The organism is Halonatronomonas betaini, from assembly GCF_015666175.1.
GTDB lineage: Bacteria > Bacillota > Halanaerobiia > Halanaerobiales > Halarsenatibacteraceae > Halonatronomonas > Halonatronomonas betaini.
Window position 1 is genome coordinate 57,672 of record NZ_JADPIE010000005.1, and the last position, 57,671, is coordinate 115,342.

The window sequence follows — 57,671 nt, forward strand, 5'->3', positions numbered from 1 at the left end:
TGATAATACTACCGATGATGCTGAAGAATTAAAGAAAGAATTACATGTAATTAAGCAAAGAGGTTATTCAATGACAAAAGGAGAATGGAACCCTGGTGCTTTAGGTGTCGCCTCACCAATTTTTGATCATCAGGAGAATGTAATAGCTTCGATTGGAGTTTTAGGGCCAGAATACAGGATGGAGAAAAATATTGATACTATAACTGTTCTCTGTCTACTGGCTGCCAATAATCTTTCTGGCAAACTATAATTTATTTAGGAGGTGGTGCTCAGAAAATAAACGGTTTACACTCAAAAAGTCTTAAAAAACATGGGAGGGAATTAAATGTTTAAAAAAACGTTAATACTTGTAATCTCACTGGCCTTACTTTTTGTTGTCGGGTACACCCCTGCAGTTAATGCCGATTCTGATGTGCTTGTTATTGGTTCTGCTGCTGAGGCCGTTGGACTTGACCCCCGCCTGGAAACTGACATACCTTCATCTGAACGCTTAAATATTATCATGGAGCCTCTTGTTACTTTTGGAGAAAACATGGATTTAGAACCTCGCCTGGCAACTGACTGGGGCTTAAGCGATGATAGTCTTACAATGACATTCAATTTAAGAGAAGGAGTCCTCTGGCATGATGGCGAGCCATTTACTGCCGATGATGTCGTCTATACCTTTGAATGGATTCTAGATGAAAATAATGCAGCTCCAAACCGGGCACTCTATGAAGTTATCGATGAAATAGTTGCCGAAGATGATCATACTGTCCATTTCCATCTGTCTGAGCCAAATGCATTCCTGCTAAATAATATTGCAAGAATGCCAGTTGTTCCTGCAGCTCACGGCGATAGCGAAGATTTCAGAACTGACCCGATTGGAACTGGCCCCTATAGTTTTGACTCATGGACAAGAGATGACGTTATGCATCTAGTTGCCAATGATGATTACTGGGGCGGCGTACCAGTTATCTCCAGGATCGAATTCAGAGCTATTCCTGAAGATTCTTCAAGGTTATTAGCCCTTGAAGCTGGCGAAATTGATATGTATCAGGGTGGCGTTGTACCGGAAGAATTAGCCCGTTTAGAAGAAGATCCAAATGTTACTGTCCAGAGGGTTACAGGTACCGGCCATGTTTATCTTGGCTTTAACACAAGAACCGAGCCCCTTGATGATGTTAATGTTAGAAGAGCTATCAGTCATCTGATTAACCGCGCCGGTATTATTGATAGAATTCAGCATGGTATCGGTAGTGTAGCCACCGGTCCAGTTCCTGAAGGACTTCCATGGTATAATCCAGATGTTGCAACCTATGATTATAACCCACAGAGAGCCCAGGAATTAATAGAAGAAGCCGGTGTAGATCTTTCTGGATTAACTCTTGGTCTCCATACCAATGAAAACCCATTGAGAATCAGAATCTCTGAGATACTACAAAACGAAGCTCAGCAGATTGGCCTGGACCTCGATGTAAGCATTGAAGAATGGGGAGCATTCTGGAGTGGACTCCAGCAACCAGATCATGACTATGATCTCTTTATCGTTGGCTGGGTTGGTCAGGTTGATGCCGATAGAGCCATGTTTCGTCAGTTCCACACAGATGGACCATTTAACTTCGGTGGATACTCAGACGCAAGATTAGATGAATTACTTGAAGAAGGTAAAAGAGTTCCTTCTGATAGTGAAAGATCCATTGAAATATATCGGGAAGCTCAGGAAATAGTTGCCGATAATGCCTATTATGGATTTATTAACTATTATGAAGAAGTCGGGCTTTCAAGACCTGGAGTAGATGGCTATATAGTCCATCCTTATACAGCAAATGCCTGGCAGAATGCTCATACCTTTACAAAAGAATAAATAATCAGGATATTTTTAGAATGGCCAGAGGTATACTTTAGCCTCTGGCCTCATTTTAAGCTTTAACCTTCTTAAAAGGAGGCAATTAGTCAAATGACAAAATATATTATCAGACGCATCATTCAAATTATACCAGTAATTATAGGGATTTCTATATTAGTATTCCTGCTAATGCATTTAGCTCCTGGAGACCCGGTTCACTTATTATTAGGGGAAGAAGCCTCTCCAGAAGATTATGAGAGAATTTATGCCCTCTATGGTTTCGACCGGCCATTAGCTGTCCAGTATTTAGACTGGGCCTCAAATGCAGTCCGGGGAGATTTTGGGCGATCCATCAGAATGGGGCAACCGGTTTCAACATTAATTTATCACAGAATGGGTGCCACGTTAGAACTGGCCTTCTTTTCTGTCTTTATTGCCGTAATAATTGGGATACCCCTGGGAGTTTTAGCCGCTGTTAAGCGGCAATCGATTGTTGATTTCGGAACAATGGTTGGTGCTCTTATCGGTGTTTCAATGCCAAGTTTCTGGCTGGGCCTTGTTTTACTGGCCTATGTAGCTTTACGGGTTGACTGGTTACCGATGTTCGGACGAGGCGAATCACTGGTTAATGGATTCTATTTATTAATAACAACCTTTGATGGAGTGCCTTTATGGAATGCCATCCGTTATATCCTCCTGCCTGGACTCTCCTTAGGAGTTATTATGATGGGAATAGTCACCAGGTTAACCAGATCAAGCCTGTTAGAATCTTTAGGAATGGATTACATTAGAACTGCCCGAAGCAAAGGACTAAACGAACGGGTAGTTGTCTATAAACATGCTTTACGCAATGCAATGTTACCTGTTATTACAATTGTAGGCATTCAACTTGGAGTCCGTTTTGGAGGAGCCGTTATTACCGAGACTGTCTTTGCCTGGCCAGGAGTTGGTAGATTAATTGTTAATGCCATCTCACAGAGGGATTTCCCTATAGTTCAGGGTGGAGTTTTAATGCTTGCCATTGTTTTTACAGTTATGAACTTATTAGTAGATTTAAGCTATGCAATCCTTGATCCTAGAATTAGATATGATTGAGAAAGGAGGAGATTAATTTGCTGAAAAAAATCAAGAAAAACAAAAGTGCTATGGTTGGAATAATTCTGATTAGTATTTTAATATTAGTTGCAATTTTTGCTGATTACCTTGTACCCAATGACCCATATGAAATGAATCTATGGGAAAATAATCGTCCTCCTGAATGGTTTGGAGCTGATTCTCAATATATTCTAGGAACTGATGATATGGGCAGGTGTGTTTTAAGCAGAATCATCATGGGAACCAGAATTTCCCTTTTAATTGCCAGCATAGCAACCTTTACTTCTTTAATTTTAGGAGTCTCCTTTGGAGCTATGGCCGGCTATTTAGGAGGAAAATTCGATACTTTTATAATGAGGCTAATGGATGTTATTCTATCTTTTCCAGCCATCCTGCTGGCAATTGCAATTGTTGCTTCATTAGGGCCTGGAGTGGTCAATGCCATGATAGCAATTGCAATTGTTAGAATACCTCAGATGGCCAGAATTACAAGAAGTATGGTCATAAGTCTTAAAGAGACTGAATATGTTCAGGCCGCCAGAGCATTAGGGGCCTCGCATTTTAGAATCGTCTTTAAACATATTTTAATTAACTCCTTTGCCCCAATTTTAGTTGTCGCCAGTTTAGGTTTAGGTACTGCCATAGTTGTTGAAGCAGCCTTAAGCTTTCTAGGTTTAGGCGCCCAGCCACCGATGATTAGCTGGGGTAGAACTCTGGCCATGGCCAGGCAATCTATCCGTTCAGCCCCTCATTTAAGTCTCTACCCAGGGCTGGCCATAGTCTTTACTGTCTTAGGCTTTAACCTATTAGGAGATGGATTAAGAGATATCTTTGATCCTTCTTTAAAGAATAATTAATCCTGGCTTTACCCCCTATTCCAAAAGCACCCTGCTAATCAGGGTGCTTTTTTATATAAGCTAAAATATATTAATACTTTCTCCACCTTTGCTCCAATACCTCCCCGGTATCTCCTCGGTACCACCCCGGTATCAACCCAGTATCAACCCAGTACCAACCCAGTCCTGATTCGTTTTTAAAATAATTAACAAAATTAAAAAATCCAGCCTATAATAAACTGGATTCCAAAAATTATCATTCTATCAGATTAAATTATAAATCATACTCATATAAAAATATAGTAAGATCCCTGGCACCATCAGGAAGCTTTAAAACCGACTCCTTTGTCCCTGCCTGCAAAAACCCTTTATGGTCATAATAACCATAGTTGCAATCAGTATCAGTAAATAGATAAATCCTGCTTGCCTCCTGCTCTCTAAAATACTCAAAAGCCCTCTCCAGCAATCCGGTACCGATATGGAGTCCCTGCTGGTCTGGAGAAACTATAAAAAGCTTAATCTCACCCTGGTAACGGTCTTCCCTATCAGCCAGCAGCTCATCATATTTATCAAAAATCCCCTCTTTATAAGCTTTTAGAAGTTCTCTGTATTCAAATCGAGATATGAATAATTTAAAAAAATCCAAAAATGCTCTAATGCTATTCGTTATTGGATTATAGCATTTCTTATCGTTTTCAGCAGAGGCAAATATCAGACCAACAACCTCTCCATCATAAACAGCAACCTGACAGTAACTGGATTCTGCCAGCGTCTTTCTTAAATAGAGTGACAGAAATTTTTCAACATAATAAGCATCTGGAATAATCTGATCAAATTTTTCTAAATCATTGATCAACTTCTTAACCCCAGGATAATCTTCCTTTTTTAACTCCCGGTAATTAACTGCCATAATTTTAAACCTCACTTTCAACTAAATTACATAAAACAAAATCAGCCAGGATTTAACCCTGGCTGGATTAAAACCTCACTTAACAGGATATCAAAAGAACTGGAATCGGCGACTCTTTAGCAACCCGATCAGAGGTGCTGCCTAAAAGCAGCTCCTTGATATTACCTCTACCTGTTCTAGGCATTAAAATCAGCCCTACCTTCTCTTCCCTGGCAATATCAATTATATTGTTAGAGGCAGCTCCTTCAGCAACTTTAACGATAATATTATCAACTGAACCATTCTTTCTTAGATTTTTGGCAATCTCTTTTAATTTAACCTCTGCTCTAGTCTTTTCCTTCTCTAAATCATCAATTGACCTGCTGCTCTCAATAACATTTAAAAGAATAACCTCATTAAAATTATTCTCTTCAATTTCCCGAAGAAATTCTATAGCAGCCTTTGAGCAATCAGAAAAATCTATTGGAACTAAAACCTTATTAAACTTTCTTGAACAGGCAACCTGGGCCTCCCCTTCAATATTTTCATATTTTTCTATTAAAACTGGCCTCTTTGACTGTCTGATCAAATCATAGGTTGTACTGCCTAAAAAGACTTTCTTAATAAAGCCTTCACCATGGGAAGCTATCAGGATCAGAGCAACATTTTCTCCTCTGGCCACTTTATTAATTTCAGAGGCAGGAAAACCAACTGGAATTTTAATTTTTACCTTAAAACCCTTGGCTTCTATCTTTTCTTTTACCTTCTCTAACTTTTCCCTATTAGATTCTTTTAACTGCTCAACATTAACTATCTTTGAGCGATGAACATTAATTACATGGGTTAAAATAACTTCATCAATCCCCAGTCCTTTTAGCTCATCCAGACAGTTAATTAACTTTTTAGCAGTCTCGGAAAAATCAGTTGCTAGAAGCACCTTATTTGATATCATTTTAAGCCCCCCCTTTAAATTAATCATCCTATATTATAATTATATTTCTTTTTAGAGACATGGTCAAATATTATCTTCCAGACTCTTGATATAATTAGAGATATAAAGTAATATATGTATAAAGATAAGTAATATAAGGAGGAGATCAAAATAATAAAAAATACTGGACTAATTCTTGAGGGTGGTGGAATGAGAGGAGCTTTCACTGCTGGTATCCTGGATTTCTTCTTAGAAAATGAAATAAAATTTCCATATGTCATAGGGGTCTCTGCTGGAGCCAATAATGGTGCCAATTTTATAGCAGAGCAATATGAAAGAAGTAAGCGAATTTTTATTCAGCATTCCCAGGACAAAAGATATATGGGCTTAAACCGGGTTGTAAAAGAAAAAAGCTATATTGGCATGAAATTTCTATTTCATGATCTTCCTTATGATATAGATCCCTTTGATTTTGATACTTTTGCCAGCTCTGACACAGAATTTAAAACAGTAGTCACTGAATGCAAAACAGGTATGCCTGCTTATTTAAGCCATAAAGATTATGACCCTGAATTTTTTATCAGAAAAGTTTTAAGGGCTTCCAGCAGTTTACCTCTGCTCTGCCCTCCTGTCTATATCAATGGCAAATGTTATCTCGATGGCGGTATCTCAGACTCTATTCCTATAAGAAAAGCGATAGCCGATGGGTATCAAAATAATATATTAATCTTAACCAGGGATAAATCTTATAGAAAGAAACCATCAAAATTACAAAGGGTTCTCAAATTCAAATACAGAAAGTATCCGAATTTAGTAGAAATAATTCAGAAGAGACATATCCGCTACAACGAAAAATTAAACTATATTGAAAAACTTGAAGATAAAGACCAGATTTTTGTATTTAGACCAGAAGAAGAAATAGATATTAAAGTACTAGAAAATGACCCTGAGCAAATGCTAAACCTATATCAAAGAGGCTACCAGATAGCCACTGAAAAATTTACTGATTTAAACCAGTGGCTTAAAGATAACAATAAGAAAATACTATCCGCCATCTAAGGTCAAACTCAGCTGCCTGATATGGCACTTACCTCTAAATATACCCCCAACTGGAATAATCCTCATCATCTAATCTAACAATAATCATCCCACTTTATCCTGATAATACTGATAGGTTTATTTATTAATAATTATTATTGATTAATTACTATTAATATGATATAATTGTCTGCAAAATGGATACTTGTTATTATTATAACATAGTGCGGAGGTGGGAATTAACTTGGAGAAACAGACTAAAATCAGAAAAGAAATATACCTTCTTTTCTGCAATCTTATTTCCAAACCGGATTCAGAAATATATAAAGAATTAAAATCAGATTTACATATCAAACTCTGGGAAAAATATAATGATCATTTTGCTGAAATAGAAATTCCTGAGAAATGGCAGGGCAACAATCTACCAGATTTAGAGCAATGGAAAGCCCTCTGGCAGGAATACTTAGATATTAACAGTCCAGGCCTTAAATTGATTGAATCAGTTTATAAACCCTGGACAATAGATGAAAGCTGTAGTATGCCCTTTGCTGATGATAAAGGCTATGTAATGGGCGATTGGGCTCATCATATGCTCCATTTATATGACCTTTTAAACTTTGAAATTCCTGAAGAATTTTCTTTCTGTCCAGACCATTTAATCTTAGAATTAGAATTTATGAGCATTTTAATTGAAGAAGCAGACCATCGAGAACAGCTACAATTTATTAAACAGCATTTAGACTGGCTGGATGACTTAGTAGAAGAAGCTGAAGATATTAAAATTGATAAATTTTATCTTAAGCTATTAATCTGGCTTAATAAGTTTATTAAAGCCGATAGAAATTATTTGAAAAACAATTAATTGGAGGGATATGAAATGTCTAAAAAGAAAAGCAGTCGCCGTGATTTTTTAAAGAACTCAGCAGCTGCCGGCTTAACTGCTCTTGTATCTGGAGCTGCAATAGCTGATGGTAAAGCCATGGCTGAAGATTTCAAAGAAGGTAAGAAAGCAATCTTAATGGATAACAGTCTCTGCGTAGAATGCCAGGCCTGCCGGGTCGCCTGCCAGAATGAGTATGAAATCGATATTGAGTATAGTTTTATTAAATTCAACTCAATCGAGAAAGGCGAATACCCGAATGTTGCCTATCATTTAAGAAGAAATAGCTGCATGCATTGCCCTGACGCACCCTGTATAGCAGTCTGTCCTGTTGATGCCCTCTCTGAAAGCGAAGAAGGTTTTACAGTCATCGATGCAGAAACCTGTATTGCCTGCGGGAGATGTCTTGATATCTGCCCATTTGATGTTCCAGAAATCGGATCTGAAAGAATGTATAAATGTGATCTCTGTCAGCACAGAATCAAAGATGGTAAAGATCCTGCCTGTGTTGATACCTGTATTGCCTATGCCTTAGATTATGGAGATTATGAGGAAATGCTTGAAAAGGGCAATGATAGAGTCGAAAAGCTCAAAGAAGATCACCCTGATGCCAACCTTTATACTGTTGATTATAAAGACGATGATTTTGGTTTATTACTTATTTTAAAGACTGATCCTCAGGAATTAGACTTAGTAGATACAAGAAGGAGGTAAAACTATCAATGAAATTAACCAGACGTAAATTAATAAAAAAATCCGGTCAGATTGCTGGAGCTTTAGCTCTTTCATTAAAAGGCTTTAATTTCTTTGACTGGTCTGCTGAAGCCCAGGAAGCTGACATTAAAAAATATCCAACTTTATGTAATACCTGTGGCAGCCAGTGTGGTGCCTGGGCCTATGTGAAAAATGGCCGGGTCTGGAAAGTTGAAGGCCATGAAGATAATGCCAAGAGTTTAGGTAAATTATGTGCCCGTTCCCATGGAGGCCTCCGCTGGGTTTATGATTCTGATAGAATCAAACAGCCTTTAAAGCGAGTCGGAGAAGGCGAATTTGAAGAAATATCCTGGGAACAGGCTTATACTGAAATCTCAGAAAAGCTCAATGATATCATCGGAGAATATGGCCCTGGTGCCCTGGCCTTCGGCCATTATCCCCGGTCAACTGGCACATTTTATATTGGAAGGTTTATGGATGCTTTAAATGCCAGCACTGTCTGCACCCATGCTACTTCATGTAATGCAGCCAGAACTACTGGCTTTGTATATTCAATGGGTGGAGTACCCCATGCAGATATGGGCAATAGTAATTATGTTGTCCTGATCGGCCGCAACCATGGCGGTGGTATTAGAACTGATCAGAATAAAAAGGTAAGCAAAGCCCTTTCCGGTGATACAGAAGTTATTTGTGTTGACCCCCGCCAGAATGATGTAGCTAAACTGGCAGACAAATGGGTACCTGTCAAGCCAGGTACAGATCTGGCAATGGTTCTTGCTATGAGCAGAGAGATCATCGAAAACGATCTCTATGATGAAGAATTCGTTAATGAGCACTCTGTTGGCTTTGAAGAATTTGCTGAATCACTATCAGAATATACTCCTGAATGGGCTGAAGATATCTGTGATGTACCTGCTGATACAATCAGAGAGATGGCCAGAGGATTAGGGGAAAACAGACCGAAATCAATGGTCCATCCAGGCTGGGGTGGCGGATTTGGAGCCCTCTATGCAAATAGTGATGAGACTGCCAGGGCAATCTCCTGTTTGAATGCACTATTAGGTAATATTAATGAAGAAGGTGGATTAATCTTTTATCCTGCTCCTGAATTAGGACAGTTAGATAATAATAAATATCCAGCACCTGAGGCACCAAATACAAGAAGAACTGATGGTGTTGGCGTTATCGATGAGTACCCACTTGCCGGCAGTTATGGCCTTCCCCATTACCTGATGGAGAAATCCAAAGAAGGTCGTCTGAAGTCAATGTTTATTAGACATCATAATCCAGTAAGAAATTTCCCTGATTATGAACATATGGCTGAAGGCTTTAGAAATCTGGAACTATCCGTAGTCTTTGAAATAAATATGACAGAAACAGCCATGTTAGCTGATTATATTTTGCCTGAATGCAGTTACATGGAAAGAGAAGAAATGATTAATGCTGAAGCTGGTCCTATTCCAACCATCGGCATGAGAACCCAGGTAATCCCGAAAGTCTATGAGAAGACAAAGAGTTTTGATGAAATAATCACTGAACTTGCCCATTATCTTGATGTAGGTCATTACTTTGAATTCACCCTTGATGATTTAAATGAAGCTCTTTTAGAGCCATATGATATCACCCTGGATGAGTTTAAAGAGATAGGCTCAATGAGAGTTGAAACAGATAGCCCCTATGGCAATAAAAATCTAAATACCAGATCCGGTGATTTTGAATTTTACTCTGAAGTTTATGACCATGTTGGCCAACCAGGAATTGTTGGCTGGCAGGAACCAGGTGTTGGTCTTGAAGAAGAAGAAAATCAATTCAGATTTATCACAGGAAAAGAAGGTTTCCATTCCCATTCTGCAACTGCTAATATTGATATTTTAGCCCAGATCACTAAGGACTATGATACCAATAGATTATGGATTAATAAGCAGGTGGCAGATGAGATGGGAATTGAAGATGGTGATAAGGTTAAGGTGACATCATCACTCTCAACCCAGGAAGCAAGGGTTAAGGTCACCCAGAGGGTTCATCCTGGAACAGTCTTTATGCCTTCTGGTTATGGCAATAAGACTCCCTATTATGAAACTTCTAAAGAGATTGATGCTATTAATCCAAATGATCTTGTTCCATATCAGATATCAGATATTTCCGGGCATGCTATGCGCCAGGAAGCTCTTGTAAAAATAGAAAAAGTCTAAAACACTATAGAGGAGGAAATTTATTATGTTTAAAAAGAGTTATAAAATTGCCATCTTAACATTTGCTCTAATCTTCATCCTGGCTGCTCCAGCTTTTGGTTGAACAAGCGCCGACGGGCCAGGTGAAGGCGATTTAGGCTCAATGTTTTTTGTAAGTGCTGCAGATGTCGAGACAATAACAACCTCTGAATTAAAGGATATGCTCCCTGCTACCTCTGAAGAAAGAGAGAGTTATGATGAAGTTCCTGAAGACTGGGATTTTGCTTTAGTCGATACCAGAAGCAGAGAGGAATTTGAAAAGGGTCATATCAATGGTGCTATCAATATGCCTGAAGATGAAGATTTCAGACCAGGACCACTTCCCTTTGATTTAGATACTAAGATAATATTTTATGGTCCAGACTGTCATGATTTTATTTCCAGAACAGAAAGTTTAGGTTATAGAAATGTCAAGCTATATGAAGCAGGAATAGATGGCTGGAACAGAAACGGTAATTATTTAACCACAACACCAGAATATGTTTCAAGCCTGCTCCATGCTGAGTATGTCGGTGAAATAGATAATAAGCCCTATCAGATTATTGATACCAGAGGCTTTGCCATGTATATTGAAAGCCATATTCCAACAGCAGATTCAATGGAACATACAATTTTTGATGATAAGTATTTAGATTTTATGTCTGCCAATAAAGATATTGAAATAATCACTTACTGTGGTGGTTTCTTCTGAGGCCATAGCCATGCTGTTGCCAGGGTTCTGGCAAGCGAAGGTTTTAAAGATGTTAAAGTACTGGCCGGCGGAATTCCTGTCTGGGAAGCTCATGAATTACCACTTTTCGGCACCGATGCAACTGACGCTGATTTAGGCGAACCACAGATCGATCGCGGAGTAGAAAGTGCTGAATTCAGTGAGATGTATGATGATGGAGCTACAATAATTGATGCCAGAGATGATGATGAAATTGAAGCCAGTGGTCTAATCGATGGTGCCCTCCATATCCCAAGCGGTGAAATCAATGAAAATCCTGATGAGTTCGTTGATCTCCTGCCTGAAGATATGGATGCAACCATTGTTGTCCACTGTGCTGCCGGTGTAAGGGCCAGAGGTGTCGTTGATACACTAGTTGAGATGGGTTACGAAAATGTTTATTATCTCGATGGCCGAATCACAGTTAATGAAGATGGCAGTTTTGAATTTTAATAACTAATCAAGCTTCATTAAATTTAATGAAGAAAAATTAAAGCCCCTCAAATGAGGGGCTCTTTTCTTTTTATTAAATTTGAAGATTTGTATCAACTGTATATTTTTCATCTGGTGGAGTCAACGAAATAGTTATAATTCTTCAAAATCAACATCAATAGCATCATCATTATCCTGATCTAAATTTTCTTCAGCTTTTGATTCAGATTGGTTTTTAGTTTTCTTCTCAGTCTCCTGTTTTTGATATAACTGCTGACTTACATCTGTAAACAGATCAGAGAGAATATCTATTTTATTTTTGACAGAATCAACATTAATTGTCTCCTTATCCAGCTCTTTTTTTAACTCTTTTATTGAGCCGGCAATCTGATCTTTTAAGCCAGAATCTACTTTGTCGCCAGATTCTTTTAGGGTTTTTTCTACTGAATAGATTAATGATTCAGCCTCATTTTTGGTATCAACCTCTTCAAACTTCTTTCTATCTTCTTCAGCATAACGTTCTGCATCTTTTATCATACTTTCTATATCCTCTTCACTAAGTCCACTGTTAGATTTAATAGTTATTTTCTGTTGATTACCAGTACCTTTATCTTTAGCTGAAACATTTACAATCCCATTTTCATCTATATCAAAAGTCACTTCAATTTGTGGAATCCCTCTTGGGGCCGGTGGAATATTGGTCAATTGAAACCGGCCTAAAGTTTTATTATTCCTGGCCATCTTTCTTTCACCCTGTAATACATTAATTTCAACAGAGTTTTGATTATCTTCAGCTGTGGAGAAGACTTTACTCTCTGAAACAGGAATAGTTGTATTCCTCTCAATTAATTTTGTAAAGACTCCACCTAAAGTTTCAATGCCTAGAGATAATGGTGTAATATCAAGGAGAACAAGATCATCAACATCTCCAGCAAGTACTCCCCCCTGAATAGCTGCCCCAATTGCAACAACTTCATCTGGGTTTATACTTTTATTTGCATCCTTACCGGCAAGCTTTTGAACTGCTTCCTGAACTGCCGGAATTCTAGTAGATCCACCAACAAGAAGCACCTCATCAATTTCACCGGTAGAAAGCCCGGCATCCTTCATAGCCTGTCTGGCCGGTCCCATAGTAGCCTCCACCAGATCGGCTGTTAAATCGTTAAATTTAGCCCTTGTCAGGTTTATATCTAGATGTTTAGGGCCATCATCAGTCTGAGTAATAAAGGGGAGATTAATGTTAGTCTCCTGAATACTTGATAATTCAATTTTTGCTTTTTCAGCTGCATCCTTTAAGCGCTGTAATGCCATTTTATCTTTTTTAAGATCAATCCCAGTTTCATTCTGAAATTGCTCGGCCAGATAATTAATAATTCTTTCATCAAAATCATCTCCACCAAGCTTATTATTGCCACTGGTTGCTATAACTTCAAAGACACCATCTCCTATCTCCAGAATTGAAATATCAAAGGTGCCGCCTCCAAGGTCATAAACCATAATTGTCTGATCCTTTTTATCATCAAGGCCATAGGCCAGAGCAGCTGCTGTCGGTTCATTAATAATCCTCTCAACTTCAAGGCCAGCAATCCGACCGGCATCTCTAGTTGCCTGCCGCTGACTATCACTAAAATAAGCCGGCACAGTTATTACTGCTTCCTTTACCTCCTGGCCAAGATATTCTTCGGCATCTGATTTTAATTTCTGTAAGATCATCGCAGAGATCTCCTGAGGGGTATATTCAGTCCCTTTTAAATTAACTTTAAAATCGCTGCCCATCTGACGTTTAATAGATGTTACAGTCTGATCTGAGTTAGTTATAGCCTGTCTCTTAGCCTGCTCGCCAACAATTCTTTCACCCTTTTTGTTAAAGGCAACGACTGAAGGTGTAGTCCGGCCACCCTCTTTATTATTAATGATGGTAGGCTCTCCGCCTTCAATAATTGCCATACAGGAATTAGTGGTCCCTAAATCAATCCCTAATATTTTGCTCATGGCAATCTCTCCTTTTTATTTTATTATTGCGCATGTATACATATTGACTAACATGCATTTATATAGATAGTATATTCCTAATTATTAAATTTGTCAATGCACTGTTACATATATTAAATAAAAACTTAAAATAAAATCAAAAAACCCCCTGCCAAATTAATGGCAGGGGGCCTTACGTTTTCGCTTTATATTAAAGTATTATATACTTATTATATAGCAACAACGTTTTCAGCTTGTGGTCCGCGGTCGCCTTCTACTACTTCAAACTCAACGTCCTGACCATCTTCCAGGCTTTTGAAACCTTCATCCTGAATTGCTGAGAAATGTACGAATACGTCGTCACCAGATTCTCTTTCAATAAAACCGAAACCTTTTTGATCGTTAAACCATTTAACTGTACCTGTGTAAATCATTTAAATAAATTCCTCCTATTTTCTACATTGGACGATGAAACTAGATTTTGTGTCCAACAAAAATAAGTATAGCACAGGTAAAGATACTTGTCAAAGGTTTTCTCTAAAAAACCCTTATTTAATTTAAGTTAGCAGGCAGAATTGCATAACCTGCTACAATAACAACAGCCATTAGGTTTTTCTACAAAATTTTTAGCTTCCCTGACTGCAGCTTTACAACTTATAAAATTCCCTAAATGCTTCCGGTTTTTTGCTTCTGGTAAATGGGGACAATTTGATTTATGAACTTCATGAGTATTTTTACCAGGTTTAGTTTTTAAACTCAAATAATAAATAGCCATTGATATTTCACCTCACCAGGACTATTGTATCAGAAAACAACTCAATTTTACAGTCTTTTTGTCATTTTTTTTGTTATTTTGTCTAGATTTATTATTGATTTGTAACTTCTCTATTATAACATTATAATTTAATAAAGGGAGTGAATCTAATGATCCTAACATTTATTATTAGTCTGGCAGTTTTTCTATTATTTTATTTCTTATTGCTTTTAGCTACCCGCTGGATCTTTAGAAATTTTTCAGAAAATAAATACCAGGCCATGCGAGATAAGTTAAAGATACCAATCTTTTTACTTCTACTAAATATTGCATTGCTTATACCCTTTCAATATTATGAAGAAATCAATCTGATAATGGAGAATATCCAACATCTATTTATAATAACTTTTATACTGGCTATTAGCTGGCTGGTCATCAGGATAATGCGTTTATTTATAATTTATCTAAGTGAAAAACATCGAATCGATGTAAAAGATAATTTAAAAGCTAGAAAAGCCCAGACCCAGTATAAAGTACTTGAAAGAGTGCTGGAAGTTTTAGTCATCTTCTTTGCAGTTGCTACAGCTTTAATGACATTTGATCCTATTAGAAATATCGGGGTAAGTCTTTTTGCTTCCGCCGGAGTTGCAGGCATAGTAATCGGCTTTTCTGCTCAAAAGGTAATCGCCTCAATTATTGCTGGTATCCAGCTGGCCATTGCCCAGCCAATCAGAATCGACGATGTTGTAATCGTTGATGGCGAATGGGGCTGGATTGAAGAAATTAATTTAACATATGTAATAGTTAAAGTCTGGGATCAAAGGAGACTTGTTGTTCCATCAACTTACTTTATCGATAATACCTTTCAGAACTGGACTAGAAAGACATCTGATATTTTAGGAACTGTCTTCTTATATACAGATTATACAGTACCAATTGATGAAATCCGGGCAGAATTAGACAGACTGCTTGAAAACAATGAACTCTGGGATGGAAATGTTAAAGTTGTGCAGGTAACCAATGCCAGTGAAAGAACTATGGAAGTTAGAGTTTTAGTCAGTGCCCAGGATTCCCCGACCGCCTGGGAGCTTAGAGTATACCTGAGGGAAGAATTAATTAAGTTCATTCAAGAAAATTATCCTGAAAGCCTGCCAAGAACTAGAGTCGAATTTCCAGATAAAACTGGAAACAATAATAAAAATGATACACCATAAAACCTCAAAATGCCAGCCAATTTATAAGATTGGCTGGCATTTATTATATTAACTTAATTATCATTATTAATTATAATTATACACCTGCCGGTCAAAAATAGATAGTTCAAAATAGGTTAAAAAAACAATATCAATATAATAATTATAATAAAAATGAAAATTATATGATAGATCTTTTGCTGATAGATAATAGCCATTAATTCTTTGATAGTTGCCCTTAACCAGTAATGGAGTTTAGTCCTGGCACCGGCTCCATCAGTCTTTAACCCAATTTTTCTGGCCAGCAAAAGTGATCTTAATAAATGAAAATTATTGGTCACAGTCAGAATATTAGCCTCTTTATAAGAAGCCCCTTTGAAATCATGATTAATTAGATCCATAGCATATTCAAAGTTCTCAAAGGTATTGACTGCATTCTCTTCCAGTATTATTAGTTCTTCTGGTATACCTTTCTCCTTTAAATAACTTGCCATAGCTGAAGCTTCAGAAACACTATTGCCTTCACCCTTGCCACCTGAAACTATTATTTTTAATGACTTTTCAGGCTTATTATATTTATGGAATAAACTAATAGCTTTATCAAGTCTGCTGGCCAATAATGGGCTAACCTTTTTACCATTAACCCGGCAGCCTAATACAATGATATAATCATAATCTTTAAATGGTGGCTGAAAATGATTTAAAATTGTTGTAACCGAAAATATAAATAATAAAATAAAAAAGTAAACAATTATAAAACCGGTAAAATTATTTAAGCCTTCAAATAGAGGAGATTCAATCTGATTACTTATGAAAGGAAACAGGAAAAACCAGCTTAAAGTAATTAACCCAAAGATAAATATTGATCTATGTTCCAGGCGGTTTCTTTCCTCTTTCATTAATTTATAAGCCGAAGTAAAGAATGACATTATAAAAGAAGCAAGATGGATTGTATAGGCAAAAATCAGTAAAATTGATATTATAGCTAAGGGTATCAAAAAGAGCCTGACTAAAAAAATCCTGCTATATGAAATAAAAGTTATATAAGCAGATAGAATCCAGGCAATAAATATAATTCCTAAGAAAAAAGTTCTTCTTTCAATATAAATTGTTAAAGCCAGTATTATACTTGTTACTATTAAAGGCAGAATATATATCATTGAAAACCTCCTGATTTAGACCTAAATTTTAGTAATACCAGGAATTGTTATTGCATTTATTTTCAATCTAATATATAATGTGATGATAAGTGGTGATAAATATGAGCAAAGAAAACAGACCAAATAATGGACATGGTGGACCTCAGAGAAAGCATATGGCTAACGTCTATACAAGCCAGAGACTTCATAAGGACGATTATTCCCATAGTCGATTTACTTTAATAACTAAATTCGATGAAGATAGTAAGCCTTTAGAAGTCATTATTGATAAAGATATAGGTCTTTTCGAGTAAAAAATTTTTTAGTATCGGCTCTGTATTTATACAGGGCCATTTTTTTTATTTAAAGTATATTTATAATATCCTGATTAACTTATAATATAAAAATACACCAGATCAAATCTCGGTCAGACCTGGTGTTAATATTCCTCTTAAATAAATACTATTTAATTCTAATCCCCTGATCAGTTATATCAATAATCTGTTCCTTGTAAAGTCCTCCAATTGCCTTTTTAAAAGTACCTTTGCTCATCTCCAGCTCATACTTAATTGCTCCAGGAGAGCTATCATCATTAAGGGGGAGAAAGCCATCCTCTTCCTTTAAGCGTTCAAGTATTTTCTGCTTGGCATCTTCAATCCTGCCATAACCAATCTTTCTAAGACTGACATCAATCTTATTATCTTCTCTAATCTTTTTAATATAGCCCTTTCTTCTTTCACCAACATGCACCTGTTTATAAACATCTTCTTCATAAACAAGGCCATAATATTTATCATTAATAATTACTCTAATACCGAGATCTGTAAAACGGTCGATTAAAATATCAACTTCATCACCCTGGGTAAAATCTACATTTTCCGGGGCATCTTCTATCTCAACTTCTGCCATTATTATCACCTCAATAAATTACTCTAGCTAAAAATATATGCTAAATGTTTCTGAAATAATGAAAGCTCATATACCTTATGGACCAGGCTTTCAATGATGGATTTTTTATTTTCACGTAAGTAGTTCTGGAAATAAAATATCTCTTTTTGAGTATGGGCATCACTGCCAAATACTATCTTCTTATTAAATTTTTTCTGAAGCTTTCTAGCAGTCTTATTCTGCTTTTTAGTAAGGGTATTATTATGAACCTCTATACCATCAACTCTTTTGATCACTTCATATATATAGTCTTTATTATTAATAAAGTTTTTCTGAAGATACCCATTAATATGGGGAATTGCTATAAAGACATCATAACCTTCTAAAATATCTAAATAATACTTATAGTCTTTAGTTGTCTTGGCCATCCTGAAATTATTCTTATAGGGTTCCAGGCAATTATAGAAAAACTCCTTTAAATCAGCTAATTCCTGAAAATAGACCAATAGCTCAAAGCCGTCCTGACAGCCAATTTCAATACCAGGAACAACATTAAGATCTGTATTTTCTATCAGATCAACACTACCAGCTATCTCATTGTGATCAGTTACTGCAATCAAATGCTGTCTGTGACCTAAAAAAGATTCAAGAAATGCCCTATCAAGAAAACCATCTGAATGGACAGTATGAATATGAAGATCAATATATTTTTTACCAGAAGGCAAATTGCTATCTGGATTAAAATCTCTATCAAAATGCTTATCCGCTTCAAAATAATTGCCAATATCATTAATTTTTAAAATGGTAGTACACCCTCTTTATCTGTTAATTCTTTTATAAATACATTACCCTGCTGATAATTATACCACCATTTAAAAGTTGAAGCAAATAAGGAATAATACCTAATATGACTGATTCTACTTTGGTTTTTTCATAAATTCACCGATTCTAGGCTTTACAAATAAACTCAAATCAAAACTCAAACTATTTTCAGCCTCCACACCTTTTTCATCATATTTATGAACAATATCCATAATTTCATTATACATCTTCTGAAGATCGCCTTTCTCTAAGTCCAACCTATTTACAGAGAGCCTAAAACTATCAACAGAATTAGGATAGCCTTTATCCTCTAAAGCATCATCAAGATTATCATAACCGACATTCTTTATATTTCTAAATAAATCATAATATTCTCCCTGCAATGATGATAGGATTCCAAATATCCAGTGATGTTGAATATTCTCTGGCAGCTCACTCACAAACTCATCTGAAAGGTCATAGTAATCAGCCTTTTTAAAATAAAACCTCTGGTCTCCATCTTCCTCCCAGTCAACCATATCAGATTTTTCCAGCATTAATAAATACTCTTTTATATGATCTTTATCATCTTCTAACTCTATAAATATATCCTCTACCGTCTTACCCTCATCAACTTCCAGGATTCCAAGTACAGCCAGAGTAAAGGGATCCGACAATAAGTCTAACTGTTCTTCAGTAGTAATCTCAAAACTAGTTTTATTAACCATCGTAAATACCTCCATTCAATCAGATTAAAACTCCCTATATTATATATTAACGATAACTTTCATTTCTCCTTTAATTAACTAGTTTTGAATATTCTTTTTCTCGATTATTTTGTATCTCTGATCTCATATGATCAAAGGAATTATAATCTTCTAATAGGAGGTTAACCATACCCTTATCAATTTTACCTGAATCAGCCAGATCATTTAAAATATTAGTTACCTGCTTTTGAGACATCCCTTTTCGGTAAGGCCTATCTTCTGTTAAGGCTGTAAATTTATCAGCTACCATCATAACCCGGCTGCCTGTGCATAATTTATCTGAGCTTAGACCAAATGGGTATCCAGAACCATCGAGATGTTCGTGATGATTGGCTGCCCAGCGTTTAATCTTATTAATTTTTTTAACCTTTATCGGATGTAAAATATGGTAGGTATGATAGGTATGGCTTTTGATCAGATTATACTCGCTTTCAGATAAACTTCCCTTTTTATTTAATATATCTGAAGGAATAGCCAACTTACCTAAATCATGGAGGTAACCTGCTAACTCCATATCATCTAAATCCTCTTTAGGCCAGCCTAACTTATTAGCAAGATGCCTGGCAGTCTTTGCAACTCCTAAAGAATGGGTAGATGTAAATTTACTCCGATAGTCAATTATTTTACTGTAAAATTTGGCCAGATCCATACTCTGTTTTTTGGAGATAAAGCCATCATATTTTGTAAACTCATCTTCCAATTCTATCCTCATAACCACAGGGTTGACAAGACTAAACCAGAAGTCATCCTCCATAGCCTTTAAAGCTTTAAGATCTTTCTGCTTGAAAACAGTTGGTGTCCGTTCTTCCAAATAATTTATTATATTATTTTTCTGATCAAGAATATTAGATTTATCATCTACCATTAATGAGACCCTGTCTGAAAGGTGCAATAAATGGGACTCCTCTGGTACAGATCTTTCCCCATGAAATTCACCCTCACCATCCTGCCAGGCAAGGTGGTGATAGCGAATAATCGGAGCTGCTTCTGGAAAGAAGGGATACTTTTCTAATAAGCTGGCTCCAATATCAGCATGTTTTGTATGACGATATTCAAACTTCAATAATTCAATTTTACTTGCAATCGCGAACATTCCTATATCGTGAAGCAGGGAAGCGACCAGGAGATTATGAATAGAGCTATCCTGATATTCTAACTTTCTTGCAAGCCTTAAAGTGGTATAAGCCACCTGCTGATGGTGATTGAAAACTGCCTGATCGACAATTTTAGTAGCATGGGCTACACTCATTATTAATTTATGGATAGGCAGATATTTATTATGATTCATTATTTATTCCTCCTGAAAATACAATTAAACCTGAAACTCATTAATTAATCCTTTAAGATGTTGAGCCATATTCTCTAATTCATCAGCTGAAGCAGCAACTTCTTCGACAGATGCACTCTGTTCCTGGGCCAAAGCTGATACTTCTTCAGCACTGGCTGCATTATCCTCAACAGTTGAACCAACTGAGTCAACAGCCTGATTAATAGTATCTATGATATCATCCAATGAATCTGCAAACTCCTTCATTTTATTGACCATATCACTGGTTTCCTCTGATGCTTCAACCATATGGTCAAGAGAATCACCAGCTTTATTGATTATTCTTATCTGTTTTTCAACCTCTTCAATATTTGTATCCATAGAATTTACTGTTGCTGTTGTCTCTGATTGAATATCTTCTATTAGACTGGTAATTTTAGTGGTAGCTTCAGAGGACTCTTCAGCTAATTCTCTAACCTCTTCAGCAACAACTGCAAAACCTCTACCGCTCTCTCCAGCTCTAGCAGCTTCAATTGCAGCATTTAAGGCAAGCAGATTAGTCTGGGATGAAATACCTTCAATCATATCGACCATTTTCCCAATCTCTTTTGACCGTTCGCCAAGCTTTTCAATGGCCTCTGTTGCAAAATTCACAGTCTCACTAACTGTATCAAGTTGAGCGATTGCTTCCTGAATTGCCTTTTGACCCTCTGCTGCTGTTCTTGAAGATTTATCAGCAACTTCTAAACTTTCACTGGCATTACTTTTTAGTTTCTCACCCTCACTATCTAATTGATGAGTAACATCCTCTAAACTTCTTATCCTGGTGCTTATTTCTTCACTGCCCTCTGCCACTTCAGTAATACTCCTGGCAATTTCCTCAGCACTGTAACCTGTCTCATCAGAAACCGTATTTAATTCCCCTGAAGCAGTAACAACTGAGTCAGAACTCTTCTCAATATTGCCAACAAGATCTCTTAAAGTATCGATCATATTATTAAAAGCGGATACCAATGAGCCTATTTCATCGGTCTTCCCTGTCATAATATTATCCCTTAAATCACCGGCGGCGACTTTATCGACCTGCTTGATAATATCATTAACTGGACCAACAGTTGATTTTGTTAATAATAAAGCTATAATAGCTGCTAGAATTATTGTTAGAATAGTTGAACCAAAGGTTATTAAATTAGCTGTATTTGCATAAGCATCTCTATCTCCTTGCATTCCAGCAACTTCTTCATCAGTCAGTTCAATAATCTCATTTATATTTGCCCTTACATTTTCAACAGCTGGAATTACTTCCTCCCTAAATTGTTCAGCGGCCTCATCTTCCTGTCCGGCTTCAAAAATTTCAACAACCTCCATTCCAGAAATATGTAAAAGACTGTGAGGTTCTTCCATAGCCTCGTAAGGACCACTATAATAATCATCAGGTTCAATATCATAATACCAGGTTCCTAAATTACATTCTGTATAATGACCTAGATCCGGTATTTCCCCGCCTGCCAGCATATCATAGATTTCCATCATCCAGAGATGATGATCTATCTCTAAATTAGCAAGAAACAACTGGAAACTTTGCATCTCATCTATTTCATTTTCTATTTCTGCTACCTGATTATCAAAATAATTATCAATTAAATTTGCTGCTATAAATAAAACTAATATTATTGAAAAAGCCAGTATAAATTTTGCAAACATTGAACTTTTAATTTTCCTAAACATTTATTTTCCCCCTAAAAAGGTAATCTTAATCTGATTACCTTTATCATTAAAATCCATTTCATCAGATACTTTATTTATCATCTTTAAACCTCTACCCCGCTCATCCAAGACAGGAACAATTTCAAAACTGCGCTCCTGCCAGTTAAAACCTTCTCCAGGATCTATAACTGATAATACAATTTTATTTTGCTCAATTGAAAATAAAATTTCAATTTCATCATTATGATCTTTACAACCATATTCAATAGCATTAGCAAGTATTTCCCTTGCTGCTATTTCAAGCCTGAATTCAATATCTGGAATACTATGATCGGTATTATTTACAACTTTTAATAATTCATTAATAATTTCATTTATCTTATTAGCCTGGGCTGTTAAAGTAAAATTATATTTTTTTATAAGATTATCAGCAGCATTATCCATATATACTCCACCCACTTATTTTAATGAACTTCAATTATATCATTGAGTTCAATCATCTTAAAGACTCTCTGAACATATTCAGAGTTTATATTTTTTATTTTAAGATTTCCACCTTTATTCTTTAATATTTTGTTGAAATGTAGCACTTTACCTAGACCTGAACTGTCAATATTTTTGAGATTATTAAAATCAAGAGTTATATCAGTAATTCCTTTTTCAATCAGTTTCATAAATTCATCATTATAATCCTCTTTGTTTATTAAATTCATTTCTTCGCCAAAAATAATCCTGGCTGATTCTTGATTAAACTCTACTTTCATCTAACTCACCTCTATCGCCTTATTAATATCATTATAAATATCCAGTATTTGATTTAATTTTGTGACCTCAAAAACTCTTTTAACCTTTTCATTCGGATTAGCTATTAATAGTTTACCATCATTATCTCTCATAAATTTAAATAATGACAGTATAACTCCTATCCCAGAGCTATCAAGATAAGAAGTCGAACTCAAATCAACAATTAATTTTTTAGCTTCAATTTCCTTGATTATTTCTTTTGCTTTTTCTTTAACCCTGTTAGAGTTTTCAAAAATAACTTCACCATCTACCTTTAAAATATTACTTCCTTCTAATATTTCATAACTTAATTTAACATCTGACATTCGTTATCACCTCGATATTTTTATTTAGAAATCAACCAGATATTTCATGATAAAACCGAATATTTGAAATAACAATTTTAACATAAAAAATCAGCCAAAAATTTCTATTTTTGATTCTAAAGTCCTACTTATTAGTCTATTATAATATAAGAATTAATATTTAGCAAGAGTAATTTCTGTTAACTAAAAAATCTCGACTGGTATTATAATCCCAGTCGAGACAGTTACTTTATTATTTAATTTTACTTTGAAAACGTATTTTTAAGTATATAAATTGAATATAAAGTGAGAACAAATAATACTAATCCTATTGCCAAAAACTCAACTATTAAAGCTGGATATCTTAATAGTGTTATGCCATACTCTGCAGTCAGATAATTTGTAACCATTCTTAATCCAATAGCTGTTATTACAAAGGGAAAGGTGAATGCCGAAAAGCTGGGGCAAAAACCCACTGCCAGCATTTTAGGCAGATATATTATTACAGAAGATATCATAACTACAGTTAAAAATGTTAACCAGCCAACCATTAGGCTACTTTTTTCAGGAAATGCTGCCATATAGCCTGCCAGACAGAGCCCTGCCGGTGCTGTGAAAATTGCGATAGTTGGCAGAGCAGGTTTTTTTATCTCTCTGATCATAATAACTCGATAGGTTACAATCGGTAAAAAGACCATATATCCGATAAAACCAGCCCAGAAGATCACCTGCCCCAGGAATAACCGCTCAAAAGCAGGGGCCGTCACACTGGCTACAACTATTCCGACATAGACAATAAAGTAACTGGGAAAGACTTTTTTAATATTAAAGTTAAGTAAATACTTTGTAGAAAACAATAGTACAAATATTCCATGGAGAATAATGCCTGTATACCAGATAACCCTTGCTATTTCAGGTATATGGGGAGCAAGATAGCCTGCTAAAATAATTATCCCCATTGAAAAAGCCGGGGCCACACTGGCCACTACCGGATTATCCAGTTCATTTAAAAAGCCGTTATTATCAATAATAAACCTGCCCAGAAGTAAGAGAATCACAATAAAAGCTATTGCCCCACTGGTATACCGAAAATGGTTGCCATAGGGTTGTACTAGATTACCAAGCCCGGCCAGTCCCAGCATTAATCCTGCAACTGGAACAGGTGTTGACCTAAAGCAGCTCTTTAACTGATCCATCTTCGATCAACCTTTCCATTACCCAGGCTGCTACTTCACCGGTTATCTGATAGCAGTGTTCTGCTCTTTCTGGACTGCCAAAATCATCAAAATCTTTTGTGAGTACCCTGCAACAGGTTGAGCCATATGTATTTATAATATGATCATGGAGATCAGCACTATTCGGGAATGAACCCTCTGGCATCTCAGCTCCTGGAGCAGTTCTACCATATTTTAAGCCCAGGGCCATTACACCGCCAGTAACTGCACCACAGAGACATTTTGATTGGCCAATCCCCACTGGAAAGCCTGAAGCCAGTTGGACTGTCTCTGGTGGAAGCTTCTGCCCTAGCATCTCATTAATAGTTGTAAATACAGCCTCTGAGCAATAGAACTCCCCTCGTTTGAAATAGCCTTCAGCTTTATTTCTTGCCTTTTCTGCTAACTCCTGTTTCTTTTTACTCATTTATTATACCTCCATATTTAAATTTAATAAGTAACGCTAATATATATTATAAGTTATTATTATTTAATTGTAAAGTGTTTTTATCTGCTTTATAAAATCCATCTGAAAGTAACAGGTTTATAAAGGATTTTATTAATTAATCTAGAATTATAATTAAGGTACAGGATAATTTTCAGGAGGTTTTTAATTAATGGGACTTTTAAATGTAATTATTTTAGGTATTATTCAGGGGATAACTGAATTTATCCCTATTAGTAGTTCAGGACATTTAGTTATTTTCCAGCATTTTATGGAAGTTGATGGTGGTATAACTTTAAATGTTTTTCTCCATTTCGGTTCTTTACTTGCAGTAGCTTATGTTTTTAGAGAAGAAATTATAGGTATTATAACTTTAAAAGAAAAGTATCGGAGGCTTACATATTTTATAATTGTAGGTTCAATACCGGCCGGGGTAATCGGAATTCTTTTTGAAGATTTTTTTGAAGAAGTATTTTCTACACTTACTGTTGTAGGTTTTGCCCTGCTGGTCACCGGGTCTCTACTCTGGTTATCAGATAAGGTTAATACCCGGGAGAGACCACTGGAAAATATGAAGTGGGGAGATGCAATCTTTGTAGGAATTGCCCAGGCCCTTGCAATCTTTCCAGGGATATCAAGATCTGGCTCAACGATTGTAGGTGGCCTATTTAAAGGCCTTAATAGAGAACTTGCCGCCCGCTTTTCATTCCTGCTGGCAATGCCTGTTATAGGTGGGGCTACTTTATTGCAGGCACGAAATATTTTTTCAATCGGGCTTGATGGTATAACTGCAGTTGAATTGACAGCCGGGACTATTGCTTCTACTATAGCCAGCTTCTTTGCAATTAAGGTGCTTTTAATTTTAATTAGAAAAGAAAAGTTAAGTATTTTTGCTTATTACTGCTGGGTTTTAGGTCTAACTATTATTTTTATTCTTTAATCTAAACTTAAGGGGGCAATTTTATGCTTCACCTTGTAGAAGAACTGACGATTAATATTTCTCATTTTTTAATGGCCATTCTTGAGTTAATGGGAGGTATAACTTTAATTTATGGAGCAGTTATGATTTTCTGGCATTTTATTAAACTCAAATATGATGAATCTTCCACTTTATTGAGAATCAAGATGGCCAGAACTATTGCCCTTGCCCTTGAGTTTTATCTGGCTGCAGAGATACTTAAGACTGTCTTTGTCAGGGAGACCAGTGAATTATATATTGTGGCAGCAATTATAGTATTAAGAATAGCTATGGGATTTGTTATTCACCATGAACTTGATGTTGATTTAGAGCAACTAAAAGAGGAAGTCTGTGAAATTGAGAATTTAAAAGATTAAAAAAAGTGCCAGGCGGAGGGGACACCGCCTGGCTTAAATAATGGAGTATGAGAGTATCAGATTAAGGAGAGTTTTTATTTTATTTAGCCTAACATTGCATCTCTGGCATCATCTCTGGCATCTGATAATATTTCTTCTAATTCTGGGTCTGGCTCATAATTTGCAATTGCTTCTTCTGCAGAAATTAAGTGGGCCTGGAATTCTGGTTGATCATTACTGAAATCTATTTCAACTACTCCTACTTTTTTGAGATATTCATATGCCTGAACTACTAATGTATCATTATGCCAGTCACCTTCTGGGATTCTGGTATGACTATGTCCGTCAACAAATATATCAATTCCATCAACATTAGTTACTAATTCATCTGTCACGGTAAAATCTTCATCATCTGGATTATTGGCACCATATCCTACATGGCCTAGAGCAACAAGCAGATCTAAATCATATTCAGATCTCATCTCTTCTACATAATGTTCTGTAGCCTCTCTCATGCTTGTAAAATCTATTCCTTCTATATTATCAGGATGGGTTGTATATCTGGTTGCTGGAGTGGCAATACCTAGAATGCCTATCTGTCTGCCTGCTACCTCTCTAATTGTATAAGGCTTAAATAGCAACTCTCCGTCTTTTTCAACGTTTGATGACACTAACTCAGCATTCATCATTTCTTCTAATTCCAGAAGTCTATCATAACCGAAGTTAAAATCATGGTTACCGGCAGTCATTATATCATAACCGATTGCATTCATCGTTTCAATTGTACTGCTTCCATATAATCTATCTGAAATAGGTCTACCGTGGACTGTGTCGCCGGCATCCAGGAGTAATACATTTTCATAATTTTCTCTGAAGTCCTGGACAATGGAACTTACATATGGCATACCCATAATTCCATCTTCTTCATTTATTTCAATTCTGCCATGCATGTCATTGGTATGGAGAATAATTAACTTATCTGAAAGGTCTCCTTCACTTGCTTTGGCACCTTTTGTTGAAAAGTTAAATTTAAATAGGCCTGCAGCCATTAAAGCTCCAAATGTCTGTCCAGAGCGTTTTAAGAAATTACGTCTATCTACCTTTTTATCTATTAACTTCTCATTAATCTCTTCTTGATTATCATGCTCTTTAGTCATCTTTAACATCCCCCCGATAAGGTATTAATTTATAATTGATAACAATTCTTATTTTGCTAATATTATAGGTTATCCAGTCTAAAAAATCTGTAAAATGACTTACATTTTATTATCTTTCTTCCAGCTCTACACCTAAACCCTGGGCAATTCTATTTTCATAGTTGCAATATGATACTACCTGGGTAATATCATGAATATCTTTATCATTTAAGCCAATATCATTTAGTTTATCTATATCAGATTTTATAATATTTGCCGGGCTAACTGTTAATTTTCTGGCATAATCAAGGATTGCTTTTTCTCTCAATGTTAAACTGGCCAGTTGTTTCTGCTTCTCTTGCTCAGGTTGATTTGGTTTTTGATATGCTTTAGCCAGATCTTTAAATAGTAATTTATCATCTTCATCGACAAGCTGCTGGAGAGCAGCTCCATGATGAACCAGGCAGTAATGGCAGTTATTAACTGCTGCAACAACAACTGCAATCATTTCTCTTTCCTGGCGGCTTAAGCCTGATTTACCCTGCATAATACTTTTATATAATTTTAAATGACTCTCTAAAATTTCAGGGTTTAAAGACTGACTCTTTAAAAGGTTGGCCAGGCGTTCTCCTTCTCCTCCTAAAAGTTTATCATATATCTCTTTGAGTTTACCTGTTGCATTTTCTTCATTAATCATTTTTAAAAATGACATATATTATTGCCTCCTCTTATCTATAATAATTATTTGGTTGCTCTTTTATTTTTTACTCTATCTTTGAATCATTATAGCATAAATATGTCAATTATTATAATTCAACTACTGGCAACCATCTATAGTTTTTTATCTTTCAGAGCAGGAAACTCATTTCTTGTTTTTTTAACATAAGCAGGGTCAATTTCTGCAGTAACAATTCCTTTTTTACTTCCTGCTGAAGCTATCTGTATTCCCCAGGGATCAACCACCATTGAGTGACCAAGATGGGTCTCTCCACTTACTTTTCCTGCAGTATTACAGGATATCAAATAGGCTACATTCTCAGCAGCTCTGGCCTGATTTAAGACAACCCAGTTTTCGAGTCTGGGAAATGACCAGCAGGCTGTTACTAGAAATATTTCAGCACCGGCTTCAGCTTCCTGGCGATACAATTCAGGAAAACGGAGGTCATAACATGTCGATAGGCCAAAATTAGCTAGCTCTGTTTTGACAACAACAGGTTCAGAACCCGGGGTAATATAGTCCCCCTCTTTTGCCCCAAAATAAGTAAAAAGATGAATCTTTCGATATTTTGCTAACAGTTCTCCTTTTCGATCTATAAATAATGCTGTATTATATAAGTTACCATCTGCTTTTTCAACTATAGTTCCTCCGTAGATATAGGTATTGTATTCGAGTGCTTTTTCAGCTAAAGCATTATATGTTGGACCATCAAGGCTCTCTGCCTCTTTCTTGAACCTTTGATGTTCAAAGAACCCGACATTCCAGAGTTCTGGCAGAAGTATTAAATCAATATCTGGCTGGTCCTGGTTATTAAGAGCAGCTTTATCAATCTTTTTGGTAGCATTGTTTATTCTGCTATTTTTGGACTCACCTTCTATCATTTCCAGTTGAATTGAAGCTATCCTCATTTTATTTCTCCTCTCTATATCTTTGATTAATAATATTATAACATAAATTTTAAATAATATTATATTAGAAATAATGGCCCCTAACGGAGGTGGTAACTATTGGGTAAGCAAGAGGTTAAGGTTTATTGCTTTAAATTATATAGCTTGATATAATTTAAATTAAGGCAAGGGGGAATCATAATGTATATAGAAAAAGAAATTAAAGAATCAATAAATCTTTGTGATGAAAGTGGCAGATTAAATAAAGAGGCGGTGGGCTGGTCTAGAAAACCGCTACATCACTGTAATTTGCGAGGTAATTGGCTAAGAAAAAAGCAATGGAACTACTGGTATGTGATGAATGATAAATGTTTCTTTTCAGCCGCTATTGCCCTGCTTGATTATGCTGCCATTATTTTTATTTATTATTTAGATATTAATAGTTTAGAATTTGAGGAAAAGACTATTATATCTCCTCTTGGACAGGGAACTGATATGTCAGAAACCGTTGATGAAACAGTCAGGTTCAGTAATGATAAAAATCAAGTTATATTTTCGAAAGAAGATAACTATACAAGGTTAATTATTGAAGTCGACGATTTTGAAGGCAAAAATTTAAGGGCTAATATAAAGATTTATCAGCCTGATAATATAGATTCTATAAATGTTGTGATACCATGGAGTGAGAGAAAATTTCAATTTACATCAAAACAATCTTCACTACCAGCCCAAGGTAAAGTTACTATTGGTGAAAAAGTTTATGAATTTTCACCAGATAATAGTTTTGCCTGTCTTGATTTTGGCAGAGGAATCTGGCCTTATAAATCTGAATGGAACTGGGCAAGTGGTACAGGTTTAAATAATGGAGTTAAGATCGGCTTAAATTTTGGGGCTGGATGGACTGAAGATACCGGGATAACAGAGAATGGAATAATTGTAGATGGCAGGGTGGAAAAGATTAATGAAGATGTCAATTTTAACTATAATCCTGCCGATTTAATGGAAACCTGGAGTTTAACTACCATTGAAACCGACAGGATTAATTTGAAGTTTGAACCAATTTATCACAGAATTGCAAAAACTAATTTTTTAGTGATTAAATCTAAAATGCATCAGATGATTGGTTATTATTCTGGAAAAATCAAATTCCAGGATCAGATTATAAATATTGATAAATTGCCAGGCACAACTGAAGAACACCAGGTTAGATGGTAACTCCTAAGCTAATTCCCAGTGATGATAGGCCTTTAAAATATCACTTTTGGTTAATAATCCAACCAGCTTATCTGGATTATCTTCAGAAACTATCGGCACAATATCAACTTCATTCTCTTCTATTAATTTAAGGGCTTTAAGTAAACTTTTTTCTTCTGATATTTTTATAAAAGGTGAAGTCATAACGTCTTCAACACGACATGGGCCATCACAATCTAAATCTATATGCCCCATTAAATCATGAAAATTCAATACTCCAAGTAATTCTCCTGTTTCTTCATTGATCACAGGAATATAATTAAATAGTGTTTTTTCGAAAAGTTTCTTTGCCTCAATAACTGTTGTATCTTTATAAACTGTTTTGACATCTTTAGTCATTATTTCTTTTGTTTTAACAGTTCCCAGGACATTTCTACCCTCGATAGTTTCAATATCTATACCTCTATTAAGTAACTTAGTGGAATAAATATTTTTATCCTGAACCTGTTTAGCTATAAATGAGCTGAATTTACAGGCAAACATTAATGGCAAAATTATTAAAGGATCCTGAGTCATCTCAAAAATTATAATTATTGCAGTAAGAGGAGCGTGGGTTGCTCCAGCAAAGACTGTTCCCATCCCAACCATTGCATAAGATGACGCCCCGGCTGTTATTGCCGGAAATGCTGAGTGAACAATCATACCGTAAGCACTACCTAGCATTGCTCCAATATAAAGGGAAGGAGCAAAAATTCCTCCAGAACCACCACTTCCTAAAGTTAATATAGTAGCCAGAATCTTAGCAACAACTAATAATAAAACCATCTGTAATGATAATTGTCCATATAATGCACTTTCCATAACCGGATAACCTGTTGCATAGATTTGTGGAACTACCAGCGCTAAAACTCCTAATAACAAACCACCAATTGCAGCTTTTGAAGCTTCTGGAACAGGAATTTTTTCAAAGAGGTGTTCCATTGAATATAAAGAATTGCCATAAATAATTGCTATAACTCCTCCAAGAATCCCTAGTCCCATATAAAATATTAATTCGATATAATTAACTAATTGATGTTCTGGTATCATAAATATAGGCTCTGCATCGCCAAAGAGTATATTAGCCACAGCTGTTCCTGTTACAGCTGCAACAACTAAAGGCGAGAAATTACTTAACTCAAATTTCTTTAATAATACTTCCATACTAAAGACTACCCCTGCCAGTGGAGCATTAAATGTTCCTGCTATTCCTGCTGCAGCTCCTGCCCCTAGTAGAGTTTTTACTTTCTCAGGACTTAATTCAAGATAATTACCTAAAGATGAACCAAATGAAGCCCCTATTTGTACTATCGGACCTTCTCGGCCTGCTGAACCGCCTGAGCCAATACAGATAGCTGATATTAAGGCCTTAAGTGGAGCTACCCTAAAGCGGATAGTTCCTTTTTTAAATACCAGGGCCTCAATAACCTCAGGAACACCGTGTCCCCGGGCTTCCTGAACTATATATGTAACCAGAGGACCAACTATTAAGCCACCGATTGCCGGAGCTAACAAGCGATGATACCAGGGAAGCATTCTAACTGTATCTAAAAATGTATCAGTTGAAGTTGCCCCATAGAATATATATTTAAACAGTAAAATTAAATAATGAAAGAGGACCGCACCAAGTCCTCCTATAATTCCAACTATTACTGCTAAAACTATCATTCTCGGTTCGTAGGGTGTTTTGAAAAAATTTACAAGTTTATTTTTAATTTTGGCCACTATTTAGCCTCCTCGACTACTTTAATACTCCCTATATTATTAATTAAACATTGAATAGAAAATCCCTTTATTGAAAGAAAAATTCCTTTCTTTAATTTGACATGCTAAAGTGTTATTGATATAATATTCTACGATATTTGTGAATTTATTTATTAAACATTATTAATTTACTCGGTTTTATAAAGGATGATAACTAAAATATGAAAGAGAATAGTTCTAAAGTGAATTTAACTGGCCAGGAATACATCGAACTTCTATATTATTTATATAGAGCTAATTTTGATATCCAGGGCAAAAAAGAAATAGTTGATAAATCCTTTGATTATTACGCTGTTTGTAAAATTGCTAATGAAAAATTTATGGGACACAAATCAGTCAAAATATATTCTTATAATGACTACGAGCATTGCCTGGTCGACAATCAACTAAACTTAGATTTAAGCTTTTTAACTAAAGATTTTTTTAATGACTCTATTGATGAACTCATTGAAGATAAAAAGAATCATCATCAGAGTTATCTAACATTTATTTTATTAGTTGAAGGAGGTGTGAATAAGGAGGAGATATCCAGGATCGAAAACTTAAAATTAAGTAAATCTTTCTGGCTTGGAATTAGAGGTTGGGTAGACTTAAGGCTTATTGTAGTTGATCTCAATGACAATTCAGTTTATGCAAATAATGAAGGCGCGGAAATAATGGATAATTACAATCCTTGCTGGCTAAAACAAGAAGTTGATAAAATTAAAGGAGGAAATTAAATAATGTCATCCACTTGGTTAATTTTAAGTTCTGTTCTATTCTTTTTAATTGCCTATTTTACATATGCTACAAGGCTCACAAAAAAATGGGGTATGAATAATAATCAGATCACCCCGGCTCATACTAAAGAAGACGGTATAGATTATGTTCCAGCTAAAAAACCTATCCTTTTAGGCCATCATTTTGCTTCTATTGCTGGAGCAGCACCAATAATCGGACCAGTAACTGCCTCTGCATTTGGTTGGTTACCAGTCTTTGCCTGGATAATTATTGGCGGTATCTTTATCGGTGGAGTTCATGATATGGGTTCTATCTTCAGTTCTGTCCGCCATGGAGGCCGTTCAATAGCTGAAGTTATTAATAATACAATGGGAAGATCAGGTAAACAATTGTTTAGTATCTTTGCCTGGTTAACACTTATTTTAGTTATTGCTGCCTTTATGAACGTAACAGCAGATGCTTTTGTCAGTACCCCTGAAGCAGCCACTGCATCCGTTCTATTTATTGCTGTTGCTTTAGTTTTCGGTGTAGTTCGTCAAAGAACTAATTTATCATTACCAGCTTTAAGTGTAATCGGGGTTGCACTACTCTTTGCCTGTATCTGGTTTGGAATCAATAATCCACTAGTTCTTGAGGCAAATACCTGGAACCTAATTTTTGTAATTTATATCTTTATTGCTTCAGTTACACCAGTCTGGATCTTACTCCAGCCAAGAGATTATTTGAATTCATTTTTGCTCTATGGAATTTTAATCGGATCATTCATTGGTATTATTATTGGAGGTCCAACACTTGAGATTGAAGCTTTCACAGGATTCCAATCAGAACTTGGTTATATGTTCCCGATTTTATTTGTAACTGTAGCTTGTGGAGCTATTTCAGGTTTCCACTCTCTAGTATCATCAGGAACAACTTCCAAACAGCTGGATAAAGAGTCGGATGCTAAAATGATCGGTTACGGTGGAATGTTAATAGAATGTGTTCTAGCTGTAATTGCTCTAATAGCTGCTTCTGTAATTACCAGTGGCCAATCAGCTGAACTATTAGCTGAAGGCGGTCCTGTTTTACTATTTGCCCATGGAGTTGGAGGATTCTTAAATAACTTTGGAATTCCAACTGAGGTAGGAATTATCTTTGGTTCATTAACTGTAGCTGCCTTTGCTATGACAACTCTTGATACTGCCACAAGGCTTGCCCGATTTATTTTCCAGGAGTATTTTGTGCCTGAAGAAGAGGAAGTGACAGCAGAAAGTTCTAATATTCTCGGTAATATGTTTGTTGCAACTGGAATAACTGTTGCAGTTTCAGCAGCCTTAGCACTCTCAGGGGCATGGGCTGATATCTGGCCAATCTTCGGTTCAGCCAATCAGATGTTAGCTGCTCTTGCTTTAACATCACTAGCAGTCTGGCTTGCTGCTAAAGGCATAAAAAATATGCATGTCATCATCCCAATGGTCTTTATGTTTGCAGTAACTTTAGTAGCTTTAGTCTTTGTTGTCAGAGACAATATAGTCGATGCCAACTTTATTCTAGCTGGACTAGCAGCAGTTTTATTTGTACTGGCTCTTGTCCTGGCAAAGATGGCTTTCGGTCTATTAAGCCCATCAGAAGCTGCTCAGGAAGTCCAGGAGGATTCTGCATAATAAATTCAATTAAGTATTAATGATAGCAACAGGCCATGCTAAATGCATGGCCTGTTTTATTTATTTTATTTTTTACCAGGATCCATTCCCTTAATAAGCCAGCCTAGTATTCCAATATAAAAAGCATAAAAAATAATTGTCCAGATAACTGCAGACATATTACCCTCTCCCTTCGCCAGTATTCTTAACTGACTTATCTGTCATAGGACCGGAACGTACATTCTTATTAAAAAATTTATTTAGAAAGAAGGTTATTATAGCGAGAATACCCCACTGGAATATAATTGTTCCTGTACTAAATACTTCAAATGGATGCCACCAGTCATCAGGATACCATTGTATCGACTGATATACCCACCAGCCAAAGACAATTGCAAATATTGCCGGGAAAAGGTTAATACAATAACTCCACCATTTGCCAATATGAATATCACTTAATTGATTAACTTCAGACCTTGCTTTTTCTACTCCATATTTTCTCATTGCCAGCGCCACCAGCAGACCATTAACAAGTAAGCCAATACCCCAGACCCAGTCCTGATTATCAAGAAAATCTATCCAGACTGCTGAAGGAATTCCAAGAATAAAAATAAACGTTCCTGCAATTAAAGCCGCTTTCTTTCGATCAAGTCCAAAGTCAATCAAGTTGGTTGCTCCAAGCTCTATCATAGCTGTAAGTGAAGATACAGCTGCTCCAGAAAGGGCAAGGAAAAATATAATAGCGAGAATTGAACCGCCTGGCATCTCTATTAAGAGTTCAACAATATAAATAAAAGTTAATCCGACATTACCTGCCTCCAGAATAGCTTCGGCATCACCAATTGATGGAGCCATTGAAAAAACTGTTATCAAAATAGCAGTACCAGCAAGAAGACCAGCCAGAACATCAGCAAAAGCTATGATACTGCTATTACGTCCAATATCGTCACCATCTCTCGAATAAACTGCATAAACAGTTAAAAGACCCCAGCCAGCACCAGTCGACCAGGCGGCCTGGGTAAAGGCCTCCAGCCAGATTCTACCGCTTAATAAGGCTCCCCATTCCGGAACAAATAGATAACCAAGGCCAACTAAAGCATCCGGCATAAATAGCGTCCTTACAGCCAATATAGTAAGTAACACAAATAATGAGGGAAGTAATATATTAATTACTTTTTCTATTCCGCCTTTAATACCACGATATATTATTGCTGTTGTAAATACAGTTGCTATAAAATGAAACAAAACTGTCTGCCCTGGATTGGATATAAAACCCTCCCAGAGTGCTGTACCATCAACACCAGGTGTAATCGCACCTGAAAGACTAAAAACAAAATAACGGAATGACCAGCCTGCTATTACAGCATAATAAAATGCTATTCCTAATGAGCAAAATGCCAGCCAACCTCCTAGCCAGGTATATTTTTCACCCATAAAATCACGAAAAGCCCCAACATTTCCTAGCCGAGATTTACGTCCTAATAAAAATTCAGCAATAAGCAATGGGATTGCCCAAATCACAACTGCAACAGTCAGAGCAAATAAAAAAGTTCCACCACCCCACATACCTGCAATTCTAGGAAAACGCCAGATATTACCTGTACCAACTGCCATACCAATAGATGCCGCCACAATTGCATACCGACTCGAAAACTGATCACCATTGTTCTTCTTCAATATACTCACTCCTCGTAAATGGTGTTAAAAAAATTTAATAATTTAACTTATTAAATAGTTCTAGATAAACTTTAAAATCCCTGCATAGTTATATATATTAAAACCCTATCACATTTTATTGCAATAGGGTTCTATTTAATAATAATTTATTGAAATCTAAATTTCTATTTCAATAAACATTTTATCGTGAATTTAATATTTATAAATTAGCACCTAAATGGTCTGCTACTGAATAAACATCCTTATCTCCGCGACCTGATAAATTCACAATTATTATTTGATTTTTATCTAAATCAGGAGCTAAATTATCTAAATAAGCCAGTGCATGTGAAGACTCTAAAGCCGGGATTATCCCCTCTTTTTCAGATAATAACTTTAAAGCACTCACTGCTTCATTATCAGTTACTGATTTATATTCTGACCGACCACTATCTTTTAAGAAACTGTGTTCTGGTCCCACCCCTGGATAATCCAAACCTGCTGAAATAGAATAGACTGGTGGAACATTTCCAGATTCATCTTGAAGAAGATAACTTTTATAACCATGAATAATTCCAGGATTACCTTTAGTAAATGTTGCTGCATGCTTTGAAGTATCAAGGCCCTCACCGGCTGCCTCAACCCCTATCATTTTTACTGAATCATCCTCTAAAAATGGATGGAAAAGTCCAATTGCATTACTGCCACCGCCAACACAGGCAATAAGGTAATCCGGTAATTTCCCTTCTGACTGTAATATTTGTGTTTTAGCTTCTTTTCCAATCACAGATTGAAACTCTCTAACCATTACTGGATAAGGATGTGGCCCAACTGCCGAGCCTAGCAAATAAAAAGTATCTTCTGAATTCTTAACCCAGTGACCAATAGCAGCATCAACTGCATCAGATAAAGTTTCAGTTCCTTCAGTTACTTCATTGACTTTTGCTCCAAGTAATTTCATTCTAAATACATTTAAAGCCTGACGCCTGGCATCTTCAGCACCCATAAAAATTTCACAATCCATTCCAAACATTGCTGCAACTGTTGCAGTTGCAACGCCATGCTGGCCAGCTCCTGTTTCAGCAATTACTTTTTTCTTACCCATTCTCTTGGCCAGAAGTATCTGCCCCAGTGTATTATTAATCTTATGGGCACCCATATGATTTAGATCTTCCCTTTTTAAGTAAATCTTAGCCCCACCATAATATTCAGTCAATCTTTCAGCAAAATATAAGGGATTAGGACGACCGACAGCTTCCTTTAGATAATAATTGAATTCCTCCAGGAATTCTTCATCATCATAATACTTAAAAAAAGCATTCTCTAATTCCTGTAAGGCTGGAACAAGTTGATCAGGAACATATCTCCCGCCATAATCTCCAAAAACTCCATCAGCATTCTTAACCTGTTTCTTTTGAACCCTCTTTTCACTTAATTTTTTTCTCATCTCTTCTCATCTCTCCTATTCTAATTTTTATTTATAATAGCAATTCTCCTTAAATATAAAAAAACCACAGAAACTGAATTCTGTGGCTATAATAAGGCATAGTAATTCCAAGTAGCAATCACCTAACTCATCTCCACTAATCTCATCCAGTCTAATCTCTTCTAATCTAAAACTATATTTAATTTTATACTTTTATCTATTCTGATTCAATATCTCCATGTTTGGTTAATATTTTAGCTTTTCCTCTTATTTTCATTGCTGAGGTGTTTTCAGTAAATTGGGCTATCATGATTTCGCCTTTATCCAATTTCTCTGTATGGTGAAATTTTGTCTGCCTGCCTCTTGTCAGGCCAATTATTGTAACACCGTCTTCAAGAGCTTTTATAGTGACATAATCACCTTCGGCTGATTCTAGTGCCATTTTCTATCACCTCTTTATTTTAATAAGTTAATAAGATGATATATTATATAGCTTACATTGTCAAGATATTATTACTTATTTCTTATTTTTTATATCAACACCACCAAAAATAGTCAGGCAACTAACAGATAAAATTTTAGAATTATCTATATCCTGATTATGTCTGGTTAAATTATCCCAGCCACCGAAAATAGGTAATCCTTTTACAACTACCTGCCAATCTTCAGGCACATATATGTCTGCACCACCAAAAAGTGTAAAAACATCAAGCCTGGCTTCATCTATACTGATATCCGCTCCAGTTAAATCTATATCTGCTCCACCGAAAATTGAAATTGAACTGCCACCTTTAAAATTATTTGATATTATTCTATAATCACCGCCAGAAAAAATATTAAATACATTTAACTTTTCTCTATCAATCTCTTTTCCATTGCTTTTATCAAATAATAAACTTACACCTATTAAGATAAAGATTACTGGCCAGAATGAAATATATTCAGCTGCAGCAATATAATCTAAATTATTTAATTGAAAAAATAAACCAATTAATAAAACTATAAACCCTCCAAGTCTCCCGGCTGGATTAGTTAATAAATTATATATTCCGGCTACAATTAAAATTAATGGCCAATAAGTTGAAATTATCTCTCCAATTCCAATATCAACAACTCCGGCATTATTTAAAATTATAAATCCACCTAATAAAATCAAGATCAACCCAAAAATTCTACTTTTACTCATATAATCCCCCTCCATATCTCCTTATATATGAAGTATATAGCTATTTTCAAAAAATGTCAATATAATATAATAAATATTCATTAAAAAAGACCAGCACTTTAGAAGCTGCCGGCCCTTTAAATTCAATAATTAAGCTTTAGTTAATAAATTTAGCGATTAAAATACTTCCTTCATAAAGTAAAATCAATGGTCCTGCCATAAACATTTGAGTAATTATATCTGGCGGGGTTAAAATTGCACTGATAATGAATATTAAAACTATAATATATTTACGAAACATAGTTAGTGTATCAATTTTTACAATTCCTAGCTTTACCATTAAATTCAATACCAGAGGTAGTTGAAATATTAGGCCAAAAGGCAGGAGTAGTGTTAATAGAAATGAAACATAATGGCTTATTGAAATCATTGCAGATAGCTCAGGGCTACCAAAGTTCAATAAAAACCTCATTCCTAAAGGTAAAACAACTGCAAAACCAAAAGCTATACCAAGAGCAAACATAAATAATGAAATTGGTAAAAGAAGATTGATATATTTTTTTTCATTATCATGCAATGCCGGTAAAACAAAGCTCCAAAACTGATATAATAAGAATGGTAAAGCTACAATAATACCAGCAAAAATAGAAATCTTAATATAAGTGAAAAATGCTTCAGTCGGCCTTAAAAAGACCAGCTCTCCAACTGGCCTTGTTAATATCTCCATTAATTCCTCGGAAAAAAAATAGGCTACAAATGCTGCAATTACAACAGCAATAATAGATTTTATCAGCCTATTTCTCAATTCTTCTAAATGTTCAACTATACTCATTTCTAGATTGTCTGACTCCATCTGATCCACTCCTGCTAGTTACAAATATATTCAACACTTTAAATTAAGATTTATCTTTATCCTCTTCTTCATCTAAAGAAGCTGCATCTTCAACTTCTTTAGTTGCTTTTTTTAATTCTCTAATACCTGATCCAATCGCATTACCTATTTCCGGTAATTTACTAGGCCCAAAAATAATTAGAACAATAACTAAAACAATAATTAATTCAGGTGCTCCAAGTCCAAACATTATGATTCACCTCCTGGATCTATTAAATCCAATCTTATATCAAATTGATTAATTCTAGATTATTCACTTTCTATATCATTAATTATACCAATAATGCATTGCATTCTCAAACCTATTTATTATATCTAAGTAAATAGTTAATAAATCACTATACTCCCCAGATCAAAGCAATTCCAATTGTAATAACAAAAGTCAGTATAATTTGGAGAGGAAAACCAACTTTAAAGAAATCACTAAATTCATAATTACCAGGACCGTATACCATTAAATGTACCTGATTTCCTATCGGAGTTAAATAAGCAGTACTGGCGGCAAATGTGACAGCCATGATAAACGAAAATGGCTCAACTCCCAGCCTGACTGCTGCATCAACAGCCACCGGCAGCATAATTACAATACTTGCCCGATTACTGACTAAATTAGTAATCAAAGCAGTAAAGAGATAAAAAATCGCAAGTATAATAATCGGCGGTAAATTACCGGTTAAATTCAAAATATGGCCGGCAAGGAATTCTGCAGTACCAGTAGCTTCCATGGCTGCTCCTAATGGAATTAAGCCAGCAACAAGGATTATAATCTCCCAGTTTACTGCTTCATACATTTTAGCTGGATTAACACAGCCAGTTAAAACCATGGCCAGCACTCCACCAAGTGCAGAAATAGATATCGGTATAATTTCGAAGACAGCTAGAAAAATAACTCCAAACATTATTCCCAGGGTAATCGGTATCTTTTCCTGAGTATAATCCTCTTTTTCCATTTCTCTGGCTACAATTATATCACGCCTATTTCTAAGTCTTCTTAAAGTCTGTTCATTAACAAGCATTAAAAGAACATCACCTGGTTTAAGTTCCATTTCATCCAGTTTGTAATGAGATAACTCGCTACCTCTTCTAATTGCAAGGATGCTACAGTCATATCTATTGGCAAAATTAATCTCAGCCAGAGTCTGATTGGCAAATATTGAACCATTAGTAATTACAGTTTCTACTAACTTTCTACCCTGAGTCGGTTTCTGTAATTGAGATTCTTTAACTGCAAGATCTTCTGGAACTATTTTTAGCCCCTGTCGTCCAATCAGTTTTCTCAATGTTTCTCTATCAGACCTTATAATTAATTGATCTCCAGCTTTTATCTGCTTGGCTTCAAGGGGTTCAATAAACTCATCGCCATTTCGGGTGATCATAATCAGATCCATATCAAGCTCACTTTTAGAGAGGCTCTCTTTCACACTTTTGCCTATTAAAGGCGAGTCTTTCTCAACAACTACCTGAGCCATAAATAGATCCATTTCATATTCATGAACAAGGTCATCTTCTGGTTTTACTCTATCAGGCAAAATCTTACGGCCTATAGTCGAAAAATAAATAACTCCAGTAAGTAATACAACAATTCCAAGTGGCGTAAATTCAAAAAATCTAAAAGGTCGGCCAATTAAATCAGAAGAGATATCACTTGCAATCAAATTAATTGATGTTCCAATTAATGTTAAGACTCCACCCATTGTAGAAGCATAAGATAAAGGTATTAATAACTTTGATGGAGAAACCTTTGTTGTCCTGCCTAAATCTGTCACCATCGGAATAAATACAGCAACCACAGGTGTATTATTTAAGAAACCAGCGACAGATCCTGAAATAGCAGAAATAACACCCACCTGTCTGGCTTCACTGCTGCCAGTCAGTTTTATGATCTTATCTTTTAATAATTGTATAACACCACTATTTTGTATGCCTTCACTAAGAATAAACATTGCCATAATAGTAATCGTTGCACTATTAGCAAAACCACTAATTGCAGTCTCACCATCAACTCCTGTCCAGGGCCTTAAAATAACCAGAACAACTGGAATTAAAATAGCAATTAAATCTATTCTTATCGGCTCCCAGACAAATAAAACAAGCATCGATCCAATAATAGATAACATTATTGCGACTTCCGGTGTTAGCAAAATTATCACCTGCCTAAACTAATAATACTCCTAAACTCAATTGTAAATCATTACATAGTTATTTTCAACATAAAAAAGGCCAGACATATCATTGCCTGACCATAATAATAAATATATTTTCTGCCTAACTGGCAGTAATTTAACTACTTCAACTAAATGCTGCTCTCCCTGAAGAATTACAACTCATAATACCGATACCATCAAAACTCTGGTAAGTATCATTACTTCCACATTCAGGACATTCAGCCTCTAATCCATCTCCGACCTCAGAAATCTTAGCAGTAATCGAAGATGTATTCTCACAATCACGACATTTAAAACTATAATTTGGCATTAATAATTACCCTCCTGATAACAAAATTCTATGTTAAATTCACCAATCATATGCTATATTATCTGCAAGAATAATTCTGTAAAGTATTTATCATTTTTATAGCTCCAATTCTTTTCTTAATAATTCAGGAGGTAATGAACCAGCTTTTAATATATTATCATGCATTCTCTTAAGAGGTAACTCTGGCTCTTTTAAGCGATAATCTTCAATAATCTTTGTTATCTCCCTCTTTCCCATCAAATAAGATTGGGGCTGAGTCGGTGAAGTTGTATACCTGATAACCTCAGTCCTGGCATCATCTCTTTCAAGACGACATTCATTTACTAAAAAATCTACAGCTGAATCAACAGACATCCCCTGGCAGTGGAGCTTTACATCCAGAATAATTCTTCCTGCCCGCCAGAGCTGATCAGATAACCTGCCTAACTTCTGAATCGGTCGATTAATATATCCTAAATCCTCCATCATACCCTCACAATAAAAGGCCCAGCCCTCAACAAATAAAGTTGATAAAAAAGAACCTAATTTTCTAATATTACTATTTTCTAATTTAGCCCATGATAATTGAAGGTGATGGCCAGGATAACCTTCATGGAGAGTTGTTATCGGCAACTTAGCATTATAATGTCCCCTTAATTTTGCTTCCTGTTTTTCCTCAGATGCATTCATATCTACTGGCGTTACCAAAAAGAGCCCTTCAAGATTATCAGAAAATATTTCTGGTTGAATATAGGCAGCATACGGAATTATCGGCCTTAAATATCCTGGTGTTTCTATTATCCTCAGGCTTTCTGCTTCTGGTATTGTAGCAATACCCTGCTTTTCAACAAAATTTCTACTGGCCTCCATCGATTCTCTATATTTTGCAAGCAGTTCTTTTGCTTCAGGATGATCTGATTTAGCCTCATCCAATATCTGATCAACTGATTTACCAGGAGCAATCTGACCTGCCAGCTTCTCTAAAGCCATCTCGGTCTCAGCAAAGATCTCCTGTCCAATTTCAAGTAACTCAGAGACATCATAATCAACTAAGTGATTTTCCTTTAGTAGTTGATTAAAATATTCCTCACCAACTGCAAACTCACCTTTAGCTTTATTGCCTAATTCATCCTTTAGATAAGATTGAAAATCAACAGCAGCCCTTGCTGCCTTCTCGCCATATTTATCAAATTCATCCTTTAATCCTGGAAACTCCGCTCCAGCAATTCCAGGTAATAATTCTGTAAATAATCCAGGAGCCATCTGCAATTGCTGCAAACTTAAATCAATCCAGACTGGCGGCACCCTTTCAGGAACCAGGTTTTTCCTGGCCTGATCAAATAAATCAGGCACCTGCTTCATTCTACCTAAAGCCGCCTTAAGTCTTACATCCAGAGGAGCAAAGTCTTTCATAATAAGAGACATAATCCCGGAAAAAACCTCATCAATATAATTATTTGGGTTCTTCTGATAGGGCAGATTATTTTTATGATCCCTGATCAAAGATTTTAACAACTGCCTTAAAAGAATATAATCTATCTCTGCCTCTTTACTAAAAGAAGACCTATTAAAGTTTTTCAGTTCCTCTAATTTACTTTCCAATCTCTCATAAAAATCCCAGATTGACTGTTCCCTGTAATCAGCAAGCATATCATCCTGTTCATGAAAACCTAATTGGGTGGCAACAACTGGCCAGCGTTCCATAAATCTATCAATAATCTCATCACCAAATCGATAGAATTCTTTTTCATCCATTCTCATCACTCCTTTTTATAGCCTTTGAGAGTATAAAAACCCCAGCTAAATGCCATAATACCAACACCAATAAAAATTGCTTCTAGCTCTGTAAATATCAAGATCAGACCTAAAAGAAAAGGCGATAAAGTCATCCCAATAAATTTCATAGTATTAAAAACAGAAATCACCAGTCCTGAAATCTCTGGAGGCGGTAACTCTGTAGCCCGATTATAAATTGTTGGGGAGACTATGCCCATCCCTGCTCCATAAATAATAAAACTTAAACTAACCAGATAACTGCTATTAGGCCAGAATGGCAGAAGTATAAAACAGATCCCGATCAATAAATAGCCTAAAGTTGAACGCTGTCTCCAGTTTAAATATTTAGCAATAAAACTTGCCCTGGAAGATAGAATTGCACTAAATAAACCCTGTAATGATATAGCCAGTCCAGAGAAGAACTCTGAAAAACCATGGCCGGTGACAAGATAAATCGGCAAAAATGTAATCAGAGCATAGAGCATAAAATAAATGGTTAATGAATGAATCATAATATTTCTGATTTTAGAGATTTTAAAAATATCAAGCAGAGATTTAAAATACTCCAGAGGAGAATTCTCAATCTCAGAATTAACCTGATCGCCAGAATTACTATTAATTAATGGAGAAGTCTCCGGCAGTTTAAATAAGAATATCAGGCCAAGTATTAATGAAAGCCCATAAACTGCAAAGACAAACCTCCAGTCAATCGAGGCCAGAAATCCTCCCAGTGATGGTATTATTACAGCTCCAATAGAAATAGCACCTGTTAGATAGCCCATCAATTTCAGTTTCTCATCTCCAACAAATAGATCCTTAAAGATTGTCATAGCAACAGGTATTAATCCGGCGATCCCAATCCCCTGCAAAAATCTCATAATTAGCAAAATAGCATAATTAGGAGCAAGTATAATAACTAATCCCCCAATCCCATCAATAAAAAGACAGGTTAATCCAACTTTGCGACGACCTATTTTATCTAAAAAATAACCTATAAAGGGCAAACTTACTGCTGCAGCAAAAGTATAAAGACTTAAAACCAGCCCTATATTACCCTCTGACACCTGAAAAGCTTCAGCAATCGCAGGTAAAGCTGGAGCTATTAAGCCTCCACCCATAACGCCAAAAGAGCCCATAATTAGAACCAGTATTATTATGTAATCCGGTATAAAACCCTGTTCTGTATCCAAAAATATCTCTCCTTAATCCAATATCCATATATAATATCTTATCATTTTCAATCAAAAATTCATAATTGCTTCATAAGTTTTTACTATAATTGAGATATAATACTTCTCAAGGAGGCTAAAAGTAATGAAAAATCGCTATAAAGTTATTTTAATTATCGTTTTTATATTATTTTTTACTATTACTTTAAATGTTGAAAGCAACAATGAGGCAATTATACTTACCTACCACCATTTTGTTGAAGATAATCCTGCAAATTCAGCAGAAATGTCCATTTCAGATTTCAAAAATCAAATGGAGTACCTTTATGATAACAATTATAATGTAATCAGTGAAGACGAATTCATAAAATATAGTAAAGAAAAGTCATTCCCAGAAAAATCAGTACTCCTAACCTTTGATGACGGTTATTATTCATTTTATGAATATGCCTATCCAGTCTTAAAAAAATATGATTTCCCGGCAATTGTCTTTCCAATTATAAGCAGTATGCCTGGGCTTGAAAATCAACCAGTCTATTCTGATAGATTATCATTTTCAGATATGAGAAAATTAAATACTAATTCACCAACAATTAATATTGGTTCCCATAGCTACAATTTACATTATTATGAAGATGAAAACCCGGCTATCTATCAACTGGAAAATGAATGCTGCGATGATTACAATTGCAGAATCAGAAGGGATTTAAGGCTTTCCAGAGACCTGCTTGAAGACCAGCTTGATAAAAGAGATGATCTAGCTTCTCTGGCCTGGCCCTATGGCTATTACACTGAAAAGGCCGAAGAAATCGCTAAAGATCTCGGTTATGAATTAATCTTTAAATTAGGAGATCGACCCTATAACCCTGAAGAAGAAATAGTCTCAATTCCCAGATATGGAGTTATCTCAGGCGATCTAAATCATCTTAAAAATATATTGAATGATTTCTAATAAGTAAGCGGCCCTGACTAAAGGGCCGCTAATTTTATATCTTTTTATTATTGCTATTAAAGATTAGCAATATCCAGATCAAATACTCCCATTCCATTTTCATCAAGCTCTAAGAACTCTATCTTACCCTCTAGTCCAGGCACGATATCTTCATAGGCTTCAGGGTGGGAACGGAAATGAACAGGTCCAGCAACTTCAACTGGTTTGATTCTCCAGTTATCTGTTGGAGTAGGAGTAACTGTTCCTAGTTCCTCAATATACTCAATAATAATCTCTCTATTAACTAATCCAGATGGGGCATAGACCGGGTCCATTCTTTCAGTAGGACCAAAGCCACCGCCGCCACCGGCACGGTAATCATTGGTTACAACCAGGAATTCCTGATCTTCATCAATTGGTTCACCATCAAACATGACATTAGTAATTCTCTGACCCTCTGGCTGAGTTACATCTATTTCATAATCAACACCATCGATAACATCATAATTATAAGCAGAGAAACCACCATCAAGCAAGTCCTGAACTTCAGTGGAATCAGGATCAATCTGGTTGAAGTTCTCAGCACTTCTTTCAAGCCATTCAATAACTTCAGCACCGGTAACCTTCATCACTCTAATCTCGTTATCATAGATATAGATATCAGTTACATCACCAATTGTAATATCTCCCTCTTTTACATTGGTGAAGTATTCAGCATCTTCACGGCCTGCCTGGAATGGAGCAGCAGCTGACAGAATTGGCAGATCAGAATAATCGCCTTCAGCAAATTCTTTTTCAGCCCACCAGAGCTGGGCATCATTAACAACCTGAGTTACTGGAGAATCAGCAACTCTTGAGAAGAATGAAGCTATCCCGATCCCGGCAGTTCCGATTGGAGTTCTAACATATTCAACAGTATTATCATGAACATCTGAAGCCAATTCTTCAATCTCCTGATGAGATGCAACATTTTCATCTATCTCTCTTAATCTAACACTGGCTTCAGCAATCCTCCACTGGCCATTCTGTTTACCTAATTCAAGATCAATTGCTCCAAGGGCATCTCCCCAGGATCCGGCCATAATAGCTGGAATACCATTGATTAGACCAAGCTCGTTATCAACCATCTCAACACCATCAAAATCACCTGGTAGGTGACGGTGATTATGACCTAAAATCATGGCATCAATTCCATCAACCTCTGATAAATAAATAGCTGCATTCTCTCTGGCATCTGCAGAGTCTTTTGGAGAATCATCAATACCGGTATGGGCCAGAGCAATTACAATATCTGCCTCTTCTCTAAGTTCAGGCATAATTTCTTCAGCAGCATCAACGATCTCTTCGAAATCTAAAATACCACTAACATGATCGCTTCCCCAGAGCATAGTCTGTGGAGGAGTGGCACCAAAGATACCGACTTTTACGATTTCACCATCTATCTCCTGTTCAACAATTGTATAAGGCTCAACATAGTGATCTCCTGTCTCAACCTCTTTTATGTTAGCTGATAACCAGGGGAATTCAGAACCGGCAACAGCCTTCTCAAAGAAAGGCATACCATAATCCTGAAGCTCATGATTACCAACAGCAGCAGCCTGATAACCCATATGGTTAAAGACCTTCACGATAGTTTGAGTTTCACCATCTTCTAAAGGTTCAACTGCAAATTCATAATTACCAACAAGGCTACCCTGAATTGTATCGCCTGCAGATAAAAGCATGGTATTTTCTCTTTCTGCTCTTTCTTCTTCAATTAATGTAAATACCTTGGACAATCCAATATTATCTCTCTCGGTATCAGACATATAGTCATAAGGAACTATATACTGATGCTCATCAGTGGTCGTTAACAAAGTGAGACTTGAAGTTGAATCTGCCATAGCAGATCCAGCAAAGTACTTCATTCCCATACTGGCAGCAAAGGCACCAGCAACTACCTTACCGGATTTAGCAATAAAATCACGGCGAGTTACTTTCTTTTCGGTCAGTTTCGGTGAATTTTCTTCTTGATTTTGATCTTCTGACATTTTTTGACCTCCCAGATTAATTTAATCACTCATATTTTATAATTAAACTCCATTTAATATTATCAAATTTAGCTTCAATAATCAAATCAAACTAAATTTTAAACAATCGGGCAGGTCGTTGAATTCCAGGCGATTAGGCCACCTAAAACAACTCTCTGGTTAATAAAGCCCTCATTCTGTAATAAACTGGCTGCTGTCATCGATCTTAAGCCACTACCACAGAAGATATATAAAGGAACATCTTCAGGCAACTCATCATAATGTTCAGGTAGTTGAGTTAAATGAATATTCTCAGCATCCTTAATCTCGCCTTCAGACTCAACCTCATCTTCAGAACGGATATCAAGAATAAAGCGATCCTCAGGCTCGGTATCAAGCAGGGTACAGAGCTTATCAACAGTAACAGTATTGACTGATTCACTCTTCTTCCCGGCCATATGCCAGCTAATAATACCTCCACTTAAATAACCTAAAATATCATCATAGCCAGTTCTATATAAATGTTTAATAGCCTTCTCTGGATATTCACCTTCAGTTACTAACAGAACTTTAGCCCCAACTGGAATGAACCAGCCAACAAAACTTGGCAGATTCTGCAGTGGAATCGAAATAGAGCCTGGAACATGGGCCGAGGCATAACTAACTTCCATTCTAACATCTAGAACATAGGTGTCATCATCTTCCATAGCCTCCGCAAATTCATCAGGAGATAAAGCCGCCGGCTTCTCATAACTGGCTAAAGGATCCCCGCCAGTCAGATTCGATGCTTCCATATTCTCAAAGTATGGAGGATATTCAAGCATCTCGCCATGGAGTTCAATAAACTCCTCTTTACTGTCAACCTGCAATTTAGGATTCAACTTCCTCTCAATACCAAGAGTTGTCCATTCCCTATCAGAAATTGCTGAAGCACAGACTGACCCGGCCCCATGAGCAGGACAGAGAATAACTTCATCGCCTAATGGCAGAATCTTATTAAAAATAGAATCATAAAGCCAGCTTCCAGTCTTTTCTAAATTCTCCTCACCTAAAAAGTCAATTCTACCGACATCACCGGCAAAGAGGGCATCACCAGTAAAGACCATCCAGGGGTCGCCTTCATATCCATAAAGAATATAACTCATAGAACCAGGGGTATGTCCTGGTGTATGCATGGCCTCAAATTTCAATCTTCCAACCATAAATTCCTGACCATCCTCAACAGGCTTGCCATACTGATAATCAAGCATCTCATCGGCATGCCAGATCTCAGCTCCAGTCTTAGCCTTAAGCTCAGTTGAACCGATAATATAATCCTCATTCCTGTGGGTCTCAAAAATCTTAGTAATCTTGTAACCCTCTTCAACTGCTTTTTCTAAGTAAATATCGATATCTCTTCTTGGATCAACAACAATAGCCTCATTACCATCACCAATCAAATACGAAATATGGGCAATACCAGGGGACTTAATCTTTTCAAATAACATTAATAACCACTCCTTTTAAAATAGTTAAATATAAAATAAATAAACCATCAGACTTGCAATCAAAATATAAGCTAAAGACAGAAAACCTCCAGATTTCAGATAATCCCGACTCTTATAATCGCCGGCAGGCATAAAGAAAGCATTAACCTGATGGGTCGGCAAAATAAATGAATTAGAGGCCGAAACAGCAGCCAGCAGAGCCAGACCTCTTGGGTTAATCCCGATCTCACCGCCAATTATCATAACCAGAGGAACAAGCACAACAGTCGCAGCAACATTCGACATAAACAATGTAAAGATACTTGCCAGCAGAGCCACCGCCAGTAAAATTAAGAAGGCCGGGCCATCCTGAAGGGGCATAATTATCAAATTAGCAAGATATTGAGCAGCCCCTGTATTCTCCATAGCAATGCCTAGCGGAATAAGTCCAGTCAACAAAAAGACAGTCTTCCAATCAACAGCCTGATAAATCTCATTAAGCTTCACAATTCCAGATAAAATAATTAAGACGGCTCCAGTAAAGAATGCCAGCCCTAAATTAAAACCTAAAATAATAAGTAAAATAGATAATAAAAATGATCCAATCGCAATAAATGGCTTATTCCCTTCAGTCTTCCTGGGTTCAAGGGAAGTCAGGAGTATCAGGTCAGTCTCAGACTTTAACTGCCTGATATTCTCCTCAGGGCCATAAACAACCAGGGTATCACCAGGACAAAAATTAAAGTCAGAGAAATCTCCACTTATCTCCTTTTCACCTCTAATTAAATGGACAGGATTGACAAAATAATTCTTCCTGACTGCAATATCCCTGATCGATTTACCAGCCAGCTCAGAGCGTGGAGGTATCATCAATTCAGCAAAGGCAGTATTCTCCAGTTCATCATTCTCTCTGTAATTATCATACTCCTTCTCTAGAATCAATTCATAATCCCTGGCAAATCTGCACAAAGCATCTTTTTCTCCCATAATAATAACTTCCTGGCCAGCGGCAAACCTGGTAAACCGCCAGGGAGCATAGGAAATATCATCCCCCTCCTTTAAAGCCAGGAGATAGAGACCATAATCAGACCAGAGATCTGATTCCTCAAGGGTCTTACTCAAAAGCTCACAACCCTCAGAAATTTTATAGGTATGAACAGTCGTAGCCAGCTCCCAGTTAGAGATCAATTTCTGCTGCTGCTCCCAGAAACTCTCACCCTGCTTTCTATCTGCAGGCAGCAGTCTATCGCCAAATAAGTAAAAATAGCCAATCCCAAATAATAAGACTGCCAGTCCAATCGGAAAGACTGCAAAGAGATTAAATGGCGCTGCACCCTGTTGAATCAAAAGATCATTAAGAATAATCAAATTGCCTGCTCCAACCATAGTCAGGTTCCCGCCTAAAATCACAGCGAATCCGACTGGCATTAAGACTTTTCTTAACGATAGATTTAATTTCCTGGTCATCTTCCGGACCACTGGCAGAAAGAGAGCAATCACACCAATATTCTGCATCAAGCCAGAAACAGCCCCAGCAGATAAAGACAGAATAACCGTCAGTTTCTTCTCGCTCTTACCGGCAATTGCCAGCAGCGGTCTGGTGATTTTTTGCATCACACCTGACTGTTCCATTCCATAACCGATAATCATAATTGCAATAATAGCAATAACAGCATTACTGGAAAGCCCTGAAAAAGCCTCGGCTGGAGTAATCAGTCCTGTCCAGCCCAGAGTTAACATAACAAGCATTGCAATAATATCAACCCTGAAGGCTTCAGTTATAAATAATACAATTGTAGCCACCAGTATTATCAGGGTTAAAGCTATCTCAAAATCCATCTTAAAGCCCTATACTTTCAAGCCAGACCAGAAATACAATAATCACAATAGAAAATGGAATAACCAGCTTCCAGTGGTTAACCTTCAATAATTCAGGAAAGGTATCAACCTTAAATACATTCTTATTGATCGAATCACTAAATCTCTCATAAAAGGCAGCAAAGAAAAACGAACCGGTAAATATCCCTAAAAGCCCTGGGACCAATGCATCTATACTGCCCTGGCCAATCGCACCGGCAATAGTCCCTGGACAATAACCTAATAAGGCAAAACCAGCACCAAAGACCAATCCACCTGGAATCGCCCGCCTTAAGGAGCCAGATTTAGGCTTAAGCTCAACAATCCCTCTATCATTTAAAAAATAAACCCCTATCATACCAACAACTATCGCCGTTAAAATAATCTTGGCAACAGTAAAATCCTCTAAAACTAACTGGCCAACCAGCACATTATAATCAGTTACTCCACCCCGGTGGAGTAAAAAACCAAAAATAATCCCGGTACCAAGACCTTTCATCAATCTGGACTTACTTTCCATTTATATTCACCTGCCCCATTTATAGAATTAAAAGCGCAGTTACAACGCCACCGATAAAGAACATAATCAGACTTACCCAGCTGGCAATACTCAGCTGAAATGCACCGCTAATACCATGGCCACTGGTACAGCCCCCTGCCCAGCGTGCCCCAAATCCTAGCAGAATCCCACCGGCAAAGGCAGAAAAAATTCTCCCTAATATATTCTGGTTTAAAACTGACTCAAATTCAGTCACCGGAATAAATGCCAGATTAAACTCTCCAGAAAGCACTGCCGAAATAAAACTCCCGATCACAATTCCTATTACCAGCATCGACTGCCATTCAAGTTCAGGTTTATATTCCTGATAATATTTCCAATCAAAGACCGCAGCCCCACAGCAGACAGATCCAAGCCTGGCCGAGCCTCTGGCATAAGAAGTCGAAGTCCCAAGAGGCTTCTTCGAGATAATAAAAGAAAACCAGCTTAATATACCTATTAAAGCACCAACTAGATAAGGAGACCAGCTCCCGGAAAATATTATCTGACTCATATTAATCAGCTCCTTTATATAATAAACACTTAATAATATCAATTAGCATCTCTCTTAATAATAATTCAAGATAGACCACTTTATTCCTGCAATATACAAAAATAAACTAATTATTACCTAATAAAAAAATCCCCACCGGTAAAAACACCAGTCGGGACAACTAAAGCTTATTAAATTAATACAATTTTCTTCTAATCCAGCTTCGCTATAAATACGGTCATTCTTCGGTCTGGCTTCGGTTTAGCTTCGGTCTAGATACGATATAGATACGATATAGATACCCTATAGATACCCTTAAGATGCTTTCCAGTTAATCTTAACACCCCGATACACCAGATCTTCACCAGAATTCTTCCAGTTTAAATCCAGTAATCCTCCGGGATTCCTCCGGCTCTGCTCCAGGTTCCCTGCGGGAATGCTCCGGGTTTGCTCCGGCTTCCCTCCTATAATAAACCAGCTTAATCCCTGGATTAAAACTAGATCACCCCATAATTACTACAAATAAAATAGTATAATTAATTTTATCAGATATTATACCCTTAATCAATAGCTGAGTAGTGCAAAGAAGAAAAACCCTGCAAAATATCTGCAGGGTTCTCTAATTGACCAGATACCGATAATTTATAGCTGATACCGCTCAACAATTTCAGAGAGTTCCTGTGCCATTTCAGCAAGATCTTCAGATGCCCTGACTATCTCCTGAGTCGAAGCAGCCTGTTCCTCACTGGAAGCTGCAACTTCTTCAGCATTTGTTGAAGCCTCTTCACTAACCTGGGCAATCTCCTTAATGGCATCATTAACCTGCTTATTATTTTCAATCATCTGCTGATTTTTCTCAGCAATCTCATCAATATAAGCATTTAGACTCTCTACTGCCTTATCTATCTCAGCAAATGACTCCTCAGTATGCTTGATAGCAGAAACACTCTCATCTACAACCTCTTCACTCTCATTCATCATTTTAGCAGTATTATTAATATTCTTTTTGATCTCATTTATTAAATTATCGATTTTTTCAGTAGAAGCGGTTGTCTCCTCGGCAAGTTCCCTAATCTCATCTGCCACAACACTAAAGCCTCTACCAGCTTCCCCTGCTCTAGCTGCCTCAATTGCAGCATTTAACGCCAGCAGGTTAGTCTGCTCTGAAATACCGCTGATCAATTCAACAATATCCTCAATTTCCTGGGATAACCTCTCCAGGTCAGTTATCTGCTCGGCCATCTCTTTAACATTGGAACTCACCTGATTAACCTGTGTGATCGAATTATTAACATCCCTATTACCAGTCTCAATGCTTGAACTTACATTTCTAGCCTGGTCTTCCATCTTCTCAGCAGTCTCATTAATCGAATTAATCTGAGCAGATAAAGAACCTACGATATTTTTAGTCTCATCAACCTGGGCTGACTGTTCTTCAGCTCCAGAAGCCACCTGTTCTATTGCCGTACTGACCTGTTCAGCAGATGCTGAAATCTCCTCACTATTTGCCGAAAGCTCCTGACTGGAAGCTGCCAGGTTATCAGATATCCTGCTCTCCCTCTCGACTGTCTCGTATAAATTCTGCTGCATCTCAGCAATCGACCTTGTGATATCACCGATTTCATCTTCCCATTCCAAATATTTATTAGCCTCGTGATCTTCATCAAATCGGAGATCAAAATCAGCAAGCCTGGTTATTACCCCATTAAGATTTACTATCGGTCTAAGAACATGCTTCCTAATAAAATATGAAATAATCAAAGTTATACCTATTAAAGCCAGGATGGAAATTATAATAATAATATTTCTCAGATCAACTGCAGATGCAAAGGCTTCAGCCTGATTGATCTGGGCAAAGACTGTAGCATCAATCTGTTCTAAAGGAGCATATGAAGCTATTGAATCCACCCCTTCATATTGATACTCAAGATTACCTGTCTCACCTGCACCTAAGATTCCTGTAGTATCAAAAACTTCAGATATATTAAATTCAGCCTCGACCATAGACGAATCTGGATGAGCAATTAAAGTGCCATCATTGCTGGCAATATAGGGATAACCAGTCTCTCCAATTTCATAGGTTTCAACCAAATTACTCATTAATTCAAGTGAAATATCAGCAGCCACAACACCTATAAAATCATCGTTTTGATCAAATGCAGGTATTGCTGCCGAAATAATTAACTGACCTGTTCCGGCATCGACATAGGGATCAGTCCAGATTGCCTCTCCCTGGTCAGCATCACTGGCCTCTTGATACCAGGGCCTCTCCCGGGGATCAAACCCCTCTGGCAGTTCAGTCTCTGGACGAATAAACATCTCCCCCTCCTCTGAACCTAAATATATATGTAAAAGATCCGGGTTAATATCTATCGCATAATCAAAATCAGCAAACATCGCATCTTCATCAATACTCTGAACAGAATCTAAATTAGAAGTAGCTCTTAAGAGATCCTCCTGATTTGAGAAAAAGGATTCAAGATCAGCCTGAAAAGCCTGCACAGCCTCCTGATTCCTCTCAATAGCAATCTCTTCCAGTTCCGTTCTGATCGTTCTGGTCACAAAAACACCCATAGCAACAAGCCCAATTAAAATAGAAATAAATAATAACGAATTAATCTTAAATATAATACTATTCTTTAGTTTCTTAAACATAGTGTTTTCCTCCCTTATATATAGTTATTCAATAAATATCTCTCATATCCTTTATAGAGAATTAATTAACAAAAAGGCGGAACCAAATTCATCAACCTTTATTAATTATATTTATTTTTTCAAGCCGCTTGACATTATTAAAATACATGATATAATTTATGTTGTTGGGTGTCAAAAATCTAGTAATACTGCCCAGCAGATAAATTAGGAGGAATATTTAAATGATTTACACAGGTACAGTAAAATGGTTTAATGATCAAAAAGGTTTCGGTTTCATTGAAAGAGAATCTGGCGACGACGTATTTGTTCATTTTTCAGCCATTCAATCTGAAGGTTTCAAAAGCCTTAACGATGGCCAGGAAGTCGAGTTCGAAGTAGTAGAAGGCGACCGCGGTCCACAGGCTGCAAACGTTGTTGCATTATAATAAGTATATAATACTTTAATATAAAGCAAAAAACGTAAGACCCCCTGTCATTAATTTGACAGGGGGTTTTTAAATTTAAAGCCAGTTAATTTTTAATTTAATATTTCAATAATCTCCAGTTCATCTTCTCTGTAAAGATCGATATGTCTATCAGCAACCTCAACAACTGGCCTTTCAGGATGTCTGGGATTAATAAAAACAACCCTACCCTCCTGGCCATCACTTAATAAAACCCTTTCCTGGAGAAATAGATTAGGAATATTCTCCGTGAAGACCGTCTTCAACTTATGATCAAAATGTGTAGAATCCTCTTTAACAAAGACTTTAATAGCCTTAAAAGGAGAACTCTTCTTCTGATAATTTCTTTCAGCAGTAATTGCATCAAAGGTATCTACAATCGCCAGAATCCTGCCAAACAGCGGTATCTCCTGCCCCTTTAAGCCATCAGGATAACCTGAACCATCATATCTTTCATGATGGGTTAAAACAGCTTCAGCAACTTTAGCTGGAATAGATTCAGAATCCTTAAGCATATTATAACCATACTTACTATGGCGCTTAATCCACTGATATTCCTGATCAGAAAGTTCATCAGCTTTATTTAATATTTCATCAGGAATCTTGGTCTTGCCTATATCATGCAGAAGACCTGCCTGGGTTAACATCTCTATATCAGCTTCATCCAGACCCAGCCACTTCCCAAACTTATTCGCCAGGATACTGACATTTAAAGAATGGTGATAGGTATATTTATCTGCAGTCCTGACAACATTTAAAAGATCAACAACTTCCAGCTCCTCTGAAAGAAATTCAGCCTCCCTCTGCAAATCATTGATACTCTCTTTTTCTAAATTACCCTGAAAGTTAATTTTATCAAATAACTCTTCAGTCTCATTGACCTTTCTAGAATAATCTTCTTTAATCTCCTCCTTCTCATCAATACCATGTTCGATATCTTCCAACTCATCAGTATAGATATATACATAATCCTGATCTAACTGACTTAATTTTTTAATATTATTGCTATTAATTAAAGTATCTTCAGGAATTAAAACTCCTCCATATTCCCCCTGGATGGCCCTGGCCAATTGCATCCCTGGCAAAACATTTTTTATATCTATCTTCTTTATTTCTCTACCCTCTAATTGCATATAGTCCCCCCTAACCTCAAAATAAAGCCCCTAAATAAATAGGGGCTCTCTAATATTAAATTAAATCAAATCTTAAAACTCTATTTCAATAGTAGTTCTGCCTGTATGCCGGGCTGAAAAACTGGTGTCACTATCATGATATGCCAGAATAATAGTATAGGTCTCTCCCTCTTCTACACCGGCAATAAAATCTTCAGAGAATGGTATGGCAAACTCTAACATCTGTGTCCCATCCTCGGTAATACTGCCTGCAAAATCGCCAATATGCTCTTCTTCAGTTTCAGCATGAGCAGTTGGAGCAGTTCCCATATGACTTTCAATCGAAATCTCTGGCTCTCCATCCACAAAGGCAGCAATGATTATTGAAGCATCTCTCATTCTTAAAGTAGGCTCAAAACCAAAAGCAAGCCAGCCTTCACCTGGGCTTGTAAGTCCTATATATAGATTTTCCTCATCATGATTCCAGTAAAGGTCCATCCCAATATTGGACTCAGCAGAACCTCTATATTCTTCCGCATTTATTACACCATCAATTTCAGGAGCTGTCTCAGCTGCAACCTGACCTGACATAAAAACTACCAGAGCAAGCAAAAAGACCCCAACTCCGATGATCTTTGAGATTTTTATTTCCATAATTATCATCTCCCATTTATTGTTTCTAATATATTAATTCTCTATAAAGCTAAAATTTCCTGCATATATGTCCGAAAACAAATTATTTTAAAGGATATCAATAACCAATCCTGAAGTTATTATTAACGGTGGTGATAAAAATGAAAATTGAAATCCCGAATTATGGTGAATTTAAAATTGAAAATCTGGCCTTTGATTTTAATGGCACCCTGGCAACTGGCGGCGAAGTGCCAGAAAAAGTAATAAAAAAACTTAATTCATTAACAACTAATTTTAAAGTTTATATTCTAACGGCAGACACCTTTGGAACAGTTAGAGAAATGGTAAATGAACTGGATATTGAAGTTGCAATAATTGAAAAAGGCGATGGCACTAATTTCAAAAGAGATTTCATCCAAAAAATCGGCAATAATGAAACTATTGCTATCGGAAACGGAAATAATGACAGACTAATGCTTGAAGAAGCAGCAATTGGAATTGCTCTAATCGGCAATGAGGGAGCAGCTATTAAGACCATTTTAAATAGCGACCTTGTCCTTAATAATATATTTGATGTCTTTCAATTATTAGAAGAGCCAGAGCGGTTAATAGCCTCCCTCCGAAAGTAAGATAAAATCCTGGGCAGAGCTTAATTAAGGCCAAAACCTGCCCAGGAGGTTTTTTATTTAAAATGAGGACATATTTCAAAAAATTCAGGTTCATCAGCAGCTGCCAGCTTTTTAAAATCAATTTCAAGTTTAAAGAAATGTTCAGCAACCTGATTG

At 36.4% G+C, this 57,671-nt stretch carries 59 protein-coding genes (2 of these 59 cut by a window edge); 20 read left to right on the plus strand and 39 right to left on the minus strand.

The annotated features are described in order from the left end of the window. The 4 genes from I0Q91_RS09560 to I0Q91_RS09575 form a co-directional block, all read left to right on the plus strand. Nucleotides 1–250, plus strand: partial view of an IclR family transcriptional regulator gene (locus tag I0Q91_RS09560; protein WP_270454282.1) — the final stretch only. Its footprint begins 500 nt before the window's first position; the window shows 250 of its 750 coding nt (coding positions 501–750); its start codon lies off the left edge, out of view; the stop codon is at nt 248–250. Nucleotides 251–325: 75 nt separating this feature from the next. After that, nucleotides 326–1,846 (plus strand): ABC transporter substrate-binding protein, encoded by a 1,521-nt coding sequence (locus tag I0Q91_RS09565; RefSeq protein WP_270454283.1) that lies wholly within the window; start codon nt 326–328, stop codon nt 1,844–1,846. 93 nt (nt 1,847–1,939) lie between these two features. Next, nucleotides 1,940–2,923: an ABC transporter permease gene (locus I0Q91_RS09570; protein WP_270454284.1), complete on the plus strand. Its 984-nt coding sequence runs from the start codon at nt 1,940–1,942 to the stop codon at nt 2,921–2,923. A gap of 17 nt (nt 2,924–2,940) precedes the next feature. Further along, a complete protein-coding gene (locus tag I0Q91_RS09575) occupies nt 2,941–3,780 on the plus strand; it encodes an ABC transporter permease (protein WP_270454285.1) in 840 nt (279 codons plus the stop codon). A gap of 253 nt (nt 3,781–4,033) precedes the next feature. Here I0Q91_RS09575 and I0Q91_RS09580 read toward each other — a convergent pair whose 3' ends face one another. Next, nucleotides 4,034–4,669 (minus strand): GNAT family N-acetyltransferase, encoded by a 636-nt coding sequence (locus I0Q91_RS09580; protein WP_270454286.1) that lies wholly within the window; start codon nt 4,667–4,669, stop codon nt 4,034–4,036. Nucleotides 4,670–4,748: 79 nt separating this feature from the next. Beyond that, the gene (locus tag I0Q91_RS09585; protein ID WP_270454287.1) at nt 4,749–5,600 is read right to left on the minus strand and encodes a universal stress protein; all 852 of its coding nucleotides are present in this window, start codon (nt 5,598–5,600) and stop codon (nt 4,749–4,751) included. Nucleotides 5,601–5,771: 171 nt separating this feature from the next. Here I0Q91_RS09585 and I0Q91_RS09590 point away from each other — a divergent pair, with 171 nt between their 5' ends. The 6 genes from I0Q91_RS09590 to I0Q91_RS09615 all read left to right on the plus strand — a co-directional run bounded on the left by I0Q91_RS09590 (nt 5,772) and on the right by I0Q91_RS09615 (nt 11,604). Next, complete coding sequence (locus I0Q91_RS09590; RefSeq protein ID WP_270454459.1) at nt 5,772–6,638, plus strand: patatin-like phospholipase family protein; 867 nt, start codon at nt 5,772–5,774, stop codon at nt 6,636–6,638. A gap of 223 nt (nt 6,639–6,861) precedes the next feature. Further along, nucleotides 6,862–7,479 (plus strand): TorD/DmsD family molecular chaperone, encoded by a 618-nt coding sequence (locus tag I0Q91_RS09595; RefSeq protein WP_270454288.1) that lies wholly within the window; start codon nt 6,862–6,864, stop codon nt 7,477–7,479. Between the two features lie 15 nt (nt 7,480–7,494). After that, complete coding sequence (locus I0Q91_RS09600) at nt 7,495–8,211, plus strand: 4Fe-4S dicluster domain-containing protein (RefSeq protein WP_270454289.1); 717 nt, start codon at nt 7,495–7,497, stop codon at nt 8,209–8,211. An 8-nt stretch (nt 8,212–8,219) separates the two neighbouring features. Next, entirely contained in the window at nt 8,220–10,403 is a 2,184-nt protein-coding gene (locus I0Q91_RS09605; RefSeq protein WP_270454290.1) for a molybdopterin-containing oxidoreductase family protein, read from the plus strand. A 142-nt stretch (nt 10,404–10,545) separates the two neighbouring features. After that, nucleotides 10,546–11,133 carry a rhodanese-like domain-containing protein gene (locus tag I0Q91_RS09610; RefSeq protein ID WP_270454291.1) on the plus strand — a complete coding sequence of 196 codons (588 nt, stop codon included), beginning with the start codon at nt 10,546–10,548 and terminating at the stop codon, nt 11,131–11,133. A gap of 147 nt (nt 11,134–11,280) precedes the next feature. Beyond that, nucleotides 11,281–11,604 (plus strand): rhodanese-like domain-containing protein, encoded by a 324-nt coding sequence (locus tag I0Q91_RS09615; protein ID WP_270454461.1) that lies wholly within the window; start codon nt 11,281–11,283, stop codon nt 11,602–11,604. 132 nt (nt 11,605–11,736) lie between these two features. Here the strand turns inward: I0Q91_RS09615 and dnaK are convergent, their stop codons facing one another. The 3 genes from dnaK to I0Q91_RS09630 form a co-directional block, all read right to left on the minus strand. Beyond that, on the minus strand, nt 11,737–13,575 hold the full coding sequence (dnaK, locus tag I0Q91_RS09620) for a molecular chaperone DnaK (protein ID WP_270454292.1): 1,839 nt from the start codon (nt 13,573–13,575) through the stop codon (nt 11,737–11,739). Between the two features lie 209 nt (nt 13,576–13,784). Continuing rightward, entirely contained in the window at nt 13,785–13,988 is a 204-nt protein-coding gene (locus tag I0Q91_RS09625) for a cold shock domain-containing protein (RefSeq protein WP_270454293.1), read from the minus strand. A gap of 128 nt (nt 13,989–14,116) precedes the next feature. Next, nucleotides 14,117–14,329: a hypothetical protein gene (locus I0Q91_RS09630; RefSeq protein WP_270454294.1), complete on the minus strand. Its 213-nt coding sequence runs from the start codon at nt 14,327–14,329 to the stop codon at nt 14,117–14,119. Nucleotides 14,330–14,478: 149 nt separating this feature from the next. Here I0Q91_RS09630 and I0Q91_RS09635 point away from each other — a divergent pair, with 149 nt between their 5' ends. Further along, nucleotides 14,479–15,522, plus strand: coding sequence for a mechanosensitive ion channel family protein (locus I0Q91_RS09635; protein ID WP_270454296.1), 1,044 nt, complete (start codon nt 14,479–14,481; stop codon nt 15,520–15,522). Between the two features lie 116 nt (nt 15,523–15,638). Here I0Q91_RS09635 and I0Q91_RS09640 read toward each other — a convergent pair whose 3' ends face one another. Continuing rightward, a complete protein-coding gene (locus I0Q91_RS09640) occupies nt 15,639–16,661 on the minus strand; it encodes a YdcF family protein (protein WP_270454297.1) in 1,023 nt (340 codons plus the stop codon). 101 nt (nt 16,662–16,762) lie between these two features. Between I0Q91_RS09640 and I0Q91_RS09645 the strand changes: the two genes are divergently transcribed. Then, entirely contained in the window at nt 16,763–16,954 is a 192-nt protein-coding gene (locus tag I0Q91_RS09645) for a hypothetical protein (protein ID WP_270454298.1), read from the plus strand. A gap of 148 nt (nt 16,955–17,102) precedes the next feature. Here the strand turns inward: I0Q91_RS09645 and I0Q91_RS09650 are convergent, their stop codons facing one another. From I0Q91_RS09650 to I0Q91_RS09695, 10 genes are all read right to left on the minus strand, one after another. Beyond that, nucleotides 17,103–17,549 (minus strand): S1 RNA-binding domain-containing protein, encoded by a 447-nt coding sequence (locus tag I0Q91_RS09650; protein WP_270454299.1) that lies wholly within the window; start codon nt 17,547–17,549, stop codon nt 17,103–17,105. A 23-nt stretch (nt 17,550–17,572) separates the two neighbouring features. Then, entirely contained in the window at nt 17,573–18,253 is a 681-nt protein-coding gene (locus tag I0Q91_RS09655) for a PHP domain-containing protein (protein ID WP_270454301.1), read from the minus strand. Nucleotides 18,254–18,445: 192 nt separating this feature from the next. Continuing rightward, nucleotides 18,446–19,057, minus strand: a complete 612-nt coding sequence (locus tag I0Q91_RS09660) for a hypothetical protein (protein ID WP_270454302.1) — start codon at nt 19,055–19,057, stop codon at nt 18,446–18,448. A gap of 70 nt (nt 19,058–19,127) precedes the next feature. Continuing rightward, nucleotides 19,128–20,384, minus strand: coding sequence for an HD-GYP domain-containing protein (locus tag I0Q91_RS09665; protein ID WP_270454303.1), 1,257 nt, complete (start codon nt 20,382–20,384; stop codon nt 19,128–19,130). Nucleotides 20,385–20,408: 24 nt separating this feature from the next. After that, nucleotides 20,409–22,091, minus strand: coding sequence for a methyl-accepting chemotaxis protein (locus I0Q91_RS09670; RefSeq protein ID WP_270454304.1), 1,683 nt, complete (start codon nt 22,089–22,091; stop codon nt 20,409–20,411). After that, entirely contained in the window at nt 22,092–22,514 is a 423-nt protein-coding gene (locus I0Q91_RS09675) for an ATP-binding protein (RefSeq protein WP_270454305.1), read from the minus strand. A gap of 20 nt (nt 22,515–22,534) precedes the next feature. Further along, entirely contained in the window at nt 22,535–22,834 is a 300-nt protein-coding gene (locus I0Q91_RS09680; RefSeq protein WP_270454306.1) for an STAS domain-containing protein, read from the minus strand. Next, a complete protein-coding gene (locus I0Q91_RS09685; protein ID WP_270454309.1) occupies nt 22,835–23,179 on the minus strand; it encodes an STAS domain-containing protein in 345 nt (114 codons plus the stop codon). A gap of 242 nt (nt 23,180–23,421) precedes the next feature. Beyond that, entirely contained in the window at nt 23,422–24,354 is a 933-nt protein-coding gene (locus I0Q91_RS09690) for a TDT family transporter (protein ID WP_270454310.1), read from the minus strand. Beyond that, a complete protein-coding gene (locus I0Q91_RS09695) occupies nt 24,329–24,799 on the minus strand; it encodes a C-GCAxxG-C-C family protein (protein WP_270454311.1) in 471 nt (156 codons plus the stop codon). Before I0Q91_RS09695 ends, I0Q91_RS09690 begins: the two co-directional genes overlap by 26 nt. 190 nt (nt 24,800–24,989) lie before the next feature. Here I0Q91_RS09695 and uppP point away from each other — a divergent pair, with 190 nt between their 5' ends. Together uppP and I0Q91_RS09705 are read left to right on the plus strand one after the other, a co-directional pair. Then, complete coding sequence (uppP, locus tag I0Q91_RS09700) at nt 24,990–25,757, plus strand: undecaprenyl-diphosphatase UppP (RefSeq protein ID WP_270454312.1); 768 nt, start codon at nt 24,990–24,992, stop codon at nt 25,755–25,757. Between the two features lie 23 nt (nt 25,758–25,780). Continuing rightward, the gene (locus tag I0Q91_RS09705; protein WP_270454313.1) at nt 25,781–26,152 is read left to right on the plus strand and encodes a DUF1622 domain-containing protein; all 372 of its coding nucleotides are present in this window, start codon (nt 25,781–25,783) and stop codon (nt 26,150–26,152) included. 83 nt (nt 26,153–26,235) lie between these two features. Here I0Q91_RS09705 and I0Q91_RS09710 read toward each other — a convergent pair whose 3' ends face one another. The 3 genes from I0Q91_RS09710 to I0Q91_RS09720 all read right to left on the minus strand — a co-directional run bounded on the left by I0Q91_RS09710 (nt 26,236) and on the right by I0Q91_RS09720 (nt 28,893). Then, the gene (locus I0Q91_RS09710) at nt 26,236–27,297 is read right to left on the minus strand and encodes a bifunctional metallophosphatase/5'-nucleotidase (RefSeq protein ID WP_270454314.1); all 1,062 of its coding nucleotides are present in this window, start codon (nt 27,295–27,297) and stop codon (nt 26,236–26,238) included. Nucleotides 27,298–27,397: 100 nt separating this feature from the next. Beyond that, nucleotides 27,398–27,979, minus strand: a complete 582-nt coding sequence (locus I0Q91_RS09715; protein ID WP_256874271.1) for a peroxidase-related enzyme — start codon at nt 27,977–27,979, stop codon at nt 27,398–27,400. A gap of 119 nt (nt 27,980–28,098) precedes the next feature. Further along, nucleotides 28,099–28,893 (minus strand): carbon-nitrogen family hydrolase, encoded by a 795-nt coding sequence (locus I0Q91_RS09720; RefSeq protein ID WP_270454315.1) that lies wholly within the window; start codon nt 28,891–28,893, stop codon nt 28,099–28,101. A 180-nt stretch (nt 28,894–29,073) separates the two neighbouring features. On the opposite strand from I0Q91_RS09720, the gene I0Q91_RS09725 reads away from it, so the two are divergent. After that, entirely contained in the window at nt 29,074–30,087 is a 1,014-nt protein-coding gene (locus I0Q91_RS09725; protein WP_270454316.1) for a DUF2804 domain-containing protein, read from the plus strand. A gap of 3 nt (nt 30,088–30,090) precedes the next feature. Here I0Q91_RS09725 and I0Q91_RS09730 read toward each other — a convergent pair whose 3' ends face one another. Continuing rightward, nucleotides 30,091–31,830, minus strand: coding sequence for a chloride channel protein (locus I0Q91_RS09730; protein ID WP_270454317.1), 1,740 nt, complete (start codon nt 31,828–31,830; stop codon nt 30,091–30,093). 200 nt (nt 31,831–32,030) lie between these two features. Here I0Q91_RS09730 and I0Q91_RS09735 point away from each other — a divergent pair, with 200 nt between their 5' ends. After that, nucleotides 32,031–32,588 carry a DUF8052 family protein gene (locus I0Q91_RS09735; protein ID WP_270454318.1) on the plus strand — a complete coding sequence of 186 codons (558 nt, stop codon included), beginning with the start codon at nt 32,031–32,033 and terminating at the stop codon, nt 32,586–32,588. 3 nt (nt 32,589–32,591) lie between these two features. Further along, entirely contained in the window at nt 32,592–34,232 is a 1,641-nt protein-coding gene (locus I0Q91_RS09740; RefSeq protein ID WP_270454319.1) for a carbon starvation CstA family protein, read from the plus strand. 159 nt (nt 34,233–34,391) lie between these two features. On the opposite strand, the gene I0Q91_RS09745 is transcribed toward I0Q91_RS09740, so the two are convergent. From I0Q91_RS09745 to I0Q91_RS09790, 10 genes are all read right to left on the minus strand, one after another. After that, nucleotides 34,392–35,888 carry a sodium-dependent transporter gene (locus I0Q91_RS09745; RefSeq protein ID WP_270454320.1) on the minus strand — a complete coding sequence of 499 codons (1,497 nt, stop codon included), beginning with the start codon at nt 35,886–35,888 and terminating at the stop codon, nt 34,392–34,394. Between the two features lie 199 nt (nt 35,889–36,087). Further along, a complete protein-coding gene (trpB, locus tag I0Q91_RS09750) occupies nt 36,088–37,314 on the minus strand; it encodes a tryptophan synthase subunit beta (RefSeq protein WP_270454321.1) in 1,227 nt (408 codons plus the stop codon). 196 nt (nt 37,315–37,510) lie between these two features. Then, nucleotides 37,511–37,735, minus strand: coding sequence for a trp RNA-binding attenuation protein MtrB (mtrB, locus tag I0Q91_RS09755; protein WP_270454322.1), 225 nt, complete (start codon nt 37,733–37,735; stop codon nt 37,511–37,513). A 75-nt stretch (nt 37,736–37,810) separates the two neighbouring features. After that, the gene (locus I0Q91_RS09760; RefSeq protein ID WP_270454323.1) at nt 37,811–38,479 is read right to left on the minus strand and encodes a LiaF transmembrane domain-containing protein; all 669 of its coding nucleotides are present in this window, start codon (nt 38,477–38,479) and stop codon (nt 37,811–37,813) included. A 136-nt stretch (nt 38,480–38,615) separates the two neighbouring features. Then, entirely contained in the window at nt 38,616–39,311 is a 696-nt protein-coding gene (gene tatC / locus I0Q91_RS09765) for a twin-arginine translocase subunit TatC (RefSeq protein WP_270454325.1), read from the minus strand. Nucleotides 39,312–39,354: 43 nt separating this feature from the next. Next, nucleotides 39,355–39,540 (minus strand): twin-arginine translocase TatA/TatE family subunit, encoded by a 186-nt coding sequence (gene tatA, locus I0Q91_RS09770; protein WP_270454326.1) that lies wholly within the window; start codon nt 39,538–39,540, stop codon nt 39,355–39,357. Between the two features lie 148 nt (nt 39,541–39,688). After that, the gene (locus I0Q91_RS09775; RefSeq protein ID WP_270454327.1) at nt 39,689–41,467 is read right to left on the minus strand and encodes an SLC13 family permease; all 1,779 of its coding nucleotides are present in this window, start codon (nt 41,465–41,467) and stop codon (nt 39,689–39,691) included. Between the two features lie 172 nt (nt 41,468–41,639). Next, nucleotides 41,640–41,825: an FmdB family zinc ribbon protein gene (locus I0Q91_RS09780; RefSeq protein ID WP_270454328.1), complete on the minus strand. Its 186-nt coding sequence runs from the start codon at nt 41,823–41,825 to the stop codon at nt 41,640–41,642. Between the two features lie 96 nt (nt 41,826–41,921). Continuing rightward, complete coding sequence (locus I0Q91_RS09785; RefSeq protein ID WP_270454329.1) at nt 41,922–43,559, minus strand: DUF885 domain-containing protein; 1,638 nt, start codon at nt 43,557–43,559, stop codon at nt 41,922–41,924. Between the two features lie 5 nt (nt 43,560–43,564). Further along, nucleotides 43,565–44,770 carry an MFS transporter gene (locus I0Q91_RS09790; protein ID WP_270454330.1) on the minus strand — a complete coding sequence of 402 codons (1,206 nt, stop codon included), beginning with the start codon at nt 44,768–44,770 and terminating at the stop codon, nt 43,565–43,567. A 124-nt stretch (nt 44,771–44,894) separates the two neighbouring features. On the opposite strand from I0Q91_RS09790, the gene I0Q91_RS09795 reads away from it, so the two are divergent. Continuing rightward, nucleotides 44,895–45,701, plus strand: a complete 807-nt coding sequence (locus I0Q91_RS09795; RefSeq protein WP_270454331.1) for a polysaccharide deacetylase family protein — start codon at nt 44,895–44,897, stop codon at nt 45,699–45,701. 56 nt (nt 45,702–45,757) lie between these two features. Here the strand turns inward: I0Q91_RS09795 and I0Q91_RS09800 are convergent, their stop codons facing one another. From I0Q91_RS09800 to I0Q91_RS09825, 6 genes are all read right to left on the minus strand, one after another. Continuing rightward, entirely contained in the window at nt 45,758–47,710 is a 1,953-nt protein-coding gene (locus tag I0Q91_RS09800) for a bifunctional 2',3'-cyclic-nucleotide 2'-phosphodiesterase/3'-nucleotidase (protein WP_270454332.1), read from the minus strand. Between the two features lie 98 nt (nt 47,711–47,808). Beyond that, a complete protein-coding gene (locus tag I0Q91_RS09805; protein WP_270454333.1) occupies nt 47,809–49,176 on the minus strand; it encodes an MBL fold metallo-hydrolase in 1,368 nt (455 codons plus the stop codon). A gap of 24 nt (nt 49,177–49,200) precedes the next feature. Next, nucleotides 49,201–50,994, minus strand: a complete 1,794-nt coding sequence (locus I0Q91_RS09810; RefSeq protein WP_270454334.1) for an SLC13 family permease — start codon at nt 50,992–50,994, stop codon at nt 49,201–49,203. Nucleotide 50,995: 1 nt separating this feature from the next. Then, on the minus strand, nt 50,996–51,532 hold the full coding sequence (locus I0Q91_RS09815; RefSeq protein WP_270454335.1) for a DUF6691 family protein: 537 nt from the start codon (nt 51,530–51,532) through the stop codon (nt 50,996–50,998). Between the two features lie 19 nt (nt 51,533–51,551). Next, nucleotides 51,552–52,064 (minus strand): YeeE/YedE thiosulfate transporter family protein, encoded by a 513-nt coding sequence (locus tag I0Q91_RS09820; RefSeq protein ID WP_270454336.1) that lies wholly within the window; start codon nt 52,062–52,064, stop codon nt 51,552–51,554. 621 nt (nt 52,065–52,685) lie between these two features. Next, nucleotides 52,686–54,698, minus strand: coding sequence for a methyl-accepting chemotaxis protein (locus I0Q91_RS09825; RefSeq protein ID WP_270454337.1), 2,013 nt, complete (start codon nt 54,696–54,698; stop codon nt 52,686–52,688). Nucleotides 54,699–54,919: 221 nt separating this feature from the next. Here I0Q91_RS09825 and I0Q91_RS09830 point away from each other — a divergent pair, with 221 nt between their 5' ends. After that, nucleotides 54,920–55,123, plus strand: coding sequence for a cold-shock protein (locus I0Q91_RS09830; protein ID WP_282550596.1), 204 nt, complete (start codon nt 54,920–54,922; stop codon nt 55,121–55,123). A 92-nt stretch (nt 55,124–55,215) separates the two neighbouring features. Here I0Q91_RS09830 and I0Q91_RS09835 read toward each other — a convergent pair whose 3' ends face one another. Beyond that, nucleotides 55,216–56,274 carry an HD-GYP domain-containing protein gene (locus tag I0Q91_RS09835; protein ID WP_270454338.1) on the minus strand — a complete coding sequence of 353 codons (1,059 nt, stop codon included), beginning with the start codon at nt 56,272–56,274 and terminating at the stop codon, nt 55,216–55,218. A 72-nt stretch (nt 56,275–56,346) separates the two neighbouring features. Further along, on the minus strand, nt 56,347–56,907 hold the full coding sequence (locus I0Q91_RS09840; RefSeq protein ID WP_270454339.1) for a DOMON domain-containing protein: 561 nt from the start codon (nt 56,905–56,907) through the stop codon (nt 56,347–56,349). Between the two features lie 140 nt (nt 56,908–57,047). Here I0Q91_RS09840 and I0Q91_RS09845 point away from each other — a divergent pair, with 140 nt between their 5' ends. Beyond that, entirely contained in the window at nt 57,048–57,515 is a 468-nt protein-coding gene (locus tag I0Q91_RS09845) for an HAD family hydrolase (protein ID WP_270454340.1), read from the plus strand. A 53-nt stretch (nt 57,516–57,568) separates the two neighbouring features. Here I0Q91_RS09845 and I0Q91_RS09850 read toward each other — a convergent pair whose 3' ends face one another. Continuing rightward, nucleotides 57,569–57,671: the end of an HD domain-containing phosphohydrolase gene (locus tag I0Q91_RS09850; protein WP_270454341.1), read on the minus strand. It continues 1,295 nt past the right edge of the window; only the last 103 of its 1,398 coding nucleotides appear in the window; the start codon falls outside the window, past its right edge — the gene reads right to left on this strand; it ends in the stop codon at nt 57,569–57,571.

Excerpts from the sequence above, each read along its gene's own strand:
- I0Q91_RS09565 (WP_270454283.1), top strand. The coding sequence starts at position 326 with ATGTTTAAAAAAACGTTAATACTTGTAATCTCACTGGCCTTACTTTTT.
- I0Q91_RS09570 (WP_270454284.1), top strand. The coding sequence starts at position 1,940 with ATGACAAAATATATTATCAGACGCATCATTCAAATTATACCAGTAATT.
- I0Q91_RS09580 (WP_270454286.1), bottom strand. The coding sequence starts at position 4,669 with ATGGCAGTTAATTACCGGGAGTTAAAAAAGGAAGATTATCCTGGGGTT.
- I0Q91_RS09585 (WP_270454287.1), bottom strand. The coding sequence starts at position 5,600 with ATGATATCAAATAAGGTGCTTCTAGCAACTGATTTTTCCGAGACTGCT.
- I0Q91_RS09600 (WP_270454289.1), top strand. The coding sequence starts at position 7,495 with ATGTCTAAAAAGAAAAGCAGTCGCCGTGATTTTTTAAAGAACTCAGCA.
- I0Q91_RS09605 (WP_270454290.1), top strand. The coding sequence starts at position 8,220 with ATGAAATTAACCAGACGTAAATTAATAAAAAAATCCGGTCAGATTGCT.
- I0Q91_RS09610 (WP_270454291.1), top strand. The coding sequence starts at position 10,546 with ATGTTTTTTGTAAGTGCTGCAGATGTCGAGACAATAACAACCTCTGAA.
- dnaK (WP_270454292.1), bottom strand. The coding sequence starts at position 13,575 with ATGAGCAAAATATTAGGGATTGATTTAGGGACCACTAATTCCTGTATG.
- I0Q91_RS09625 (WP_270454293.1), bottom strand. The coding sequence starts at position 13,988 with ATGATTTACACAGGTACAGTTAAATGGTTTAACGATCAAAAAGGTTTC.
- I0Q91_RS09630 (WP_270454294.1), bottom strand. The coding sequence starts at position 14,329 with ATGGCTATTTATTATTTGAGTTTAAAAACTAAACCTGGTAAAAATACT.
- I0Q91_RS09635 (WP_270454296.1), top strand. The coding sequence starts at position 14,479 with ATGATCCTAACATTTATTATTAGTCTGGCAGTTTTTCTATTATTTTAT.
- I0Q91_RS09640 (WP_270454297.1), bottom strand. The coding sequence starts at position 16,661 with ATGATATATATTCTGCCTTTAATAGTAACAAGTATAATACTGGCTTTA.
- I0Q91_RS09645 (WP_270454298.1), top strand. The coding sequence starts at position 16,763 with ATGAGCAAAGAAAACAGACCAAATAATGGACATGGTGGACCTCAGAGA.
- I0Q91_RS09650 (WP_270454299.1), bottom strand. The coding sequence starts at position 17,549 with ATGGCAGAAGTTGAGATAGAAGATGCCCCGGAAAATGTAGATTTTACC.
- I0Q91_RS09660 (WP_270454302.1), bottom strand. The coding sequence starts at position 19,057 with ATGGTTAATAAAACTAGTTTTGAGATTACTACTGAAGAACAGTTAGAC.
- I0Q91_RS09665 (WP_270454303.1), bottom strand. The coding sequence starts at position 20,384 with ATGAATCATAATAAATATCTGCCTATCCATAAATTAATAATGAGTGTA.
- I0Q91_RS09670 (WP_270454304.1), bottom strand. The coding sequence starts at position 22,091 with ATGTTTAGGAAAATTAAAAGTTCAATGTTTGCAAAATTTATACTGGCT.
- I0Q91_RS09675 (WP_270454305.1), bottom strand. The coding sequence starts at position 22,514 with ATGGATAATGCTGCTGATAATCTTATAAAAAAATATAATTTTACTTTA.
- I0Q91_RS09680 (WP_270454306.1), bottom strand. The coding sequence starts at position 22,834 with ATGAAAGTAGAGTTTAATCAAGAATCAGCCAGGATTATTTTTGGCGAA.
- I0Q91_RS09685 (WP_270454309.1), bottom strand. The coding sequence starts at position 23,179 with ATGTCAGATGTTAAATTAAGTTATGAAATATTAGAAGGAAGTAATATT.
- I0Q91_RS09690 (WP_270454310.1), bottom strand. The coding sequence starts at position 24,354 with ATGGATCAGTTAAAGAGCTGCTTTAGGTCAACACCTGTTCCAGTTGCA.
- I0Q91_RS09695 (WP_270454311.1), bottom strand. The coding sequence starts at position 24,799 with ATGAGTAAAAAGAAACAGGAGTTAGCAGAAAAGGCAAGAAATAAAGCT.
- uppP (WP_270454312.1), top strand. The coding sequence starts at position 24,990 with ATGGGACTTTTAAATGTAATTATTTTAGGTATTATTCAGGGGATAACT.
- I0Q91_RS09705 (WP_270454313.1), top strand. The coding sequence starts at position 25,781 with ATGCTTCACCTTGTAGAAGAACTGACGATTAATATTTCTCATTTTTTA.
- I0Q91_RS09710 (WP_270454314.1), bottom strand. The coding sequence starts at position 27,297 with ATGTTAAAGATGACTAAAGAGCATGATAATCAAGAAGAGATTAATGAG.
- I0Q91_RS09715 (WP_256874271.1), bottom strand. The coding sequence starts at position 27,979 with ATGTCATTTTTAAAAATGATTAATGAAGAAAATGCAACAGGTAAACTC.
- I0Q91_RS09720 (WP_270454315.1), bottom strand. The coding sequence starts at position 28,893 with ATGAGGATAGCTTCAATTCAACTGGAAATGATAGAAGGTGAGTCCAAA.
- I0Q91_RS09725 (WP_270454316.1), top strand. The coding sequence starts at position 29,074 with ATGTATATAGAAAAAGAAATTAAAGAATCAATAAATCTTTGTGATGAA.
- I0Q91_RS09735 (WP_270454318.1), top strand. The coding sequence starts at position 32,031 with ATGAAAGAGAATAGTTCTAAAGTGAATTTAACTGGCCAGGAATACATC.
- I0Q91_RS09740 (WP_270454319.1), top strand. The coding sequence starts at position 32,592 with ATGTCATCCACTTGGTTAATTTTAAGTTCTGTTCTATTCTTTTTAATT.
- trpB (WP_270454321.1), bottom strand. The coding sequence starts at position 37,314 with ATGAGAAAAAAATTAAGTGAAAAGAGGGTTCAAAAGAAACAGGTTAAG.
- mtrB (WP_270454322.1), bottom strand. The coding sequence starts at position 37,735 with ATGGCACTAGAATCAGCCGAAGGTGATTATGTCACTATAAAAGCTCTT.
- I0Q91_RS09760 (WP_270454323.1), bottom strand. The coding sequence starts at position 38,479 with ATGAGTAAAAGTAGAATTTTTGGGTTGATCTTGATTTTATTAGGTGGA.
- tatC (WP_270454325.1), bottom strand. The coding sequence starts at position 39,311 with ATGGAGTCAGACAATCTAGAAATGAGTATAGTTGAACATTTAGAAGAA.
- tatA (WP_270454326.1), bottom strand. The coding sequence starts at position 39,540 with ATGTTTGGACTTGGAGCACCTGAATTAATTATTGTTTTAGTTATTGTT.
- I0Q91_RS09775 (WP_270454327.1), bottom strand. The coding sequence starts at position 41,467 with ATGTTATCTATTATTGGATCGATGCTTGTTTTATTTGTCTGGGAGCCG.
- I0Q91_RS09780 (WP_270454328.1), bottom strand. The coding sequence starts at position 41,825 with ATGCCAAATTATAGTTTTAAATGTCGTGATTGTGAGAATACATCTTCG.
- I0Q91_RS09785 (WP_270454329.1), bottom strand. The coding sequence starts at position 43,559 with ATGGATGAAAAAGAATTCTATCGATTTGGTGATGAGATTATTGATAGA.
- I0Q91_RS09795 (WP_270454331.1), top strand. The coding sequence starts at position 44,895 with ATGAAAAATCGCTATAAAGTTATTTTAATTATCGTTTTTATATTATTT.
- I0Q91_RS09800 (WP_270454332.1), bottom strand. The coding sequence starts at position 47,710 with ATGTCAGAAGATCAAAATCAAGAAGAAAATTCACCGAAACTGACCGAA.
- I0Q91_RS09805 (WP_270454333.1), bottom strand. The coding sequence starts at position 49,176 with ATGTTATTTGAAAAGATTAAGTCCCCTGGTATTGCCCATATTTCGTAT.
- I0Q91_RS09810 (WP_270454334.1), bottom strand. The coding sequence starts at position 50,994 with ATGGATTTTGAGATAGCTTTAACCCTGATAATACTGGTGGCTACAATT.
- I0Q91_RS09815 (WP_270454335.1), bottom strand. The coding sequence starts at position 51,532 with ATGGAAAGTAAGTCCAGATTGATGAAAGGTCTTGGTACCGGGATTATT.
- I0Q91_RS09820 (WP_270454336.1), bottom strand. The coding sequence starts at position 52,064 with ATGAGTCAGATAATATTTTCCGGGAGCTGGTCTCCTTATCTAGTTGGT.
- I0Q91_RS09825 (WP_270454337.1), bottom strand. The coding sequence starts at position 54,698 with ATGTTTAAGAAACTAAAGAATAGTATTATATTTAAGATTAATTCGTTA.
- I0Q91_RS09830 (WP_282550596.1), top strand. The coding sequence starts at position 54,920 with ATGATTTACACAGGTACAGTAAAATGGTTTAATGATCAAAAAGGTTTC.
- I0Q91_RS09835 (WP_270454338.1), bottom strand. The coding sequence starts at position 56,274 with ATGCAATTAGAGGGTAGAGAAATAAAGAAGATAGATATAAAAAATGTT.
- I0Q91_RS09840 (WP_270454339.1), bottom strand. The coding sequence starts at position 56,907 with ATGGAAATAAAAATCTCAAAGATCATCGGAGTTGGGGTCTTTTTGCTT.
- I0Q91_RS09845 (WP_270454340.1), top strand. The coding sequence starts at position 57,048 with ATGAAAATTGAAATCCCGAATTATGGTGAATTTAAAATTGAAAATCTG.